This window comes from Aromatoleum sp. (genome assembly GCF_032027225.1).
In the GTDB taxonomy this organism is placed as follows: domain Bacteria; phylum Pseudomonadota; class Gammaproteobacteria; order Burkholderiales; family Rhodocyclaceae; genus Aromatoleum.
The window spans coordinates 114,149-171,819 of record NZ_JAVSMM010000001.1; the positions used below are offsets into that span (position 1 = coordinate 114,149).

Annotated in this window: 45 protein-coding genes and 1 tRNA gene (1 of these 46 cut by a window edge); 24 read left to right on the top strand and 22 right to left on the bottom strand. The window is 68.0% G+C overall.

Annotated features, from left to right (window positions below):
- The 4 genes from rsmA to ROZ37_RS00555 form a co-directional block, all read right to left on the bottom strand.
- Positions 1-665: the 5' portion of a 16S rRNA (adenine(1518)-N(6)/adenine(1519)-N(6))-dimethyltransferase RsmA gene (gene rsmA, locus ROZ37_RS00540; protein WP_312656632.1), read on the bottom strand. Its footprint begins 130 nt before the window's first position; only the first 665 of its 795 coding nucleotides appear in the window; it begins with the start codon at positions 663-665; its stop codon lies beyond the left edge, outside the window.
- A gap of 92 nt (positions 666-757) precedes the next feature.
- On the bottom strand, positions 758-1,729 hold the full coding sequence (gene pdxA, locus ROZ37_RS00545; protein WP_312656633.1) for a 4-hydroxythreonine-4-phosphate dehydrogenase PdxA: 972 nt from the start codon (positions 1,727-1,729) through the stop codon (positions 758-760).
- A gap of 4 nt (positions 1,730-1,733) precedes the next feature.
- Complete coding sequence (locus ROZ37_RS00550) at positions 1,734-3,128, bottom strand: peptidylprolyl isomerase (protein ID WP_312656635.1); 1,395 nt, start codon at positions 3,126-3,128, stop codon at positions 1,734-1,736.
- Positions 3,129-3,163: 35 nt separating this feature from the next.
- Positions 3,164-5,647, bottom strand: a complete 2,484-nt coding sequence (locus ROZ37_RS00555) for an LPS-assembly protein LptD (protein WP_312656636.1) — start codon at positions 5,645-5,647, stop codon at positions 3,164-3,166.
- Positions 5,648-5,764: 117 nt separating this feature from the next.
- On the opposite strand from ROZ37_RS00555, the gene ROZ37_RS00560 reads away from it, so the two are divergent.
- The 10 genes from ROZ37_RS00560 (at position 5,765) to hemF (ending at position 17,246) form a co-directional block, all read left to right on the top strand.
- The gene (locus ROZ37_RS00560) at positions 5,765-6,769 is read left to right on the top strand and encodes a phosphotransferase (protein WP_312656637.1); all 1,005 of its coding nucleotides are present in this window, start codon (positions 5,765-5,767) and stop codon (positions 6,767-6,769) included.
- A gap of 8 nt (positions 6,770-6,777) precedes the next feature.
- Positions 6,778-7,500, top strand: coding sequence for an N-acetylmuramate alpha-1-phosphate uridylyltransferase MurU (murU, locus tag ROZ37_RS00565; protein WP_312657478.1), 723 nt, complete (start codon positions 6,778-6,780; stop codon positions 7,498-7,500).
- A gap of 8 nt (positions 7,501-7,508) precedes the next feature.
- The gene (locus ROZ37_RS00570; protein WP_312656638.1) at positions 7,509-8,906 is read left to right on the top strand and encodes an aminopeptidase P N-terminal domain-containing protein; all 1,398 of its coding nucleotides are present in this window, start codon (positions 7,509-7,511) and stop codon (positions 8,904-8,906) included.
- Complete coding sequence (locus tag ROZ37_RS00575; protein WP_312656640.1) at positions 8,893-10,050, top strand: FAD-dependent monooxygenase; 1,158 nt, start codon at positions 8,893-8,895, stop codon at positions 10,048-10,050. The genes ROZ37_RS00570 and ROZ37_RS00575 overlap by 14 nt, the downstream gene beginning before the upstream one ends.
- 231 nt (positions 10,051-10,281) lie before the next feature.
- The gene (locus tag ROZ37_RS00580; RefSeq protein ID WP_312656641.1) at positions 10,282-11,976 is read left to right on the top strand and encodes a diguanylate cyclase; all 1,695 of its coding nucleotides are present in this window, start codon (positions 10,282-10,284) and stop codon (positions 11,974-11,976) included.
- A gap of 128 nt (positions 11,977-12,104) precedes the next feature.
- Complete coding sequence (gene dusB / locus ROZ37_RS00585; protein ID WP_312657479.1) at positions 12,105-13,127, top strand: tRNA dihydrouridine synthase DusB; 1,023 nt, start codon at positions 12,105-12,107, stop codon at positions 13,125-13,127.
- Positions 13,124-13,360 (top strand): helix-turn-helix domain-containing protein, encoded by a 237-nt coding sequence (locus ROZ37_RS00590; RefSeq protein WP_312656642.1) that lies wholly within the window; start codon positions 13,124-13,126, stop codon positions 13,358-13,360. The genes dusB and ROZ37_RS00590 overlap by 4 nt, the downstream gene beginning before the upstream one ends.
- Positions 13,361-13,420: 60 nt before the next feature.
- A complete protein-coding gene (gene purH, locus ROZ37_RS00595) occupies positions 13,421-15,013 on the top strand; it encodes a bifunctional phosphoribosylaminoimidazolecarboxamide formyltransferase/IMP cyclohydrolase (protein WP_312656644.1) in 1,593 nt (530 codons plus the stop codon).
- Positions 15,014-15,029: 16 nt separating this feature from the next.
- Positions 15,030-16,307 carry a phosphoribosylamine--glycine ligase gene (gene purD, locus ROZ37_RS00600; protein WP_312656646.1) on the top strand — a complete coding sequence of 426 codons (1,278 nt, stop codon included), beginning with the start codon at positions 15,030-15,032 and terminating at the stop codon, positions 16,305-16,307.
- Between the two features lie 3 nt (positions 16,308-16,310).
- Positions 16,311-17,246, top strand: a complete 936-nt coding sequence (hemF, locus tag ROZ37_RS00605; RefSeq protein ID WP_312656647.1) for an oxygen-dependent coproporphyrinogen oxidase — start codon at positions 16,311-16,313, stop codon at positions 17,244-17,246.
- Positions 17,247-17,448: 202 nt separating this feature from the next.
- On the opposite strand, the gene ROZ37_RS00610 is transcribed toward hemF, so the two are convergent.
- The 4 genes from ROZ37_RS00610 to hemC are packed head-to-tail and all read right to left on the bottom strand — an operon-like array spanning position 17,449 to position 21,831.
- On the bottom strand, positions 17,449-18,624 hold the full coding sequence (locus ROZ37_RS00610; protein ID WP_312656648.1) for a heme biosynthesis HemY N-terminal domain-containing protein: 1,176 nt from the start codon (positions 18,622-18,624) through the stop codon (positions 17,449-17,451).
- Between the two features lie 11 nt (positions 18,625-18,635).
- Complete coding sequence (locus ROZ37_RS00615; RefSeq protein ID WP_312656649.1) at positions 18,636-20,060, bottom strand: uroporphyrinogen-III C-methyltransferase; 1,425 nt, start codon at positions 20,058-20,060, stop codon at positions 18,636-18,638.
- Positions 20,061-20,082: 22 nt separating this feature from the next.
- A complete protein-coding gene (locus ROZ37_RS00620; RefSeq protein WP_312656651.1) occupies positions 20,083-20,850 on the bottom strand; it encodes a uroporphyrinogen-III synthase in 768 nt (255 codons plus the stop codon).
- A 36-nt stretch (positions 20,851-20,886) separates the two neighbouring features.
- The gene (gene hemC, locus ROZ37_RS00625; protein ID WP_312656653.1) at positions 20,887-21,831 is read right to left on the bottom strand and encodes a hydroxymethylbilane synthase; all 945 of its coding nucleotides are present in this window, start codon (positions 21,829-21,831) and stop codon (positions 20,887-20,889) included.
- Positions 21,832-22,034: 203 nt separating this feature from the next.
- Between hemC and ppc the strand changes: the two genes are divergently transcribed.
- Positions 22,035-24,782 (top strand): phosphoenolpyruvate carboxylase, encoded by a 2,748-nt coding sequence (gene ppc, locus ROZ37_RS00630; RefSeq protein ID WP_312656654.1) that lies wholly within the window; start codon positions 22,035-22,037, stop codon positions 24,780-24,782.
- A gap of 12 nt (positions 24,783-24,794) precedes the next feature.
- Here the strand turns inward: ppc and ROZ37_RS00635 are convergent, their stop codons facing one another.
- Positions 24,795-25,556 (bottom strand): LytTR family DNA-binding domain-containing protein, encoded by a 762-nt coding sequence (locus tag ROZ37_RS00635; RefSeq protein WP_312656655.1) that lies wholly within the window; start codon positions 25,554-25,556, stop codon positions 24,795-24,797.
- On the bottom strand, positions 25,553-26,569 hold the full coding sequence (locus ROZ37_RS00640) for a histidine kinase (protein ID WP_312656656.1): 1,017 nt from the start codon (positions 26,567-26,569) through the stop codon (positions 25,553-25,555). The genes ROZ37_RS00635 and ROZ37_RS00640 overlap by 4 nt, the downstream gene beginning before the upstream one ends.
- A gap of 81 nt (positions 26,570-26,650) precedes the next feature.
- On the opposite strand from ROZ37_RS00640, the gene argH reads away from it, so the two are divergent.
- The 5 genes from argH (at position 26,651) to ROZ37_RS00665 (ending at position 31,115) form a co-directional block, all read left to right on the top strand.
- A complete protein-coding gene (gene argH, locus ROZ37_RS00645; RefSeq protein ID WP_312656657.1) occupies positions 26,651-28,048 on the top strand; it encodes an argininosuccinate lyase in 1,398 nt (465 codons plus the stop codon).
- Positions 28,049-28,327: 279 nt separating this feature from the next.
- The gene (locus ROZ37_RS00650) at positions 28,328-28,855 is read left to right on the top strand and encodes a hypothetical protein (protein ID WP_312656659.1); all 528 of its coding nucleotides are present in this window, start codon (positions 28,328-28,330) and stop codon (positions 28,853-28,855) included.
- Positions 28,856-28,867: 12 nt separating this feature from the next.
- Entirely contained in the window at positions 28,868-29,143 is a 276-nt protein-coding gene (locus tag ROZ37_RS00655) for a hypothetical protein (protein ID WP_312656660.1), read from the top strand.
- On the top strand, positions 29,140-30,009 hold the full coding sequence (locus ROZ37_RS00660; protein WP_312656661.1) for an HprK-related kinase A: 870 nt from the start codon (positions 29,140-29,142) through the stop codon (positions 30,007-30,009). Before ROZ37_RS00655 ends, ROZ37_RS00660 begins: the two co-directional genes overlap by 4 nt.
- Entirely contained in the window at positions 30,006-31,115 is a 1,110-nt protein-coding gene (locus ROZ37_RS00665) for a nucleotidyltransferase family protein (protein ID WP_312656663.1), read from the top strand. Before ROZ37_RS00660 ends, ROZ37_RS00665 begins: the two co-directional genes overlap by 4 nt.
- Before the next feature lie 158 nt (positions 31,116-31,273).
- Here the strand turns inward: ROZ37_RS00665 and grxD are convergent, their stop codons facing one another.
- The 4 genes from grxD to hemA all read right to left on the bottom strand — a co-directional run bounded on the left by grxD (position 31,274) and on the right by hemA (position 34,952).
- A complete protein-coding gene (grxD, locus tag ROZ37_RS00670) occupies positions 31,274-31,603 on the bottom strand; it encodes a Grx4 family monothiol glutaredoxin (RefSeq protein WP_312656665.1) in 330 nt (109 codons plus the stop codon).
- A 62-nt stretch (positions 31,604-31,665) separates the two neighbouring features.
- On the bottom strand, positions 31,666-32,553 hold the full coding sequence (gene prmC, locus ROZ37_RS00675; protein WP_312656667.1) for a peptide chain release factor N(5)-glutamine methyltransferase: 888 nt from the start codon (positions 32,551-32,553) through the stop codon (positions 31,666-31,668).
- Between the two features lies 1 nt (position 32,554).
- Positions 32,555-33,634 (bottom strand): peptide chain release factor 1, encoded by a 1,080-nt coding sequence (gene prfA / locus ROZ37_RS00680; RefSeq protein WP_312656669.1) that lies wholly within the window; start codon positions 33,632-33,634, stop codon positions 32,555-32,557.
- Positions 33,635-33,701: 67 nt separating this feature from the next.
- A complete protein-coding gene (gene hemA / locus ROZ37_RS00685) occupies positions 33,702-34,952 on the bottom strand; it encodes a glutamyl-tRNA reductase (RefSeq protein ID WP_312656670.1) in 1,251 nt (416 codons plus the stop codon).
- A 217-nt stretch (positions 34,953-35,169) separates the two neighbouring features.
- On the opposite strand from hemA, the gene ROZ37_RS00690 reads away from it, so the two are divergent.
- Positions 35,170-36,201, top strand: coding sequence for an alpha/beta hydrolase (locus ROZ37_RS00690; RefSeq protein ID WP_312656671.1), 1,032 nt, complete (start codon positions 35,170-35,172; stop codon positions 36,199-36,201).
- Positions 36,202-36,321: 120 nt separating this feature from the next.
- On the opposite strand, the gene ROZ37_RS00695 is transcribed toward ROZ37_RS00690, so the two are convergent.
- From ROZ37_RS00695 to ROZ37_RS00720, 6 genes are all read right to left on the bottom strand, one after another.
- Positions 36,322-36,397, bottom strand: a tRNA-Phe gene (locus ROZ37_RS00695).
- 104 nt (positions 36,398-36,501) lie between these two features.
- Positions 36,502-37,989: a sensor histidine kinase N-terminal domain-containing protein gene (locus ROZ37_RS00700; protein WP_312656673.1), complete on the bottom strand. Its 1,488-nt coding sequence runs from the start codon at positions 37,987-37,989 to the stop codon at positions 36,502-36,504.
- On the bottom strand, positions 37,964-38,650 hold the full coding sequence (locus tag ROZ37_RS00705; RefSeq protein ID WP_312656674.1) for a response regulator transcription factor: 687 nt from the start codon (positions 38,648-38,650) through the stop codon (positions 37,964-37,966). Before ROZ37_RS00705 ends, ROZ37_RS00700 begins: the two co-directional genes overlap by 26 nt.
- A 299-nt stretch (positions 38,651-38,949) precedes the next feature.
- Positions 38,950-40,611 (bottom strand): chaperonin GroEL, encoded by a 1,662-nt coding sequence (gene groL, locus ROZ37_RS00710; RefSeq protein WP_312656675.1) that lies wholly within the window; start codon positions 40,609-40,611, stop codon positions 38,950-38,952.
- A gap of 44 nt (positions 40,612-40,655) precedes the next feature.
- On the bottom strand, positions 40,656-40,946 hold the full coding sequence (groES, locus tag ROZ37_RS00715; RefSeq protein WP_004311482.1) for a co-chaperone GroES: 291 nt from the start codon (positions 40,944-40,946) through the stop codon (positions 40,656-40,658).
- 318 nt (positions 40,947-41,264) lie between these two features.
- Positions 41,265-42,095, bottom strand: coding sequence for a lectin-like domain-containing protein (locus ROZ37_RS00720; RefSeq protein WP_312656685.1), 831 nt, complete (start codon positions 42,093-42,095; stop codon positions 41,265-41,267).
- Positions 42,096-42,217: 122 nt separating this feature from the next.
- Between ROZ37_RS00720 and ROZ37_RS00725 the strand changes: the two genes are divergently transcribed.
- The 7 genes from ROZ37_RS00725 to ROZ37_RS00755 all read left to right on the top strand — a co-directional run bounded on the left by ROZ37_RS00725 (position 42,218) and on the right by ROZ37_RS00755 (position 51,877).
- Complete coding sequence (locus ROZ37_RS00725) at positions 42,218-42,568, top strand: hypothetical protein (RefSeq protein WP_312656687.1); 351 nt, start codon at positions 42,218-42,220, stop codon at positions 42,566-42,568.
- 137 nt (positions 42,569-42,705) lie between these two features.
- The gene (locus ROZ37_RS00730) at positions 42,706-43,080 is read left to right on the top strand and encodes a sensory rhodopsin transducer (RefSeq protein ID WP_312656689.1); all 375 of its coding nucleotides are present in this window, start codon (positions 42,706-42,708) and stop codon (positions 43,078-43,080) included.
- A gap of 123 nt (positions 43,081-43,203) precedes the next feature.
- Positions 43,204-44,658: an extracellular solute-binding protein gene (locus ROZ37_RS00735; RefSeq protein ID WP_312656690.1), complete on the top strand. Its 1,455-nt coding sequence runs from the start codon at positions 43,204-43,206 to the stop codon at positions 44,656-44,658.
- Entirely contained in the window at positions 44,655-47,234 is a 2,580-nt protein-coding gene (locus ROZ37_RS00740) for an EAL domain-containing protein (protein ID WP_312656691.1), read from the top strand. The genes ROZ37_RS00735 and ROZ37_RS00740 overlap by 4 nt, the downstream gene beginning before the upstream one ends.
- A 315-nt stretch (positions 47,235-47,549) precedes the next feature.
- Positions 47,550-48,893, top strand: a complete 1,344-nt coding sequence (locus tag ROZ37_RS00745) for an HD domain-containing phosphohydrolase (protein ID WP_312656692.1) — start codon at positions 47,550-47,552, stop codon at positions 48,891-48,893.
- A gap of 10 nt (positions 48,894-48,903) precedes the next feature.
- Positions 48,904-50,640, top strand: coding sequence for a GGDEF domain-containing phosphodiesterase (locus ROZ37_RS00750; RefSeq protein ID WP_312656694.1), 1,737 nt, complete (start codon positions 48,904-48,906; stop codon positions 50,638-50,640).
- Positions 50,641-50,740: 100 nt separating this feature from the next.
- Positions 50,741-51,877 carry a methyl-accepting chemotaxis protein gene (locus tag ROZ37_RS00755; protein WP_312656695.1) on the top strand — a complete coding sequence of 379 codons (1,137 nt, stop codon included), beginning with the start codon at positions 50,741-50,743 and terminating at the stop codon, positions 51,875-51,877.
- A 95-nt stretch (positions 51,878-51,972) separates the two neighbouring features.
- On the opposite strand, the gene ROZ37_RS00760 is transcribed toward ROZ37_RS00755, so the two are convergent.
- Positions 51,973-53,724 carry an autotransporter assembly complex family protein gene (locus tag ROZ37_RS00760; protein WP_312656697.1) on the bottom strand — a complete coding sequence of 584 codons (1,752 nt, stop codon included), beginning with the start codon at positions 53,722-53,724 and terminating at the stop codon, positions 51,973-51,975.
- A 97-nt stretch (positions 53,725-53,821) separates the two neighbouring features.
- Positions 53,822-57,493, bottom strand: coding sequence for a trifunctional transcriptional regulator/proline dehydrogenase/L-glutamate gamma-semialdehyde dehydrogenase (gene putA, locus ROZ37_RS00765; RefSeq protein ID WP_312656699.1), 3,672 nt, complete (start codon positions 57,491-57,493; stop codon positions 53,822-53,824).
- Positions 57,494-57,671 lie beyond the last annotated feature (178 nt).

Consider the following 57,671-nt stretch of genomic DNA (forward strand, 5'->3'; position numbering starts at 1 on the left):
TGCTCGCGCAGCGTGTTGCGCAGCGTTTTGCGCCGTTGGCCGAACGCCGCGGCGACGATGCGCTCGAGCAGTGCCTCGTCCGTCGCGGTCAGCGCCTCGGGCGGCAGCGGCACCATACGCACGATGCTCGACGTGACCTTCGGCGCGGGACGGAACGCGCCGGGCGGCACGTCGAACAGCCGACCCATCCGGAAGCGGTATTGCAGCATCACCGAGAGCCGGCCGTAATCCTCGGTGCCCGGCTCGGCGACCATGCGCATCACGACTTCCTTCTGCAGCATGAAGGTCATGTCCCGAACCTGCGCCGCGAAGCCGGCGAGGTGGAACAGCAGCGGCGTCGAGATGTTGTACGGCAGGTTGCCGACGACCCGCAGCGGCGCGCCGAGCGTGCCGAAATCGAACTTCAGCGCGTCGCCCTCGTGGATCGTCAGCCGTTCCGGGGAGTAGCGCTCGTGCAGGCGGGCGATCAGATCGCGATCGATCTCGACGACATGCAGATGCCCGAGGCGCTCGACGAGCGGGTCGGTCATCGCGCCGAGGCCCGGACCGATCTCGACGACGGTTTCGCCCGCGACCGGCCGGATCGCGTCGATGATCTTGCGGATGATGTTGGGATCGGACAGGAAGTTCTGGCCGAAGCGCTTGCGCGCGCGATGTTCACTCATGAACGGGCTCTGGTTGTTCGTTACGGGCGGAGGGGCCGCCAGCCCGGGGTCGCGGTTCGGACCGCTACGGCGCGGCGTGTGCGCGCAAGGCCTCAGGAAGCGGCCTCGGCCATGCCGGTCGCGAGCTCCACGGCCGCGAACAGGCTGCCCGGGTCGGCACGGCCGGTGCCGGCGAGATCGAGCGCGGTGCCGTGGTCGACGGACGTACGGATGATCGGCAGCCCCAGCGTGACATTGACGCCGCCGCCGAAGCTCGCGTGTTTGAGCACCGGCAGGCCCTGGTCGTGATACATCGCCAGCACCGCGTCCCCTTGCGCGAGCGTGTGCGGCACGAACAGCGTGTCGGCGGGCAACGGGCCGACGAGGCACATCCCCGCCGACCGCAGCTTGTCGAGCACCGGCGCGATGACGTCGATTTCCTCCCGCCCCATGTGCCCGCCTTCACCGGCGTGCGGGTTCAGTCCGGCGACCAGGATGCGCGGGGCAGCGAGCCCGAAGCGTCCGACGAGGTCCGCGTGCAGGATACGCAGCGTGTCCTCGAGCACCTCCCGCGTGATCGCGGCGGGCACCGCGGCGAGCGGCAGATGCGTCGTCGCGAGCGCTACCCGCAGCCCGCCGCCGACCAGCATCATGACGACCCGGGGTGTGCCGGTGCGCTCGGCGAAATATTCGGTGTGCCCGCTGAACGGCACCCCGCCGTCATTGATCACGCCCTTGTGCACCGGCGCGGTGACGACACCGGCGAACTCGCCGCCGCGGCAGCCGTCGAGCGCGCGGTCGAGCAGCGCGAGCACATAAGGCGCGTTGGCGACATCGAGCCGGCCGGGCACCGCGGGCGCGCCGAGCGGCACGTGCAGGACTTCGACAACACCCTCCGGAGCGGGGACACCGCGCTTGAATGGGCGCACCTCCGCGACACCGGCCGCACGCTCGCGCACCAGCCCGATATCGCCGAGCACGACGAGCCGGGCTCGCCATGCGCGCGACGCGAGCTGCGCGCAGAGCTCCGGCCCGACGCCAGCCGGTTCGCCGCTCGTGATCGCGAGGACCGGACGGGGGCGCACGCGCCTACTCCTTCTCCGTGCGGTATTCGACGTAGGTGCGATCGCGCAGCTGACGCAGCCAGTCCTCGTAGGCCTCGTCGGACTTGCGCTCGCGCAGCGCGTTGCGGGCGCCGTTGCGCTTGCGCTCGTCGGTGACGTCCTGCACGCGCCGCGCGTCGACCTTGATCAGGTGCCAGCCGAACGGCGAGCGCACCGGCGCGCTGACTTCACCCGGCTGCAATGCGTTCATCACGCGCTCGAATTCCGGCACGGTGTCGCCCGGATTCAGCCAGCCGAGGTCGCCGCCTTTCGCCGCGGACATGTCGGCCGAGTTCGCTTTCGCGAGCTCGCCGAAGTCGGCGCCGTTGACGATCCGTTCGCGCAGCGCGACGAGCCGGCTCTCGGCGTCGCTGTCGCTGATGATCTCGGACGTGCGGATCAGGATGTGGCGCGCGCGCGTCTGTTCGAGCTGCTGCTGATCCCCAGCGCCACCGCCGCGCTTGTCGACGAGCTTGACGATATGCAGGCCTGCGGCGCTGCGCATCAGCGGCGACACTTCGCCGGGCTGCAGCTTGCGGACCACGTCGGCAAACATCGCCGGCAGGCGGTCGCGGCCGCGCCAGCCGAGTTGGCCGCCGTTCATCGCGTCGGGCGCATCGGAGTTCGCCGCCGCGAGGCGGCCGAAGTCTTCGCCGCTGCGCAACCGCGCGACGACGTTTTCGGCGCGTGCGGACAGGCGCGCGAGCTGCTGTGGCGTCGCGCCTTCCGGGACGCGCATCAGGATGTGCGCGACGAGGAATTCCTCGCCGGACATCGCGTCGGGATTGTTCGCGAGAAAGTTGTCGACTTCCGCGTCGGTGACCACGATGCGGCCATCGACCTCGCGCTCGCGCAGGCGCGACAGCAGAATTTCGGTGCGGATCTCGTTGCGGAAGCGGTCCCAGCCGATGCCGTCCTTCTCGAGCGCCGCACGCAGGTCCGCCTGGTTGAGCTTGTTGTTCTCGGCGATGCGGGAGATCGCGCGTTCGAGGGTCGCATCATCGACTTGCAGCGAGGTCTCGCGCGCGAACTGGATCTGCGCGCGCTCGAGGACCAGGCGCTCGAGGAGCTGCTTTTCGAGCACTTCGGCCGGGGGCAGCGGCGTGCCCTGGCGGTTGAGCTGGTGCATCGCCTGCTGCACCCGCTCACGCAACTCGAGCGTCGTGATGACCTCGTCGTTGACGATCGCGACGATGCGATCGACTTCGACGTTCTTCGCCGGGGCGGCCGATGTTGCGGGCACGCTAGGCGTCGGCTCCGCCTGCACGGACTGCGCGAGTTTGAGGCGTGCCGGCTCGGCTGCGGACGCGACGAAAGGCAGGGTCGCGCACCAAAGACCGGCGGTAAGGGCGAGGCTGACACGCGGGGAAATTCGTTTCATGGTTTCCAGGAAGAAATGTTGCGGCGTTGCGCTGTTCAGTAGGCGCCGAAGACGCGGTTACCGACGGGCTCGTTGATCTTGCCATAGCCCGGCACGCTGCGCCGGAGCAGGTTGATCGGACTCGATCCGACGCTCGCGAGGCCGTTGAGTTCAAGCTGCACGAAGATCGCCTGGGTCACGTCGTCCGGGTTCGTCGCGAAGCGATGGACCGCGGTGCGCAACGCCCAGCAACCGCCGTCGTATTCGAGACCGGCGATCGTTTCGGTGATGCGGCTCTCCTTCAGCGAGCGGGTCACGCGCGCAACGCCGTACCAGTTGCGCCCGAGCGGCCACTGACCGGATACGTCGACGTCCTCGAAGCCCGCGGCGGTGACGCCGGTGAGGACGTCGCGACGTGAATAGCGGTAGCGGACGTTCAGCGCCTTCGCGTAAGCCGGCTGATAGCGAACGCCGAAGTTGAAGCGCTCGGTCCAGCTGTCGTTCGGGTTGTACTGCCACGCCGATTCGATCGACGAAGTCTGCGTGACGCGGCCGCTGAACGCGGCGAGGACATCGGCCCGCCGGCCGGTGCGAGGAATCTCGCCCGGCATCGTGACCTCCTGATCCCGGAGGTAATACCGCTGCCCCACCGTCGCGCGCATGCGCTCGGCGCCGGTCTCCGGGTCGATCAGCCGCGACGTCACGGCGGCGGTGATCTGGTTCGCATCGGCGATGCGGTCGCCGCCCGAATACAGGTTCTCGGAGAAGATCTGCGCGAAGCCGAAGTCGTAGCGTGCGGTATCGAAAATCGGAATATCGCTCTGATCTTCGTGCGGCACGTTCACGTAATAGATCCGCGGCTCGAGCGTCTGCAGGTAGCCTTGGCCGAAGTAGGTCGTGTCGCGCTCGAAGTTCAGCCCGGCGTCGAGCGTGAAGATCGGCAGCGAGCGGGTGATCGAATCCTTCAATCCGGCCTCATGCTGCGGACGGTCGAGTTCGTATTGCGTGTGATGCACGCCGATCTTCGGCGTCACGTAGTAACCGGCCCGCTCGAACGGCAGCGCGACCTGCGGATAGAGCGTGAACCGGCTGCCGGTGTTGAGCTCTTTTTCCGGATGGTCGAACTGCACATACTCGCCGCGGAACGCGAAAGTGGTGCCGAGCGGCAGGTCGTTGCGGTTCGCGTTGAGCAGCAATTGCGGCAGGCGGCGATAGGGTTCGACCGGCTTAACGAGCTCGTCGGTCACCAGCGTCTGGTAGCTCTGCACGAGCGCGGACGCGCTCCACCAGTCGCTCGGTGCGTAGGTCAGCCGGCCTTCGCGCAACAGGTTCACCTTCGACGACATCGATACGTTCGAGCTCAGGTCCTCGAAGTACTCGTCGTCGGATACGGCATTGAGATCGATCGAGCCGAAGAGGCCCGGCGCGATGACCTGCTGGTGCTGCAACGCGCCGAGCGTACGCTCCTCCCCGGTGACGCGGTCCCTCGGCATCCATTCGACCTGGAGCTCGCCCGAATACCCCGGCGTGAGATAGCGGAACTCGTTCGAGAGCTGCACGCCGCGCCGTCCCATGAAGCGCGGCGCGATCGTCATGTCGTAGTTCGGCGCGATGTTCCAGTAGTACGGCACCGACACGTCGACGCCGACCTTGTTGGACACGCCGTAACTCGGCATCAGGAAACCGGACTGCCGCTGCCCGACGAGCGGGAATTCCGCCCACGGCCACCAGAAGATCGGCGTGTCCTTGAAGATCATCGACGCGCCGCGTGCAGTTCCGACTTCGCGGTCGTAATCGAGTTGCAGGTCGCGCGTCCTGAGGTACCAGTCGGGGTCGTCGGGCTTGCACGTGGACCAGGTCGCATTTTTCAGCCGGTACTGGTTTTCGCCTTCGAAGTACATCGTGTCGGCATGCCCGCTGCCCTCGATCACGCGCGGCGCTTCGCCGGGCGTCGTCGACTCGGACTGGCGCGACAGGCTGTACTGCGGCGACGCGAATTCGCCGACCTGATCGGTGATTTTCAGTCGGGCGTCGGGCCCCGAGATCACCGTCGTGCCCTGCTCGAGGCGGACGTTGCCGTGCGCCTCGGCCTCGTCGGTGACCTCGCGATATACGAGACGGTCGCCGGTCAGCACGACGTCTTCGCGCCGCAGTTCGGCACTGCCCTCGGCGACGAGCTCGACGCTGCGCGTGCCGTAGATCCGGTCGGCGGTGATGTCGGTCGCGCCGGGGGCGAGCGCAGCACGATCGGTCGCGGGCGGCGCCGTTCCGTCGGTCGGAGCGGGAGCGGCGCCGGGGGCTCGCGCGGACGCTGGTGCCGCGCCGGCGGGCGCTCCAGGTGCGGGCGACGACGGGCGGGCGGCGGCAGGCGAACCGCTGCCAGCCGGCGCTTCCTGCTCCGGAGGTTTCGTCTCGACGCCCGGCCGCGGACGACTCTTGATCAGGTCGGGCGAAATCACGAGCGGCGGCAGTCCGGCGGCGATGGACGGAGCCGAAAGACAGCAGATCAGCAGCGGAATCAGTCGCAGCCGGGTTCTCAATTCCGTTTCGCGCAAACGTCTTCCCCTGTCATGAACATTGTTCGCCCGACGGTGCCCGGCACGGTCGCGGCCTTTGTTAAACTCGCGGATTTTACACGAAGCCTCGCGGAGAACCCGGTGCAAAGACTCGCCCGACTGAATGACTGGCTGACTGCGCAGTTGCCCGGAAAGCATTTCGAGCTCGCACCCGCCTCGGCCGACGCGAGCTTCCGGCGCTATTTCCGCGTGCGGCTCGCGGAAGACGGCAGCACGCGGATCGTGATGGACGCGCCGCCCGAGCACGAGGACACGCGGCCATGGCTGAAAGTCGCCGAGCTCTTCGGCGCCGCCGGCGCGCATGTGCCCGAAGTGCTCGCGCAAGACCCGGAACAAGGCTTCCTGCTGCTGTCGGACCTCGGCAGCACGACATACCTCGCCGCGCTGAACCCCAACAACGCGGCACATCTCTACGCCGACGCGCTCGGCGCGCTGATCGCGATCCAGAAGACGAGCCGCCCCGGTGTGCTGCCGGAGTATTCGCGCGAGTTGCTGCGGCGCGAGCTGATGCTGTTCCCGGAGTGGTACGTCGCGCGCCACAAGGGCGTCACGCTCGACGAGCGCGAACGGCAAACGCTCGACACCGTTTTCGACCGCATCCTCGCGGTGAACCTCGCCGAGCCGCAGGTCTTCGTGCACCGCGACTACCATTCGCGCAACCTGATGTACCTCGCCGACGGCGCGAATCCGGGCATCATCGACTTCCAGGACGCGGTCTTCGGCCCGCTGACCTACGACCTCGCGTCGCTATTCAAGGACGCCTACATCCGCTGGGAAGAGGATTTCACGCTCGACCTCCTCGCACGCTACTGGGAGGCGGCGCGCAAGCTCGGCCTGCCGGTGCGCGCGGACTTCTCGGATTTCCACCGCGATTACGAGTGGATGGGCGTGCAGCGCCACATCAAGGTGCTCGGCATCTTCGCGCGCCTCGCCCACCGCGACGGCAAGGACGGCTATCTCGCCGACATGCCGCTGGTGATGGACTACCTGCGGCGCGCGTGCAAGCGCTACCGCGACCTCACGCCGCTGCTGCGGCTGCTCGACCGGCTCGACCCGGAGCCCGTCGAAGTCGGCTACACGTTCTGATGCGCGCGATGATCCTCGCCGCCGGGCGCGGCGAACGGATGCGCCCGCTGACCGACACCTGCCCGAAGCCGCTGCTCGAAGCCGGGGGCAAGCCGCTGATCGTGTGGCATATCGAGCGGCTGCGCGACGCCGGCTTCGACGCGATCGTCATCAACCACGCCCACCTCGGCGCGATGATCGAGGCCGCGCTCGGCGATGGCCGGCAGTTCGGCGTGCAGATCCGCTATTCGGCCGAGCGCGAGGCGCTCGAAACCGCCGGCGGCATCCGCCAGGCACTGCCGCTGCTCGGCGACGCACCCTTCCTCGTCGCGAACGGCGACATCTTCTGCGACATCGATCTCGCGGCGCTGCGCAGCGCCGGCGAGTCGGTCGCACCGGCCGGCGACCTCGCGCTGCTGGCGATGGTTCCGAATCCGCCGCATCATCCGGCCGGCGACTTTCGCCTCGACGCCGGCCGACTCACACGCGTCGGCGAACTGCGGCTCACGTTCTCCGGCCTCGGCGTCTATCACCCGTCGCTCTTCGCCGGGATCGCGCCGGGGGCGAAGGCGCCGCTCGCGCCGCTGCTGCGCGACGCAATGGACGCCGGCAAGGTCGGCGGCTTGCTCCACGCGGGTTACTGGCTCGACGTCGGCACGCCGGCCCGGCTCGCGGAACTCGACCAGCACTTGCGCTCGGCGGCCGAACGTGCGGACCATGCGCGGGTCGAACCCGGAAAACAACAGCCATGACCTCCCCGATGAAGACACCCGCAGAGAACCCCGGCTTCGACCTCGCGCCGTTCCGCGTCCGCCGCGAAAGGCTGCTCGCACGCATGGCGGCGCTCGGCGGCGGCATCGCCGTGCTGCCGACCGCGCCGGAATGCACGCGCAACCGCGACACCCATTACCCGTTCCGCTTCGACAGCTATTTTCACTACCTCACCGGCTTCGGCGAGCCCGAAGCCGTCGTCGTGCTGGTCGCCGACGACAAGCCCAAGAGCATCCTGTTCTGCCGCACGAAGGACGAGGAGCGCGAGATCTGGGACGGTTACCGCTTCGGGCCGGATGCAGCACGCGAGCGCTTCGGCTTCGACGAAGCCTGGACGATCGGCGACTTCGACGCGCGCTTCGCCGACCTCCTCGCGAACCGTCCGACGCTGTGGTGCGGGCTCGGCTACGACACCGATTGGGACGCGCGGCTGATGCGAGGCCTCAACACGGTGCGCGCGAACGCGCGCGCTGGCGCGGTGCCGCCGCATTCGATCCGCGACGTGCGCGCCGAACTCGACGAGATGCGGCTCGTCAAGGACGAGACCGAGCTCGCGGTGATGCGCCGCGCCGGCGCGATTTCGGGCGATGCCCATCGGCGCGCCATGGCGGCAACGCGGCCGGGCCGCTTCGAGTACGAGATCGAGGCCGAGCTGCTGCATGCGTTCCGCTGCGCCGGCAGCCAGTCGCCCGCCTACCCGTCGATCGTCGCGAGCGGCGCGAACGCCTGCGTGCTGCATTACATCGACAACGGCTGTCGCATGAGCGACGGCGACCTGCTGCTGATCGACGCCGGCTGCGAGCTCGACGGCTACGCGTCCGACATCACGCGCACTTTCCCGGTCAACGGCCGCTTCAGCGCCGCCCAGCGCGACATCTACGAGCTCGTGCTCGCGGCGCAAGCGGCCGCGAAGGAAGCGATCTTCCCCGGCGCGACCTGGAACGAACCCCACGACGCAGCGGTCCGCGTCCTCGCCCGCGGACTGATCGACCTGAAACTCCTCGCCGGCAGCGGCGACGCCGTCGTCGAACAGGGTCTCTACCGACGCTTCTACATGCATCGCACCGGCCACTGGCTCGGCCGCGACGTTCACGACGCCGGCGAATACAAGCGCGACGGCGACTGGCGCCCTCTCGAACCGGGCATGGTGCTGACCGTCGAGCCGGGGTGTTACATCCCCGCGGCCGAGGACGTGCCCGAAGCATTTTGGAATATCGGCGTGCGCATCGAGGACGACGCCGTCGTCACTGCCGGCGGCTGCGAGTTCATCACCGACACCGCGCCGCGCTCGGTCGCGGAGATCGAAGCGGTGATGCGCGAAGCGCGCGAGCGCGACACCCCTGTCGGCAACTCTGCCGCGCAAGAGGACCGCAATGCCGCAGCATGACCTGCTGATCGTCGGCGCCGGCCCCGTCGGCCTCGCGCTTGCGCTCGCGCTGAAAGACAGCGGGCTCGGCATCGTGCTCGTCGATGCCCGGGCACGCGCTGCCGTGCTCGCCGACCCGCGCATCCTCGCGCTCGCGCATGGCACGCGCCTGACGCTCGAGCGCCTCGGCGTCTGGGACGAACTCCCCGCGACGGCTATCCGCACGATCCACGTCTCGCAGCAGGGCGGCTTCGGCCGCACGCTGTTGCAGGCGGAGGACTACGGCGTCGACGCGCTCGGCTATGTCGCGCCGGCAGGTGCGCTCGCAGGCGCGCTGCGGGTCGCGGTCGAGCGCGCCGGCATCCCCGTGGTCGACGAAACGGAAGTCGTGGCGCTGAATCCGGCCGCCGGACAAGTCGTCGCGAGCCTGGCGGGCAGCGGCGCGTCGGCGCACGACGGCAGCCTGGGCGCGAAGCTCGTCGCTTGCGCCGAGGGCGGGCTGAAAGGCGCGGAACCGGACATCGTCGAGCACGACTACTGGCAGCACGCGCTGATCGCGCGCCTCGGTGTCGCGAACGGGCACGGCGGCGTCGCGTTCGAGCGCTTCACGCCGGAAGGACCGATCGCGCTGCTGCCGCACGAGGGACATTTCGCGCTGGTCCACGTCGTTGCACCGGAGCGTGCGACCGAGCTGCTCGCGCTCCCCGACGCCGCGTATGTCGAGCTCGTGCAGCAGCGCTTCGGCAACCGGGTGCGGCTGACCACCGTCGCCGACCGTCTGCGCTACCCGCTGCTGCTGCGCTACCGCCGCGATCCGATTGGCGCGCGCACGGTCTGGCTCGGCAATGCCGCGCAGACGCTGCACCCGGTCGCCGGCCAGGGGTTCAATCTCGCGCTGCGCGACGTCTTTGCACTCGCACAGACGCTGCAGGACCATCCCGGCGACCCCGGCACAGCGGCGACACTCTCCGCGTATCGCGACAACCGCCGCCTCGATCGCTTCGGCGCGATCCGTTTCACCGACGCTCTGGTGCGGATCTTCAGCAACGACCTCGAATTCGTGCGCGCCGCCCGCGGCGCCGCACTGTTCGCGCTCGACGCGGTTCCGCCGCTGCGCCACTTCGTCGCCCGCCGCATGATGTTCGGCGCCCGCGCGTGGCCGTGATCGGCAGCGTCCGCCAGTAGGCGCGCTGCGATCTGAAACACGCCGCGGGCGCTGCCGCACACGCCCCCACCTGGCCGGCCGGGCGCCCGTCGCCCCCCGCTCTTGACGCACCCGCCCCGCCGTCGCGCGCCGGCGGAAGTACGTCACGCCGTCAATTCCGCCGAACGGTCGTAACGTTTTGTTTCCGGATATGATTCGCCCCGCCGATCTCCCGGCATCCCGGTTTTCCTCATGAACAAGCACATGCGAATCCGCTACAAGATCACGCTCGCAGTCGGTGTCGCCATCACCACCGTGCTCGTCGCGATGGCGATGTTCTACACGCGCTTCCAGGAGCAGTCCGTGCTGCGGCAGAACGAGCGGACGATGCAGAAACTCACCGAGAGCGTCGCGCAGGGGCTGCAGGCGGTGATGCTCGCAGGCTCCGCGGACATCGCCGAATCGTATGCCGATCGCCTCAAGACCGTCAGCGACGTCATCGACTTCCGCATCCTGCGCAAGAACGGCAACGAGGCATTCCGCGACAACGAGACGATCGCGAAGGTCAATCGCCGGCGCGGCGAGGAGAGCTTCGCGCCGCGGGACACCGAAATGGAGGTGCCGGTCCTCGCGGCCGACGACCCGAATCTGCACACGACGATCGAGAGCGGCAAAGCCGTGCCGGTGTACGACCGGGACGCGGACGGCAACCGCATACTGACCTTTCTCGCGCCGATCAAGGCGATCGAGTCATGCAGCCGTTGCCACGGCAGCGGCGAAGCGGTGCGGGGCGTCATCAAGCTCACGACTTCGCTCGCGTCGGTCGAGCGCGACATTCTCGAACTGCGGCAATATTCGCTCGGCGGGCTCGCCCTCGGCCTGATGGCGACGATGCTCCTCACCGGCTACATGCTCGGCCGCATCGTCGTCAACCCGCTCGAAAAAGTCATGGCGGCGATGGGCCGCGTCTCGGGCGGCGACCTCGATCACCAGGTGCCGATCGACAGCCGCGACGAGCTCGGCCGCATGGCGAGCAGCTTCAACCGGATGACCTACGAGCTGAAGACCTCGTACGACGGGCTGCGCCGCGAGCAGGACAAGTTGACGACGATCATCCACGGCGCCGGCGAAGGCATCGTCGTCACCGACGGCAGCGGCAAGGTCGTGCTGGTGAATCCGGCCGCCGAGCGTCTGCTCGAAAAATCCGCGTGCCAGATCATCGGCGAAGGTTTCGAGCATCTCATCGACGACCCCGAAGCGATGCGCACCTGGCTCGCGCAGGAAGCGCACGAAGGGCCGGCGACCGCGGCCTACAAGGGCCGCACCTTCCATGTCTACGCCTCGACGATCCTCGGCACCGATGCGCATGTCGTCGGGTCGGCGGCGCTGCTGCGCGACATCACCGAGGAAAAGCGACTCGAAGAGGAACTGCGCCGGCTGTCGACGACCGACGGCCTGACATCCCTCTACAACCGCCGGCATCTCGACGAAACGCTGAACACCGAATATCACCGCGCGATCCGCACGCACACCCCGCTCGCGGTGGTGATGTTCGATATCGATCACTTCAAGAAATTCAACGATACCTACGGGCACGATCAGGGCGACCGCGTGTTGCAGGCGGTCGCGCACAACTTCCGCGATGCGTTGCGCAAATACGATCTCGCATGCCGTTACGGCGGCGAAGAGTTCGTCGGCATCCTGCCGAACACGACGCTGGAAGGCGCCTACTGCGTCGCCGAACGGCTGCGCGCCGACATCGAGGACAGCGAAGTGGACGGGCTGAAAGTCACGATCAGCCTCGGCGTCGCCGCCTTTCCCGAAATCGCCATCGGATCGGCGGACGAACTCGTCGAGGCGGCCGACCGCGCGCTGTACGAATCGAAGGCAAACGGTCGGAACCGGACGACGCGCGCCGCGCCGCTGCCGTCCGCGGTAACGGCGTGAACCTCCACGGCACGTGCATACGTGGGATGCCTCCCCGTGATGCATTCGGCGACGACCGGGCATTGGGCTGCTCGGTCGTCGCGGCATGGGGTAAAATGCCGCCTCTTCCCCGAACACCCTACCCCTCGATGCAGTACGCCGGCTTCTCCCTGCGCAACAATCTCTTCGTCGCCCCGATGGCCGGAGTCACCGACCGGCCGTTCCGGCAGCTGTGCAAGAAGCTCGGCGCCGGCGTCGCCGTGTCCGAGATGGTGACCTCGAACTCGCTCCTCTACGGCAGCGCCAAGACGCGCCGTCGCGCGAACCACGAGGGGGAAGTCGATCCGATCTCGGTGCAGATCGCCGGCGCCGATCCGAAGATGATGGCCGACGCGGCGCGCTACAACGCCGACAACGGCGCGCAGATCATCGACATCAACATGGGTTGCCCGGCGAAAAAGGTCTGCAACGTCATGGCAGGCTCGGCGCTGATGCAGGACGAGCCGCTCGTCGCGCGCATCCTCGAGGCGGTCGTCGCCGCGGTGCCCGACACCCCCGTGACGCTCAAATTCCGCACGGGCTGGAACCGCGAGCACCGCAACGCGCCGACGATCGCCCGCATCGCCGAAGCCTCCGGAATCCGCGCGATCGCGATCCATGGCCGCACCCGCGCCGACCAGTACATGGGCGACGCCGAATACGACACGATCGCGCACGTGAAGTCGCTGGTAAACATCCCGGTGATCGCCAACGGCGACATCACGTCGCCCGAAAAGGCGAAGTACGTGCTCGACTACACCGGCGCCGACGGCGTGATGATCGGCCGCGCCGCGCAGGGCCGGCCGTGGATCTTCCGCGAGATCGAACATTTCCTCGCGACCGGCGAGCTGCTTCCGCCGCCGCTCGTGGCCGAGATCCTGGACGTCTGCCGGGCGCATCTGGCGGACCTGTACGCGTTCTATGGCGAGGAAACCGGCGTCAAGATCGCGCGCAAGCACATCTCCTGGTACACCAAGGGCCTCGTCGGCTCGGCCGCTTTCCGCCGCGCGATGAACCAGCTCTCCGACGTGCGCGAACAACTCGACGCGGTCGAGGAATTCTTCGGCCGCCTCGCGGAGCAGGACGCGCGCCTGCTGTATGAAGAAGACATTGCGCAGGAACTCGCAGCATGACCCGCCCGAACGAGATCGCCGAGTCGATCCGCCGCACTCTCGACCAGTATTTCCGTGATCTGGACGGCGAAAAGCCGGCCGCGATCTACGAGATGGTGATCCGCAACGTCGAGCGCCCGATGCTCGAATTCGTCCTCAACCAGGCCAACGGTAACCAGACCGTCGCCGCGGAGATGCTGGGCATCAACCGCAACACGCTGCGGCGGAAACTCACCGAATACGAACTGCTATGACGCCGACGGCCGTGGTTCTGCGGCCGTCATGTTTTCCGATCTTCCTTTGCGACCCTCACGATGAAAGTCTCCCAAGCCCTGATCAGCGTCTCCGACAAGCACGGTGTCCTCGAATTCGCGCAGGCGCTCGATGCCCTCGGCGTCAAGCTGCTGTCCACCGGCGGCACTGCGGCGATCCTGCGCGAAGCCGGCCTCGCCGTCACCGACGTATCGGAGCACACCGGCTTTCCCGAGATGCTCGACGGGCGCGTGAAGACGCTGCACCCGAAGGTCCACGGCGGCATCCTCGCGCGTCGTGACCTGCCGGAGCACATGGACACGATCGCCGCGCACGACATCTCGCGCATCGATCTCGTCGTCGTGAACCTCTATCCCTTCGCCGCAACCGTCGCGAAGCCCGACTGCACGCTCGACGACGCGATCGAGAACATCGACATCGGCGGCCCGACGATGGTGCGTGCGGCGGCGAAGAACCACGGCAACGAAGCGGGCGGCGTCGGCATCGTGACCGACCCCGACGACTACGCGTCGATCATCGCCGAGCTGAAGGCGAACGACGGCGCGCTGAGCTACCGCACCCGCTTCGCGCTCGCGGTGAAAGCCTTCACCCACACCGCGCGTTACGACAGCGCGATCTCGAACCACCTGACGTCGCTGACGTTCGCCGACAGCGGCGAAGTCGCCAAACAAACGTACCCCGAGCGCTTCCAGCTCGCATTCGACAAGGTTCAGGACCTGCGTTACGGCGAAAACCCGCACCAGTCCGCCGCGTTCTACCGTGAGCCGACCGCGCCCGAAGGCGCGATCGCCGGCTATCGTCAGCTGCAGGGCAAGGAACTGTCGTACAACAACATCGCCGACGCCGACGCGGCGTGGGAATGCGTGAAGGCCTTCGACCGCGACGCCGGCAACGCCTGCGTGATCGTCAAGCACGCGAACCCGTGCGGCGTCGCGCTCGGCGCGTCGCCCGAAGCGGCGTACCGCAAGGCCTTCTCGACCGACCCGACCTCGGCGTTCGGCGGCATCATTGCGTTCAACTGTGAAGTCGACCGCGTCGCCGCCGAAGCGGTCGCCGCGCAGTTCCTCGAAGTGCTGATCGCGCCGTCCTACAGCCCCGACGCATTGGCGGTGCTCGCCGCGAAACAGAACGTCCGCGTGCTCACCTGCGCGCTCGGCAAGCCGGCGGGTGCGCTCGACTACAAGCGCGTCGGCGGCGGCCTGCTCGTGCAAAGCGCGGACGAAGCGCGCATCCAGCTCGCCGACCTGAAAGTCGTGACGAAGCGCGCGCCGACCGACCGTGAACTCGCCGACCTGCTGTTCGCGTGGCGCGTCGCGAAATACGTCAAGTCGAACGCGATCGTCTATTGCCGCGACGACATGACCATCGGCGTCGGCGCCGGCCAGATGAGCCGCGTCGATTCCGCCCGCATCGCGGCGATCAAGGCCGAAAATGCCGGCCTGACGGTGCAGGGTTCGGTCGTCGCGTCGGACGCGTTCTTCCCGTTCCGCGACGGCCTCGACGTACTCGCCCAAGCGGGCGCGACGGCGGTGATCCAGCCGGGAGGATCGATGCGCGACGCGGAAGTCATCGCCGCGGCCGACGAACAAGGTATCGCAATGGTCTTCACCGGCTTCCGCCACTTCCGTCATTAATCGAGGCATCGGCATCATGAAAGTTCTCGTCATCGGCTCCGGCGGTCGCGAACATGCGCTGGCATGGAAACTCGCGCAATCGCCGAAAGTCACCCGCGTGCTCGTAGCGCCCGGCAATGCCGGCACCGCACGCGAGCCGCTGCTCGAGAACGTAGCGGTCACGGCGGTTCCCGATCTCGTCGCCCTCGCGCGCAGCGAGCAGGTGCAGTTCACCGTCGTCGGCCCCGAAGCGCCGCTCGCCGCGGGTGTCGTCGACGCGTTCCGCGCCGCCGGCCTGCCGATTTTCGGCCCGACGAAGGGCGCGGCACAGCTCGAAAGCTCGAAGGATTTCGCGAAGCGCTTCCTCGTCCGCCACGGCATTCCGACCGCGAAATACCAGACCTTCTCCGACGCCGCGGCAGCGCATACGTATGTTGCGGCCGAAGGCGCTCCGATCGTCATCAAGGCCGACGGCCTTGCGGCCGGCAAGGGCGTCGTCGTCGCAACGACGCTCGACGAGGCACACGCGGCGATCGACATGATGCTCACCGACAACCGCATGGGCGATGCCGGTGCGCGGGTCGTCATCGAAGAGTTCATGACCGGCGAGGAAGCGAGCTTCATCGTCATGGCCGACGGCCGGAACGCGCTCGCGCTCGCGACGAGTCAGGATCACAAGCGCCTGAAGGACAAGGACGAAGGTCCCAACACCGGCGGCATGGGCGCGTACTCCCCCGCCCCGGTCGTGACGCCCGAAGTCCACGCCCGGGTGATGCGCGAGATCATCCAGCCAGCGCTCGCAGGCATGAGCGCCGACGGCCTGCCCTACACCGGCTTCCTGTATGCCGGCCTGATGATCGACGGCGCCGGCCAGCCGCGCGTCGTCGAATTCAACTGCCGGATGGGCGACCCGGAAACGCAGCCGATCATGATGCGGCTGAAGACCGACCTGTCGGACCTGATCGAAGCGGCGATTGCCGGACGGCTCGACCAGGTCGAGGCGGAATGGGACCGGCGGGTCGCGCTCGGCGTCGTCCTCGCGGCCGAAGGCTATCCCGACGCGCCGCACAAAGGTGCGCCAATCACCGGACTGCCGACAACGGAGGCCGAAGACGTCCACGTGTTCCACGCGGGCACCGCCGAACAGCACGGCGTGGTCGTTACCGCGGGCGGGCGCGTACTGTGCGTGACTGCGCTCGGCGACAACGTGCGCAATGCGCAGAAACGGGCCTACGAAGTCGTCGACGCGATCGTGTTCGAAGGCCGCCAGTACCGCCGCGACATCGGGCATCGCGCGCTCGCGCGCAAGGGCTGAAATATGTCCGCCCCGGACGGCCGCGTCGTCAGGCAGTATCTGCTCGATCTGCAGACGCGGATCGTCTCGACACTCGAGCGTTTCGACGGCGAGTGCTTCCGGGAGGACGCATGGAACCGTTCCGCCGGTGGCGGAGGCATCACGCGCGTGATCGAGGACGGCCGCTTCTTCGAACGCGGGGGCGTCAACTTCTCCCACGTCACCGGAGCGGGCATGCCGGCTTCGGCAACCGCGCACCGGCCCGAGCTCGCGGGACGTCGCTTCGAAGCAATGGGCGTCTCGCTCGTGCTTCATCCGCGCAATCCCTACTGCCCGACCGTGCACATGAACGTGCGCTTCTTCATCGCGATGCCGGCCGATGACGCGGGCGCCGACGTCGCCCCGATCTGGTGGTTCGGCGGCGGTATGGATCTGACACCGTACTATCCATTCGACGAAGACGTCCGTTTTTTCCATCGCGCGTGCCGCACGGCCGTCCTTCCCTACGGCGGACAGGCCGAATACCGCCGCCTGAAGGAATGGTGCGACCGCTATTTCTTTCTCAAGCACCGCAACGAGCCTCGTGGGGTCGGCGGACTGTTCTTCGACGACCTCGGCGCGGACGGCAAGACGCCATTCGACGACGGTTTCGGGCTGATGCGCAACGTCGGCGATGGCTTTCTCGATGCCTACCTGCCGATCGCCGAGCGCCGACGGGATCTGCCGTACGGCGAGCGCGAGCGAGATTTCCAGGCCTATCGCCGCGGCCGCTACGTGGAATTCAACCTCGTGTTCGACCGCGGCACGCTCTTCGGACTGCAATCGGGCGGTCGCACGGAGTCGATCCTGATGTCGCTGCCGCCGGTCGTCAAATGGCGCTATGACTGGCGGCCCGAAGCCGGCAGCCCCGAGGCTCGACTCTATGACGAGTTCCTGACGCCGCGCGACTGGGCGGACTGACCGCCGGGGTTCGAGGTCACCGGGACGTTGCATCCGCAGCCGGGGCGCTCCCTGTCGCCGGACTTTCCTCTCACAATCGCCGTCACCGATATTCCCGCCAACGGCAGCGCGGCCGCAGTCGGCGCCAAGCGTGGACCGGGCGCCTTCAACTCGCGATGGGAATCGTCCGCGACCGAAAACCGCGGCAGTTTTCCTGGCCCGCTCAGCGCGCCGAGAGCTCGGCCGCCGTGCGGTAATGCCGATGCGCGTCTTGGGGCCGATCGAGCCGTTCGAACAGCCCGGCAAGCGCCAGGTGAGCCTCGATCGTCGGCGCGATGTTGACCGACGCTTCCAGATAGCTCTGCGCCTTGCCCCACAGCTGCGCGGCGATGCACAGCCGACCGAGCGCGTAGAGCAGGCCGGCGTCTTTCGGCTGCTTGCGCAGCCAGCCTTCGGCGCGGGCAAGACAGGCGACCGCATCGCCGTCGCCGCAGTGCGCATACAGTCGCGCGAGCGTACCGTCCCACTCCGCGTCGAGCAGGCGCTCAATCGTCTTGCGCGCGACAGCGCCCTGACCGCTGTCGGCGAGATAGGGAACGGCCTTCTCGACCATCTGGCGGTCGTTCAACTCCGCCGCCGGAATGCTCTTCCAGTACGCGGCGAGCGCTTCGCCGTCGCCTGCCAGTTCGCGTATGCGTTCGACGTGCGCGCGCCGGACCAGCGGCTGCATCTGTTCGTCGGTCAGCGCCTTGTGCTTGCGCAGCTGGCGCGCGAGGCGCAGCACTTCGTCCCAGCGCCCGAGCGCCGACGCGGCCTGCAGCGACAGGCGCAGCACCGCGATGTGCCGATTCCCGGACGCCTTCAGGCTGTCGAGCTTGTCGGCCGCCTCCTCGAAGCGGCGTGCCTCGATCGCGAGCTCCGCTTCCGTCATCAGCCGCGCGACCCGCGCCTCTTCCTCCTGCTCGGCAGCACGGCCGATCCAGATGCGGTAGCGCGTGTCGTCGTGCAACGCATGGGCGGCGCGGGCCGCGACGATCGCCGACATCGCCCGGTTCTCGCCGCTGTCGAACGCGTTGCCGGCGCGCTTCACCGCCTGCGCGAAGCGCCCCTCGAACAGCGCCTGCAGGCTCTCGCGGAACGCCCTCCCGGCCTTGTCCTTGCGCCGCCGTTCGCGGAAGACACCGACACGGCCCGGCAACGCTACGGTTTTGCCGATGAGCCTGAGCACGGCGTAGCTGACGACAAAGCCGATCAGCAGCGCGACGATCAGCAGATTCAATGAAAGCTGCGCACGCCAGGGTGGCAGCACAAGCAGCACGTAGCCGGTATTCAGGCTCGCGAGCATCGCGATGCCGGCGGCGAGCGCGAATATTCCGATCAGCCAGAGCAGCGAACGCATGCTCGTCATCCTCAGCGCGGCTCGCCAGCCGGCGGCTGCGCGGGTGGCGGGTTCGAAGGCTGAGACGACGGAGCCGTCGGCTGCTCGCGAGTCCCGCCCGAGCTCGTGCCGGCGGGCTTCGTCGATTCCGAAGCGCTACCCTGGCCAGTGGCGGGAGCCTCTCCGGAGCTTGCACCGCGCTCGGGGCGCGGCGTCCCGCTACGCTCTCCAGGGTTTGCGGCCGCGCTTCCTTTCGGTGCCGCTGGCGCGGAAGTCGCCGGGCCGGGGGACTCGGCGCGCCCATCTCGCACCGACGCTCCCGCGTCGGATCCACGCCCGCCGCTGTTGCGTGCCTGCAGCAAGCGCAGCGCCGCGAAACTTTCGGTCGGCGAAGGTTGCTCCACCTTGATCGGCATTGCCTGAAGGGCGGCGAGTTCGGCCAGCACTTCCTGCACCGCGTTTTCGCGAGTGTCGAAAAACCGTTCGATCCAACCACGCGCCTGCGCGAGATCCGCGGCATACGTCCGCCCGTCGCGCGCGAGCAGCGCGAGGCGCGCGGTCAGCAGCCGGATCTTCAGGTTTTCCCGCAGAAAGGTGCTCTGCGCGGGAGCGAGCAGGATCGGGTCCGATTGATCCAGTCGCTCGACGCGCACCAGCGTCCGGATCTCGTTCCACAGCTCGCGGCCGAGTGCGCTCAGGTACTCGAGGACCGGCCGGTCGCCGGCGGGAGCGGCCGCGGAATCGTTCTCCGCGGGCGGCTTGCGCTCGTCCAACTGGCTGGCGAAGGCCAGCGGCAGACTGTCGACGCGTTCGAGCAGCGACTCGAGCCGCAGCGCGATGCCCGGCACATCGACCTGCGGCGTCGCGCTCAGGCGCTCGATGTCGCGCGCGAGTGCGCGCCGCAAGGACTGCAACTGCCCGCGGTCATGCGTCGCGAGCCGAGCTTCCGCGCCTTGCAGCGCGATCAGCGCCGCTTCGTAGTTGCCGGCAAGCTGCAGTTGCTGAGCGGCGATATTGATCGCCTGTTCCGCTTCAGCGAGGACGCGGTCTTCGCTCGTGCGGGAAAATTCCTGGTAAAGCTGTTCGAGTGCCGCCGCCTGCCCTTCGGTTGCCGCCACGTGCGCTTCGAGCGCGCCGATCTTGCCCTGCAGTCCGGCGATCGTTTCCTGCTGCTGACGCGACAGTCCGCGAGCTTCGGCCAGAGCCGTATCACCGGCGGCGAGCCGCTCGGCAACCTCCTCGCGCGTATCGGCGACGTTGGCACGCAGTTCGAACACCTGCCAGGCGACGAATCCGGCGGCGGCGATCGCGATCAACGCGACCGCCGCCCCCCATCCTGCCCGTCGCCGTACCGGGGCCGGCGCCAAACCGCCGGTGAACTCCGGCGCAGCGCCGCCGTTGCCGGACGGCGGAAGACGGTTGGCAGCGGGGTTAACAGCGGGATCTTCTTCTTTCATGCCGTGAGTTTAACCGAGGTCGCTAAAAATGAGACTCGAGCGCTTGCAACAGACCTTCGTCGCCGGGCGGCGTTTCGACGACCGACAGGAATCCGGCCGCTCGCGCATGCGCGGCGATGCGCGGATGCGGGGCGAAGATCGGAACCGAGCGCAGCGCTTCCATGCCGTCGGCGCCGACCATCGCGACGAGGCTACCAACGCCTTCGCTGCTCGTCAGTGTGATCGCGTCGAGAGCGCCGCGGTGCGCGAGATCGAGCAGCGGAGCGGGATCTTCCGCCGGCTGGAAACGACGGTAGCAAGTGACGTACTCGACCCGCGCCCCGCGCTCGCGCAAGGTGATGCCGAGCAGGTCGCGGCCGCCGTCGCCGCGAAAAATGACGACAAGCTTGCCGTCCACCGCCTCCGGCCGGAACTCCGGAAGGTCGAGGACGGCTTCGCTGTCGAAACCGCTGGCGGGCGCGACGACGGACGAAAAACCGAATTCGGCGAGCGCACGCTCGCTGCCCTTGCCGACGGTTGCAACGACCGTGCGCGCGGGCCAACTGCGGCGCGCGAGGATCGCTGTCAATGCATGCTGGACGGCATTGGGACTGACGAAAAACGCGAGGTCGACGTCGTCGAGACGATCGGAGATCGCCTCCAGCGCCGTCGTGTCATCGATGGCCGCGATGCCGAGCACCGGAAAGCGGACCGGGACGCCGCCGCGCGAGACGATCGCATCGCACAGGCTCCCCGCCTGGGCGGCCGGACGGGTCACCGCGACATGACGGCCGGTAAGTCCGCTCCGCATTTCGGTCAGGATCGGTCGCTGTCGGCGGCGGCGCGTTCAGCCGAACTGCGCGAGGATCTGCTCGGCCCCCTGCCCGCGCAGATCGTCCGCGAGCGCAAGTCCGAGCGCTTCGGCATCGGCCGGATCGCCCTCGCGCTCCGCTCGCACCATGCGGCTGCCGTCGGGCAGCGCGACGAAGCCGCGCAACCACAGCTTCCCGCCGCGGATCTCGGCATACGCGCCCAGCGGCACTTCGCAGCTGCCGGCAAGCGCCCGCGAAACTGCCCGTTCGGCACGAACGCAGGCCGACGTGTCGGCGTCGTTCAAGGGCGCGAGCCACGCGGCGACGTCGTCGCGGCTGGCGAGGCACTCGATCCCGAGCGCGCCCTGCCCGGCGGCGGGCAGAGAGATCTCGGACGGCAACTCGGCGCGGATGCGGTCGGCGAGGCCGAGCCGCTTCAGGCCGGCTGCGGCGAGAATGATCGCGTCGTACTGCCCTTCGTCGAGCTTGCGCAAGCGTGTGTCGAGGTTGCCGCGCAGGCTGATCACCGCGAGGAACGGGTACTGCGCGTGCAGTTGCGACTCGCGCCGCAGCGACGAAGTGCCGACGACCGCACCCGGCGGCATGTCCGCGAGGCTCGCGTAGCGCGGCGACACGAAGGCGTCGAGCGGCACTTCGCGCGCGGAGATGCATGGCAGCGCGAACGGTTCGGACAGCTGCATCGGCACGTCCTTCATCGAATGCACCGCGATATCGGCGCGGCCGTCGAGCAGCGCGGCTTCCAGCTCCTTGACGAACAGGCCCTTGCCTCCGACCTTCGCGAGCGGACGGTCGAGAATCTGGTCGCCCCGCGTCGTCATGCCGAGCAGTTCGACGCGGCAGCCGGGATACAGCGATTCGAGGCGAGCCTTGACGTGCTCGGCCTGCCACAGCGCGAGGCGACTTTCGCGGGTGGCGATGACAATGCGTTCGGGGGCGGAAAAGGCGGAGGTAGCGCTCACGGTGGACAGACTCGTCACGAACAAGGGATGGGCGTCGCTCGCAGCAGGTTCTACCGCATCGCAACATCAGGGTTCCTGCCAGTTGCAGGCGAACCGGCCGGCATTCTAGCATGGGACGAATTCGGGCCTTCTCCGCGCAGGGCGGCGCCCGCATGCCCGATCATCTGACCGGGCCATCTCATCGCAAACACCGGACGGAAAACATGACGCAAGACAAGGACGCGCCGCTGCGCGAAGACATCCGGCTCCTCGGGCGCGTGCTCGGCGACACCGTGCGTGACCAGCAGGGCCAAGCGGCGTACGACCTCATCGAGCGCATCCGCAAGACCTCGGTGCGCTTCCGGCGCGACGACGACCGCGCCGCTCGCACGGAGCTCGAAGGCATTCTCGACGCGCTGTCGCGCGAGCAGACGATCCAGGTCGTGCGCGCGTTCAGCTATTTCTCGCATCTGTCGAACATCGCGGAAGACCAGCATCACATCCGGCGCAGTCGCGCCCACCTCATCGCCGGCTCGCCGCCGCGCGAAGGCTCGCTGGCGTCGGCGCTCGACCGCGCGCTCGCCGCGGCCCGCGCCCCGGCCGAGCTTGCCGAGTTCTTCGACACGGCGGTGATCTCGCCGGTGCTGACCGCGCATCCGACCGAAGTCCAGCGCAAGAGCATCCTCAACTGCCAGGCGGAGATCGCGCGCCTGCTCGACGAGCGCGACCGCATGGTGCTGACGCCGGACGAGCGGCGCGACAGCGTCGAAGCGCTGCGGCGCGCGGTGCTGACGCTGTGGCAGACACGCATGCTGCGGTCCGCGAAGCTCTCGGTCTTCGACGAGATCGCGAACGGCCTGTCGTATTTCGACGCGACCTTCCTGCGCGAACTGCCGCGGCTCTACGCGAATCTCGAAGACCAGCTCGCGAGCCGCGACGCCGGACTCGGAGGGACGGAGCTGCCCGCCTTCCTGAAGGTCGGCAGCTGGATCGGCGGCGATCGCGACGGCAATCCGTTCGTCACCGCCGACGTGCTCGAACGCGCGTTCGCGATGCAGGCCACGGCAGCGCTCGGTTTCTACCTCGACGAGTTGCACGCGCTTGGCGCGCAACTATCGCTCGCGACCGGTCTCGTGACGACCTCGGACGCCCTGCTCGTCCTCGCCGCGCGCTCGCCCGACCACTCGCCGCACCGCAACGACGAGCCGTATCGCCGCGCGATCGCGGGCGTCTACGCCCGCCTCGCGGCGACGCAGCGCGCCCTCCTCGGCGTCGAGCCGCTGCGCCACTCGGTCGCGCCCGCCGAGCCGTATACCGCGGCGACGGAGTTCGGCGAGGACCTCGACATCATCCATCGCTCGCTCGTCGCCAACGGCTCGGCGGCACTCGCGCGCGGCCGCTTGCGCCTGCTGCGCCGCGCGGTACGAGTGTTCGGCTTTCACCTCGCGCCGATCGACCTGCGCCAGAACTCGGACGTGCACGAGCGCGTCGTCGCCGAACTGCTCGCGACCGCGAACCCCGCGATCGCGTATTCCGCGCTCGACGAGGAAGCCCGCATCGCGCTGCTGCTCGAGGAACTCGCAACCGCCCGCCCGCTCGCATCGCCGCACGTGCGCTACTCGGACGAGACCGAAGGCGAACTGGCGATCTTCCGGGCCGCCCGTTCGGCGCACCTGCGCTTCGGCCCGGCAGCGATCACGAACTGCATCATCTCCAAGACCGACGGAGTGTCCGATCTGCTCGAGCTCGCGCTGCTGCTGAAGGAAGCCGGCCTGTTGCGGCCGTGCGAACGCGCGCTCGACGTAAATATCGTTCCGCTGTTCGAAACGATCGAAGACCTCGAGAACGCGTCCGCGGTGATGGACCGGCTCTTTTCGCTGCCGGGCTACCGCGATCTGCTCGCGTCGCGCGAGCACACCCAGGAGGTCATGCTCGGTTATTCGGACAGCAACAAGGACGGCGGCTTCCTGACCTCCGGCTGGGCGCTGTACAAGGCCGAGATCGGCCTCGTCGAGGTGTTCGCCCGCCACGAAGTGCGGCTGCGCCTGTTCCACGGCCGCGGCGGGTCGGTGGGCCGCGGCGGCGGTCCGAGCTACCAGGCGATCCTGGCGCAGCCCGGCGGCGCGGTGCAGGGCCAGATCCGGCTCACCGAGCAGGGCGAAGTCATCGCGGCGAAGTATGGCAACCCGGAAGTCGGTCGCCGGAACCTCGAAGTGATTGTCGCGGCGACGCTCGAAGCGAGCCTGCTTGCGGATCGCGCCCCGGCGCCGCGCGCCCAATTCCTCGACACGATGCAGACGCTGTCGGATGCGGCCTTCACCGCGTACCGCGGGCTCGTCTACGAGACCGAGGGCTTCGAGCGTTACTTCTGGGAATCGACGGTGATCTCGGAGATTTCCGAACTGAACATCGGCTCGCGCCCCGCGTCACGCAAGAAGGGCCGGCGCATCGAGGACCTGCGCGCGATCCCTTGGGTGTTCAGCTGGTCGCAGTGCCGGCTGATGCTGCCGGGCTGGTTCGGCTTCGGCAGCGCGGTGAAAGCCTGGCTCGACGCGCACCCCGAAGACGGCCTCGCACGCCTGCAGGCGATGCACGACGAATGGTCGTTCTTCGCGACGCTCCTGTCGAACATCGACATGGTGCTCGCGAAGAGCGACCTCGCGATCGCCTCGCGCTACGCGGCGCTGGTCGGCGACGCGGCGTTGCGCGACCGGATTTTCGGCAGAATCCGCAGCGAATGGCAGGACACGATCGACGCGCTGCTGGCGATCACGCGCCACAAAGAGCTGCTCGACGGCAATCCGCTGCTGAAGCGTTCGATCCGCAACCGCTTCCCGTACCTCGACCCACTGAACCACGTGCAGATCGAACTGCTGCGCCGCCACCGCGAAACGCACGACGACGAGCGCATCCGGCTCGGCATCCTGATCTCGATCAACGGCATCGCGGCAGGCCTGAGGAACAGCGGTTAGCCGACACCGGGATCAGAGCCCGAGCACCTGCCTGACGGCCGGCCATTGCCGGCGGCTGATCGGCAGGCGCTCCGGAACCCCCGCGAGCAGCACGTCCCAGCGCGCTTCGCCATCCTGCTCGCCGGCGCGTTCAACCCCGGTCACCGCCGCGCGGGCGACGAGGCTGTTGCGATGCACGCGGACGAAGCGGCCCGCAAACTCCTGCTCGAGCTGCACCAGCGACTCGTCGAGCAGGAACTCGCGCTCGGCGGTCCGCGCGGTCACGTATTTCAGTTCGGCGCGCAGATACAGCACGTCCGCAACCGGAACCAGCAGGATGCGGCCGCGCTCGTTGACGCTGAAATGCCGCCGCGGACCCGCTGCGAGTCCGGCGAGCATCTCGTCTGCCACCGGAAGCTGGCGCCGGACCCGGGCGAGCGACTCCGCCAGGCGCTGCGCGCGCACCGGCTTCAGCAGGTAGTCGGTCGCCGCGAGTTCGAATGCCTGGATCGCGTACTGGTCGTACGCGGTCGTGAAAATCACCGCCGGAGGCCGTTCGAGCCGCAGCACGTGGCGCGCGAGTTCGACGCCGTCCATCACCGGCATGCGGATGTCGGCGAGCACGACGTCGGCCGGCTCGCTTTCGAGCAGGCGCAGCGCCTCGACGCCATTCGCCGCGAGCCCGACGACGCGACTCGGCTGCGTCGCTGCGATGTCGCCGAGCAGATCTCGCAGCCGCGCGCGCGCAGGCGCTTCGTCATCGACGATCAGCACACGAAGAGGCGCTTCGTTCAAGGGGTTTTCCTCCGATAAGGCAGCCGGATCGAGACACGGTGCCGACCGCCGCCGGCGTCGATCTCGAGTCCGGCCTCGAGGTCGAAAAACAGCATCAGCCGCTCGCGGATGTTTTCCAGCGCCATCCGGTTGCCGGCCTTGTGGCGCTCGCCGGGTTCCATCGGGTTATCGACCTCGATCAGGATCTCGCCCGAGCGGCGCTCGGCGCGGACGACGATCTCCGCGGCCTGACTCGACGGCTCGACCCCGTGATAGATCGCGTTTTCGACGAGCGGCTGCAGCAGCAGCGGCGGCACGAGCGCATCGCGCGGGCAGTCTTCGAGCTCCCAGCGCATGTTGAGACGCGAGCCGAGCCGCAGATGTTCGAGATCGACATAACGCTCGCACAGGTCGAGCTCCTCGCCGAGCGGCACCAGCTCGCGGTTCTCTCGCATCAGCGCACGGAAGAGTTCGGCGAGCTCCTCGAGCGCCAGTTCCGCGCGGCGCGGATCCGCGCGGATCACGCCCAGGACGCCGTTGAGACAATTGAACAGGAAATGCGGTCGAATTCGGGCCGTCAGCGCCATCAACCGCGCCTCCGTCAGCGCGCGGGAATGCCGGCGGCTGCGGTTGTCGAAGTACAGCAGCACGCCCGCCGCCGCCGCGGCCGCCCACGCGAGCCATCGCCACAGGGCGCTCGCATCGCCGTCGCGCAGCAGCGGAAAGGTCGCGGCCGCGACGGCGAGCGCGACGAGCACCACCGCGATCCTGCCGTTTCGCGCCGAGAGCCGCTCGACCAGCGGCTGCAGCGCGAACAGCAGCAGCAGCGCGAGGAACAGCGGCAGCTCCACCTTCGCCGCCATCGCGATGAACGCGAGCGGATACGCTGCCGGCTCGTCGACGCGCACGAACACCGTGGCGATCGCGAACAGGTTCACCAGCAGCAACAGCCGCAGCAGCACCCCGAGATTGCGGAAGTCCGGCAGGCCGGCTCGCGGGAGAATGGGGTCGGGCTTTTGCTTTATACTTTTCACGCTTATCTCGGCGGTCGGCGCGACGGCCGCGGCTTCCTTGAACGACCGGTTCCGGTCAGGCTTTTCCCTTCCACGGACATTATGACAGACACCTCCTCCTCGCAGCCGGCCAAGGCCTGGTCGGGCCGATTCTCCGAGCCGGTCTCGGATCTCGTGAAGCGCTATACCGCATCCCTCTTCTTCGACCAGCGGATGGCGCGACAGGATATCCGCGGCTCGCTCGCGCACGCGAAAATGCTCGCGCGCCAAGGGATCATCGGCGCGAAGGACCTCGCCGACATCGAGCGCGGCATGGCGACGATTCTCGACGAGATCGAGCACGGCGCTTTCGCGTGGAATCTCGACGACGAGGACGTGCACCTGAACATCGAAAAACGACTCACCGCGCTCGTCGGCGACGCCGGCAAGCGGCTGCACACCGGCCGCAGCCGCAACGACCAGGTCGCAACGGACATCCGCCTGTGGCTTCGCGACGCGATCGACGACATCCTCGCGCTGATCCGCGATTTCCAGAAGAACCTGCTCGACATCGCCGATCAGCACGCGGGGACGCCGATGCCCGGCTTCACCCACCTGCAGGTCGCTCAGCCGGTGACTTTCGGTCACCACCTGATGGCTTACTACGAGATGAGCCGTCGCGACGCCGAGCGCTTCCAGGACTGCCGCAAGCGCCTGAACCGCCTGCCGCTCGGCGCCGCCGCGCTCGCCGGCACGAGCTACCCGATCGACCGCGAGTTCGTCGCACGCGAACTCGGTTTCGATGAAGTCTGCTTCAACTCGCTCGACGCGGTCAGCGACCGCGATTTCGCGATCGAATTCTGCGCCGCCTCGGCGCTGCTGATGACGCACCTGTCGCGCCTGTCCGAAGAGCTGATCCTGTGGATGAGCCCGCGCATCGGCTTCATCGATCTCGCTGATCGCTTCTGCACCGGCTCGTCGATCATGCCGCAGAAGAAGAACCCGGACGTCCCCGAACTCGTGCGCGGCAAGACCGGTCGCGTCAACGGCAGCCTGATCGGTCTGCTGACGCTGATGAAGGGACAGCCGCTCGCGTACAACAAGGACAACCAGGAAGACAAGGAACCGCTGTTCGACACTGCCGATACCGTCATCGACACTCTGCGCATATACGCCGACATGATCACCGGCATCCGCGTGAAGGCCGACGCGATGCGCGATGCGCTGAAGCAGGGCTACGCGACCGCGACGGATCTCGCGGACTACCTGGTGAAGAAAGGGCTGCCGTTCCGCGATGCGCACGAGGCGGTCGCGCTGGCGGTGCGCGCCGCGGACGCGAAGGGCTGCGACCTGTCCGATTTCAGCCTGGACGAGTTGCGCGAATTCTCGCCTCTGGTCGGCGAGGACGTCTTCGCGGTGCTGACCGTCGAAGGCTCGCTCGCATCCCGGGCGCACGTCGGCGGCACCGCGCCCGCGCAGGTTCGCGCCGCGATCGCTGCGGCGCGCGGCAGGAGCGCATGATTTGCCGCGGTCCCGTCATCCTGGCGGGACGAGCGCATTGCTCGCTCTGCAGCGGTACGCCGCGCACGAGCCGACCGTGTTGTCGCCGGCGCCGCTGTCGGAGTTTCTTACAGCCGGACGGGCGACAGCACGACGATTCGCAAAAACCGGTTGTATGTCAGTAGCTTGCAGAGTCTTCCAATCTCGGCGCGATATTTGCTATGGTTGCAGGGAGCGGAACTGACAGCGTCGCGGCCACTGCGGTAATTTCTTGCCGGCTGCCGAAACAAGGGGTTCGAAATGACTCAGACAGAGCAAGACAATGCGGACGAGCGGCGTCGACGCCTGCTGAAGGGCGCACTGGGAGCGTCCTCGGTGATGACTTTGGGCTACGGCGGACCGCTGGCGGCGGCGTCCCTGGGCTGCATCGCCAAAGTCGACGGCGGCTATCCGGCTGGAACGGCGCAATTCTTCATCGGCCCGACACCGCCTTCGACACCTGCCGGCGGGAACTGGGCGTGGAAGATGGTGGAGGTGAACCGATACCAGAGCAACGGCAACGGGGTGCAAGACGGCTTCGCGGTGGGCGGCGTCGTCTATCGGGCCAACGACCCGTCGGTCGTCATTCCGAACGCCGTCCTCAAGACAAACGGAGTCAACGGCTACCCGAAGACGGCGTGGGTGCTGGCCTATTTCGATTACGCCGGCAACGAGATCGGGACGTACCCGACTTACACCGCACAGGGCGACGGATTCGCACCTGCGGTTTCTTCTTGCCTGAGCTCGGTCAACCCCGGCATCGTCGTGAACTACATGTTCGGCGGCTGACCGGATCGCCCTATGCACTTACCGCACGGCCCGCGCGCCTGGATGGAGGCACACTGCCCGTCACTCGACGGGCAGTTTCTTTTCCTGGACCCGTTGTGGTGGGACACGCATTTGCTCAGCGGCGGTGCGGTCGAGGTGCTGCTCGAGGCTGCGGCAGCGATCGAGGAGTCACGCTTCGATGAGTTCCTCGGCGAGATTCGAGCCGCCGGCGGCTGGCCCCCGGGCCTCGAGCGCCTCGCGCACTCCCTGTCGAGCCTCGGCGGCGGTCAAGACGAAGGAGCGGTTTGAGGACTGTCGACTACCGCCTGCTCGATCTCGGCGCCGCGCGCATCGCGGTGACTTCGCAGATACCGGCCTTTCAGGCACAACTGGATTTCATCTACGGACATCGCGATGAAGCCCCCGTCGACGGCTTCGCCGATGTTCGGGTGGCGTTGCGACCCGGGTCGCGGTGGCACGTATGGGGGCGGCAGGTGGACCTGTGGTCGGAGGGCCTTCGCCCCTTCGAGCCCTACCCGCTGCACTCTGCGTTGCCGCTGTTCGAATGGGGAAGCAACTGGCTGCTCGCGCAGCGCCTGAACGCCTACCTGCTGCTTCACGCCGGCGTGCTGGCGCGCGGGGACCACGCGCTGATCCTGCCGGCCGCACCCGGCTCCGGCAAGAGCACGCTGACCTGCGCGCTTCATCTCGCCGGCTGGCGCTTTCTCTCCGACGAGTTCGGCGTGGTCGATCCCGAGTCCGGGCACGTGCACCCGCTGCTGAAGCCCGCCGCGCTGAAGAATCGCTCGATCGATGTCATCGGGAGCCTCCCCGGAACCGTGCTCGGTCCGATATTCCCGAAAACGCGCAAAGGCGATGTGTCGCACTTCGTACCGAGCAAAGCCAGCGTAGCCGACCGCCATCGAACCGCGACACCGAGGCTGGTGATCTTCCCGCGCTTTCGCGACGGCGCGCCACTGCGCTCCACGCCGCTGTCCACCGCCGAGACCGCGATGCGACTGGGCCTCAACAGTTTCAACTACCGCAGCCTCGGCCCGGTCGGTTTTCACGCTGTCGCACGGCTCGCTCGATCGGTAAAAGCCTGCGAACTCGAATACGGGGACCTCGGCGCCGCCATCGACCACATCGAACATTTGTTCGTGGGGTTCGCGTGAGACCGCAGTTGCGGGCCGAACTCGAGCTATTGCTTCGGGGGACGCGCGAACCCCTGTGTATCGACACGGCCCAGTGGGACCGCGTGCTCCGCCTCGCCCGCATGACCGGCCTCCATGGCCGCTTGGCCGCCGCCAACGAGGGCAACCACAGCGTGCCCGAACCGGTGCGCCGACATCTGGTGTCGGCCAGCAGGATCGCCGCATTCAACGCTCGCATGCTGCTCGGCGAGCTCGACGCGCTCGCGTCGGTGTTGCGCGACGCCGCCTTTCCGGTCATCGCGCTCAAAGGCGGCGCCTATGCGCTGCAGGGCGGGCGGATGGCAAACGGTCGTTTTGCCTCGGACGTGGATCTTCTCGTGCCGAACGCGCATCTGCGACCGGTGGAGCAGCGTCTGCGCGCCGCGGGTTGGGTCGCAGCGCCGCTCGACGCCTATGACGAGCGCTATTACCGCGACTGGAGCCACGAAACGCCGCCGATGCGTTTTCCCGGCCGGGTGCTGGAGCTGGACCTGCATCACGCGATCACTCCGGTAACCGGCACCCTCGGTTTCGACGCCCGCCCGCTGTTCGACGCGAGCGTGCCGGTTCCGGGCTCGGCGTTCCGGGTCCTGAGCCCCGAAGATCAAGTGCTGCACGCGTGCGTGCACTGCTTTCACGACGGCGATCTCGCGTTGCGGGTGCGCGAAATCGTCGACATCGACGCGTTGTTGCGTTGCTTTCTTCGCCGGGAAGGTTTCGCCGAGCGTCTCGTCGCCCGCGCAGGCCAACTGGGGCTGCGGCGACCGCTCTGGTACGGACTGCGCTTCGCCGGCGCGTGGCTCGGCACGCCGACCGCGCAGGGAATGCTCGAACGAATCGGCTCCCCCGGTGCCATTTCCCGGCGTCTGATGGAATGGTCGGCTCCGCACGCGATGCTGCCGTCGGACCCGGACTTTCCACCGCCGACCGCCGTTCGTCTCGCTCGGACGGCGATGCTGGCGCGCTATCACCGGCTTCGCATGCCGCTGCCGATGCTGGTCCCGCATCTCGCGCGAAAGACGGCATTGAGGATGCGGGCGCGCCTGCTGCGGCCGGCCGAAGAGCCGTCACGAAAAGGCCAGCCGTGAATCGGCCGGTTTCGTGACACGGGCGACCGCCCCTGCTGCCTTGATCGAATAATCGACGACGCTACATGCGCCTCGGGAGCGTGATGCCGCCCGCGGAAAACCGGCGCAACCGCGCGGCTAGCCCCAATACGCGCCGCCGGCCGCCCGACAACGCGCGATTACCCCTGCTGCGTCGCGCCCGCGCTCTTCAGTACTTCCTGCAGCTCGCCGTTCTCGTACATCTCGCGCATGATGTCGCAGCCGCCGACAAACTCACCGTTGACGTACAGCTGAGGAATCGTCGGCCAGTTCGCGAACTCCTTGATGCCGCTGCGGATTTCGTCGTGCTCGAGGACGTTCACCGAAAAGAACTTCGGCACGCCACTGTGCTTGAGAATCTGCACTGCGGTCGAGGAAAATCCGCACTGCGGAAATTGCGGGGTTCCCTTCATGTACAGCACGACGGGGTTGCTGGTGACCTGGCTGCGGATGATTTCCTGAACGTCCATGTTCTGCGCCTCAAAAGTTGAGTGATTCAGTCGGGAAATTTTAGGGACAGGCCAAACGGCCGTCAATAGTCGCGTCCGGGCGCCGCGCCGCGGTCACCCGCGTCCCGACCGCGTCCCAGCCACCGGCCGCCCGACACGCGCTCGATGCCTGAAAGATCCTTCCACGAGCCGATCGCGGAAAAGCCCGCGTCGGTCAGCAGGCCGCGCACCGGCGCGGCTTGGTCGTAGCCGTGCTCCATGAACAGCCAGCCGCCCGGTTCGAGATGGCGCGGCGCTTCGGCCGCAATCGCGGCAAGGTCGTCGAGTCCATCGGGGCCGGCAGCGAGCGCAACGCTCGGTTCGAAGCGGACGTCGCCTTCGTCGAGATGCGGATCCGCGGCCGCGACATAAGGCGGATTCGCGACGATCAGCTGATAGCGGTCTTCGCCGAGCGACGAGAACCAGTCGCCGAGCACGAAGGACACGCTCGCCTTCAGGCGCGCGGCGTTCGCCATCGCCACCCACAATGCCTCGCGCGAACGGTCGACGGCGGTGACATCGGCCTCGGGCAGTTCGAGGGCGAGGCTCACCGCGAGCGCGCCGCTGCCAGTGCCGAGATCGAGCACACGGGTGTGCGCCTTGTCGCCGAAATGCGCGAGCGCGAGCTCGACGAGCAGCTCGGTGTCGGGCCGCGGAATCAGCACCGCGGGCGTGACGAGGAAACTGCGGCCGAAGAATTCGCGCTCTCCGACGAGATACGCGACCGGCTCGCCCGCTTCGCGCCGCTCGACGAGCGCCTGGAACTCCGCCCACTCCGGCGCTTCGAGCCGTGCCTCGGGATAGGCCGCGAGCCGTACCGCGGAACATTTGAGGACATGTCGGAGCAGGATCCGCGCATCGACCGCGTCGATGCGCTTTCGCGACCAGCTCAGCGCGCCGGTGATGTCGGGGGCGAGTTCCGTCTGCGGCATCTCAGTCGCCCGCGAGCGCCGCGAGCAGGTCGGACTGGTGCTCCTGCGTCAGCGCGTCGATGAGCTCATCGAGCTCGCCGTCCATGACCATGTCGAGCTTGTACAGCGTCAGGTTGATGCGATGGTCGGTGATGCGCCCCTGCGGGAAATTGTAGGTGCGGATGCGCTCGGACCGGTCGCCGCTGCCGACGAGGCTCTTTCGCGTCGCCGCCTCGCGCGCCTGCTGCTCGCGCAATTGCGCGTCGTGGATGCGCGCGGCGAGCACCGACATCGCCTGCGCACGGTTGCGGTGCTGGGAGCGGTCGTCCTGGCATTCGACAACGATGCCGGTCAGCAGGTGCGTGATCCTCACCGCCGAGTCGGTCTTGTTGATGTGCTGGCCCCCTGCACCGCTCGCGCGAAAAGTGTCGATGCGCAGATCGGCCGGGTTGATGCTCACCTCTTCGACCTCGTCCGCCTCCGGCATCACGGCGACGGTGCACGCGGAGGTGTGGATGCGCCCTTGAGTTTCGGTGACCGGGACGCGCTGCACGCGGTGCCCGCCGGACTCGAACTTGAGTTTCGAGTACGCCTCCGAGCCGACGACGCGGGCGATGACTTCCTTGTAACCGCCGAGATCGGACGGATTAGACGACACGATCTCGACCTTCCAGCGCTGACGCTCGGCGTAGCGAGCGTACATCCGCAGCAGGTCGCCGGCGAACAGCGCCGCCTCGTCCCCGCCAGTGCCCGCGCGGATTTCAAGGTACAGGTTGCGCGCGTCGCTCGGATCCCGCGGGAGCAGCGCGCGCTGCAACTCGCTTTCGAGTTGCGCGAGGCGCGCGTCGCCGGCTTCGAGCTCGCTCTCGGCGAGCTCGCGCATCTCGGGGTCGGCCAGCATCTCGCGCGCACTCTCGCGGTCCGCCTCGGCCCGGCGAAAATCGTCGTACAGCGCGACGACCGGCTCGATCTCCGCCCGCTCGCGTCCGAGCGCCCGAAAAGCGCCCATGTCGCGCGCAGCGCCCTCCGCCGCGAACTCCCGGTCGAGTTCGGCGAGACGACGAGTCAATAGTTCGAGCTTTTCGCGGATGCTCTGCTTCATGGAAGCTCGTGGTGGAATGAAAGCCGGAAGGCGCCGCCACCGGAGGCAGCGGAATGCCGGTGGGAGGTTAGTGGGAGTTCAGGTTGAACAACTTCTGCACGAGCCGGTTCGCGTCGGCCTGTTGCTCGCCGTCGGACTGGTTCAGAAAACGCGTCGGCCCGTGCATCAGCTTGTTGATCAGGCCGTGACTCAGCGCGTCGAGCACCTTCTGCGGGTCCTCGCCCTTTGCGAGCAGCCTGGCCGCCCGTTCGACCTCCGCGGCGCGCAACGATTCGGCATGGTGTCGCAATGCGCGGATCGTCGGCACCGCGTCACGCGAGTGCATCCAGTGCAGGAAGCCGTCGACGCGCGAGTCGATGATCTCCTCGGCCTCGATCACGGCCTGCTGGCGCGACTCGATTCCGGCATCGACGACCTGCGCGAGATCATCGACCGTATAGAGGAACACGTCGTCGAGTCCGCCAACTTCCGCCTCGATGTCGCGCGGCACCGCGAGGTCCACCATCACGACCGGCTTGTGCCGCCGCGCCTTCACCGCGCGCTCGACCATGCCGAGGCCGACGATCGGCAACGGACTCGCGGTACAGGAAACGACGATATCGAACCGCGGCAGCATCTCGCCGATTACGTCCAGGCGCATCACTTCGGCGCCGAAACGGCTCGCGAGCACCTGCGCGCGCTCCTCGGTCCGGTTGGCCACCGCGATCTGCTTGGGATTGGCGCCCGCGAAATGCGCGGCACACAGTTCGATCATCTCGCCGGCGCCGATGAACAGCACCCGCTGGTCGGAAATGCGCTCGAAGATACGCTCCGACAGATGCACCGCGGCGGCGGCCATCGACACCGTATTCGCACCGATCGCGGTCGTCGAACGGACCTCTTTCGCGACGGCGAAGGTGTTCTGGAACAGCTTGTGTAAAAGCGTTCCCATCGTGCCCGCCTCTTCGGCGCGCTTCACCGCGTCCTTGACCTGACCAAGGATCTGCGGCTCGCCCAGCACCATCGAATCGAGGCCGCTGGCGACGCGGAAAACATGCCGGATCGCGTCGCGCTGCGGATAGGTGTACAGATAGGGCGACACATCGGCGAGCGGCAGCCGGTGGAAACGGGCCAGCCAGTCGGCCGCGAGTTGAGGCTGCTCGGTCGCGAAATACAGCTCGGTACGGTTACAGGTGGACAGGATCGCGGCTTCGCGGACTCGTTGCGCATCCGTCAGGTCGTGCAGCGCGTCATCCAGCCGCTCAGGCTGAAACGCCACGCGCTCGCGGATGTCGAGCGGCGCAGTGTGGTGGTTCAAACCGAGGGCGTAGAGTTGCATTCGCGTGCAGCATTGGGACCGAGGCGCAAATTATAACACTGCGTGAAACCCGTAAAGATTGCGCAAAATCAGGCGGTTCTGTTGCATTTTCGGCAATTTGCGGCGCCGCTCTCGCCACTTTGGCGATCGACCGGGGGATTTGTGCCTGCATCGCCGGGCACGAGGCTTGCGATCGGAGCCGGTCGCCGCGCCGCGGCTCGAAGGAGAAAGAGACGCGATGGACCGCCTAGACCGATGCACATCCGGCCGCTCGCGCGCGGCGTGGATCGCAGCCGCCCTCGCGGGCACCGCCTTGCTGACCTGGACGAGCGGACGGCGCGCGGAGAAACGCCATCCGCCGACCGGACGCTTCGTCAACGTAGACGGTCGGCGGCTCCACTACCTCGAAGCGGGAACGGGCTCGCCGGTCGTGTTGCTGCATGGAAATGGCGCGTCCGCTGCCGATTTCGTCGGCTGCGGCCTGTTCGAGCGGCTCACCGCACGCCACCGCGTGATTGCGTTCGACCGCCCCGGCTTCGGACACTCGGAGCGACCGTCCGGCAGCGGCATGTGGCCCGCCGAACGTCAGGCGGCACTGCTCGCGCGAGCGCTGCGGCGCCTAGACGCCGCGGACGCGGTCGTCGTCGGACACTCCCTCGGCACGCAGATCGCGCTCGCCCTCGCTTTCGAGCCGGATGTCCAAGTTCGCGGCCTCGTGCTCGTGTCCGGCTATGACTACCCGACGCTGCGCCTCGATGCCCCGCTGCTCGCCACACCGCGGCTGCCGGTCATCGGTGCCGCGATGCGCTACACGGTGTCCGCGGTTCTCGCGCGCGCGATCCTGCCCGCGATGCGGCGGTTGATGTTTCACCCGCGGCCGGTCGCCCCCGAATTCGGCGCCGCGGTGCCCGAATCGATGATCGTGCGTCCGTGGCAACTGCGCGCGAGCGCCGAGGAGAGCTGGCTGATGCGCGGCAACGCCAAGCGGCTCGCGCCCCGCTACCGGACGCTCACGCTGCCGGTCGAGATCTTCGCCGGCGCCGCCGACCGAGTTGTCCGGCAGGCGAGCCAGTCGCCGAGGCTGCACGACGAACTGCCGCATAGCACGCTGCATCTGCTACCCGGCGAAGGACACATGCTGCACTACGCCGCACCGGACGCGATCGCCCGCGCGATTGATCGCATCGCCGCCGCGGAGATCCCAAGCGCACAATCTGCGCACTCGTACGGCAAATTCCGCGCGATCGAGCCGGTCGCCGGCAAGACCTGAAGCGACCGGACGCGCCGGCGCGGTAGTGCGTCCGCGCGCCGACCCCCTGCCCCCTCGCGGCACCGATGCCGGAAAGCACGAAGCCCAGCCGTTTCGGGCTGGGCTTCGCAGGAAATTCCTTGGTGGCCAGGGGCGGAATCGAACCGTCGACACGCGGATTTTCAGTCCGCTGCTCTACCAACTGAGCTACCTGGCCGGGAAAGCGCGCATTATAGCGGGATTCACGCGGCAGTCAAACGTCTTCGCGAGATTCGGCGGTTAGTGTTGAATCTTCGGCGTTTCAGAACGCCTCGGCGGCGCTCAGGTCACCGGAAACGAGTCGACGAAGGGCGGTGCCGGCGGGGTCGGGAGCTGGCCGCGAGGGAACAGGACCTGCGCGAGCGAGCCCTGTCCGGAGGGATTCGGCGTCAGGGCGACGGTGGCACGGTGCAACTCGGCGATCTCGCGGACGATCGGGAGCCCGAGCCCCGAGCCGTCGACGCCGCTGCCGAGAACGCGGTAGAAGCGCTCGAACACCCGCTCGCGGTCCGCCTCGGGAATGCCGATGCCGGTGTCTTCGACCTCGAACACGATCGCGCCGGCGACGCGGGTGCGCGCCGTCACGCGGCCATGGTCGGGCGTGTATTTGATCGCGTTGTCGATCAGGTTCTTGATCATCTCGCGCAGCAGCACCGGGTTGCCTTCGATCAGCAGCGGATGGCCGCAAGGCTCGATGCCGAGGTCGATGCCTTTCGCCTGCGCGCGCGGGAACAGTTCGAGCGCGACGTCGCGGACGATCGTTTCGAGGTCGACCTGCTCGACCGCGTAGAGCTTTTCGAAGCTCGCCTCGGCGCGCGCGAGCGACAGCAACTGGTTGATCAGATGGCTCGCGCGATCGGTGCTGTCGGCGATGCGCTGTAGGGATTCACGCAACTGCGCCGGATCGGTCTCGAGCAGCGCGAGGTCGGTCTGCATCTTGAGCCCGGTCAGCGGCGTCCGCATCTGGTGCGCGGCGTCGGCGATGAAGCGCTGCTGCGCCTGCAGGTTCTCTTCGAGCCGCGCCATCATGTCGTTGAACGCGACGACCAGCGGACGCACTTCTTCGGGCACGCTCGCGGCGGCGATCGGTGAAAGGTCGGTCGGCCGGCGACGCCGGATGAGGCTCTGCAGCCGCTTCAGCGGCGCGATGCCGCGCGTCAGGCCGACCCACACCAGCACGACCGCGATCGGGATGATCGCGAATTGCGGCAGCAGCACGCCGGTGACGACGCGCGACGCGAGATCGCTGCGCTTGTTGCGCGTCTCGGCGACCTGCACGAGCACGAGCGGACTCTCCGGCTCCGGCCACGCGCGCAGGAACTGGTACGCGATGCGCACCTCTTCCCCGTGGATGATGTCGTCGCGATACAGCACCTCTTCGGGAATGAGCGCCGGGGGCGGCGGCACGCGGGAAATCTCGCGATCGCCGGTCACGACCTCGCCGCCCGAATCGGCGACCTGGTAATAGACGGTGTCGTCCTGATCGGCGCGGAACAGGGCGCGCGGGGGCGCCGGGAAATGCACCGCGACCTTGTCCTCCTCGACCGAAACGAGGCGGGCGAGCGCCCGCACGCTGTCGGCCATCGCGCGGTCGTACGGCTCGTTGGCGATGTTGTCGGCGACGTTGTGCGTGACGATGATCGAGATCGGCCACAGGAACAGCAGCGGCGCGAGCATCCAGTCGAGGATCTCGCCGAACAGCGAGTTCGGCTGCGACGGCGGTCGATTTCCCGCCGCCGTCTTCTCAGGCTTTCGCCGCCTGCTCGGCATCAGGATTTTCGAGGCAGTAACCGAGACCTCGCACCGTCACGATGCGCACGCCGCTCGCTTCGAGTTTCTTTCGCAGGCGGTGGATATAGACTTCGATCGCGTTGCTCGACACTTCATCGCCCCAGCCGCACAGGTGGTCGACCAACTGGTCCTTGCTGACGAGGCGGCCGACACGCAGCACGAAGACTTCGAGGAGGCCGATTTCCCTCGCGGACAGTTCGACGACCTGGCCGTTGATCTTGACGACACGATCAGCCTGGTCATACGAGAGGCAGCCGACTTCGATGCAGCGCGGCTGGCCCGTGCCCCGCCGCGTCAGCGCCCGCACGCGGGCTTCGAGCTCGGGCAGCGCGAACGGCTTCGTCAGGTAGTCGTCGGCGCCCGCGTCGAGCCCGCGCACCCGTTCCTCGACGCCGTCCTGGGCAGTGAGGATCAGTACCGGCACCGTCGATTTGCGCGCGCGCAGGCGCTTCAGGACTTCGATGCCGGGCAGTTTCGGCAAGCCGAGGTCGAGGATCAGCAGATCGTATGTCTGCGATGCGAGCGCGGTGTCCGCCTCGGCGCCCGACATCACGTGATCGACCGCAAAGCCGCCACGGCGCAGCGCCCTGCCGAGGCCATCGGCGATGACCGGGTCGTCTTCAGCCAGAAGAATCCGCATGGGAATAAGGATGTAAGTTGAATGTAAGCGGATACGGCTAGATTGGCGCCCGCTGTTCTCCTATTACTCGGTCTCAGGGAATGCCTGCCGTTTTTGCGGCGACGTTCCGGGGAGCATCGGTTCGCGCAACCGGTGCTCCCTGCCGCTTTTTTCCCAAGTCCATTCGATTATCCCACGCTCGCCTTGCGGCGCGGCGGAAAGAATTCGCGCGTACAAATGCGAACGGCCCCGCCGCAGCGGAGCCGTTCGCATCGCTGACTCCGGACCGCGAGGCCCGGAGACGACAGCCTAGACGGGCATTACATGCCCATGTCCATGCCGCCCATGCCACCCATACCGCCCATGCCACCCATACCGCCCATGCCACCCATGCCCGGCTTTTCTTCGGCCAGCTCGCCGACCATGCAGTCGGTGGTCAGCATCAGGCCGGCGACGGACGCGGCGTTCTGCAGCGCGGTGCGCTCGACCTTGGTCGGATCCAGCACGCCCATCTCGACCAGATCGCCGTACTGGCCGGTCGCGGCGTTGTAGCCGAAGTTGCCCGAACCTTCGACGACGCGATTGACGACGACCGACGGCTCGTCACCGGCGTTCGCGACGATCTCGCGCAGCGGCTGCTCGAGGGCGCGCAGCACGATCTTGATGCCGGCGTCCTGGTCGTGGTTGTCGCCCTTCAGCTCGCCGAGGCTCGCGCGGGCACGCAGCAGCGCAACGCCGCCGCCCGGGACGATGCCCTCTTCGACCGCGGCACGGGTCGCGTGCAGCGCGTCTTCGACGCGGGCCTTCTTCTCCTTCATCTCGACTTCGGTCGCAGCGCCGACCTTGATCACGGCGACACCGCCGGCCAGCTTCGCGACACGCTCCTGCAGCTTCTCGCGGTCGTAGTCGGACGTGGCTTCCTCGATCTGCGCGCGGATCTGCTTGACGCGGCCTTCGATGCGCGAGGCTTCACCGGCGCCGTCGATGATGATCGTGTTTTCCTTGCCGATTTCGATGCGCGCGGCCTGGCCGAGCTCGGCCAGCGTCGCCTTCTCGAGGGTCAGACCGACCTCCTCGGCGATGACCTGACCGCCGGTCAGCACGGCGATGTCTTCGAGCATCGCCTTGCGACGGTCGCCGAAGCCCGGCGCCTTCACGGAGCAGGTCTTCAGGATGCCGCGGATGTTGTTGACGACCAGGGTCGCGAGCGCTTCGCCTTCGACGTCTTCGGCGATGATCAGCAGCGGACGGCCGGCCTTCGCGACTTGCTCGAGCACCGGCAGCAGGTCACGGATGTTCGAGATCTTCTTGTCGAACAGCAGGACGAACGGGTTCTCGAGGACGGCAACCTGTTTGTCCGGGTTGTTGATGAAGTACGGCGACAGGTAGCCGCGGTCGAACTGCATGCCCTCGACGACGTCGAGTTCGTTGTTCAGCGACTTGCCGTCTTCGACGGTGATGACGCCTTCCTTGCCGACCTTGTCCATCGCGCGCGCGATGATGTCGCCGATGTCGGCGTCGGAGTTCGCGGAGATCGAGCCGACTTGGGCGATTTCCTTGTTGGTCGAGCAGGGCTTCGACAGCTTCTTCAACTCGTCGGTGACGGCGACGACGGCCTTGTCGATGCCGCGCTTGAGGTCCATCGGGTTCATACCGGCGGCGACGAACTTCATGCCTTCGCGGACGATCGACTGCGCCAGAACGGTCGCGGTCGTCGTGCCGTCACCGGCGATGTCGGAGGTCTTCGACGCGACTTCCTTGACCATCTGCGCGCCCATGTTCTCGAACTTGTCCTTCAGTTCGATTTCCTTCGCGACGGACACGCCGTCCTTGGTCACCGTCGGGGCGCCGAACGAGCGCTCGAGCACGACGTTGCGGCCCTTCGGGCCGAGCGTGACCTTGACCGCGTTCGCGAGGATGTTGACGCCGGCGACCATGCGGTCGCGGGCGGAATCACCGAATTTGACTTCTTTGGCTGCCATTCTTTAAAGCTCCTTGAATTCGTTGGACGGGTCGGGCCGGGCGATCAGGCCTCGACGACACCCATGATGTCTTCTTCGCGCATGACGAGCAGTTCGTCGCCTTCGACCTTCACGGTCTGGCCGGCATACTTGCCGAACAGCACCTTGTCGCCGACCTTGACTGCCATCGGACGAACCTTGCCGTCGTCGAGGATCTTGCCGTTGCCGACGGCGAGCACTTCGCCCTGGTCGGGCTTCTCGCCGGCCGAGTCGGGGATGACGATGCCACTGGCGGTCTTGCGCTCGGCTTCGAGGCGCTTGACGATCACGCGATCATGCAAGGGACGAATTTTCATCGAGGTCACTCCTTTTGTTCGAATTCAACGTATGGCGGGCCTGACCCGCCCTGAATTTCGGTATGGCGGGGGAACTTGCCCCGGGGGCCGTTAGCACTCACTGCCAACGAGTGCTAATAATAGGGACGCCCCCCCGCGAATTCAAGAGCGCGAAATAGAGATTTCGGGAATGGCTGAAGCCGCGTCGGCAACGCGGCGCAGCATCCAGGCACCGGATGGCTGTGGCCGCGTCTCACACAGCGAGGGAAATGAAGCGGCGCGGCGCAAGGGTGCGCAGCGCGCTGCGGGCGACCGGAGCCCGTTCGCCCGCGCGACCGATCAGGGACGGCGACGCGTCGTCGCCCCGAGCCCGACGAGACCGACCGCGACCAGCAGCAGCGACATCGGCTCGGGCACGGCACCGGGCTCGCCGACCGGTGCGAAGATGTCGCGGAACTCCCAGGCGATCACGTCGTGATTCGCAGCCGCCGCGCCGGTCGCCGACGTGAAGCCGACGAACGCGTCCGGACTGCCCAGGACGCCGACGAGGTCGGTCGTGAGTGACAGCAGCGAAGCTGCCGGGCGGGCGTCGACATCGTCGAGCCGCACTTCGAGCAGATCGGTCGCGCCGTTGTAGTCGATCCATGCGAACAGGTCGCCGCCGCCGTCGAGCGCGACCGGCAGGTTGTCGTTGCGCGCGACCGAGTTGACACTGCCGTTGAGGTCGATGCCGACATGGTTCGCGCTGGCGCCGTCGACGCTGGGGTTGTTCCAGTTGTCGAACTCGACCCCGACGCTGTTCCCGAGCCCGGCATAGCCGATTCCGACCCCGTCGCTGCCTGCGGTGTTCGACACCGTCTGCACGACGAACACCAGTCCGTCGGCGCCGCCGTTGACCTGGTTGTTGAAGTTGAACTGGAACTTCGTGCTGAACGACGCTTCGTTGGCGAGCGTGATCGGCGACGTGCTGAATACCGAGCCCGCCTGGTTACGCTCGGCGGGCGCGACGCGCAGAACCGACCGTCCCGCCGCATCGGTCGCGGTCGCTGCCGCACCGTTGTGCTGCAGTCCAGCGGTCGAGGAGAAATCATCAAAAGTGATAGTGATTGCCGACGCGGCTGACGACACGCCGAGGGCGAGCACAGCGGCGAGCTGATGGGTTCGACTCATGGTGTTCTCCATGACGGGAGGGGCAGCGCGACCGAGCAGGATATGTGCCTCGCACTCGCCTGGGCCAATGGGCCTGGAACGGATGATGCTGCACCAAGGATTCAATCCGATGGAGACCGAACATGGCGAAGAGCAACATCCTCGGCGGCGACGAGATACCGGTCGTGCCGCCGGGACACAGCACGGCGGACCTCGGGCCGAGCGACAGCTCGGACAGCGGGAGCGACATCGCGGGCGCCGGCGGGCTCGCCGACGACGTCGGTCTCGGCAATGAGAGCGGGACGACCTCCGACATGGATCTCGGCCACGGCGCGGGACCGGACGTCGGCGACTCGAACCTCGACAGCGACACCGACGCATCGGGAACCGGCGAGCGCCGCTGCGCGGGCCGCGACGACAGCAGCCGCGAGGCGAACGACATCCAGCCGGACAAGATCACGCGGGATCCGGGCGGAATGACGCACAAACCGTAGCGGGCGGGACCCACGGCCGGGAAGATTTACAGGCGCAGTGTCGGAACTACAAACGGCACTGCGGCGGATTGCGCCGTCGGTGCGGCGAGCGACGGGAGCACGCAATTCCGGCCCGGCATTCGGATGAGGACGCCGCCATGAAAGCGATAGGCAGGACGCGATGGGCGATCGCGGAGGGCTACATTCCCGAGTCGAGCGACCCGGTGAGCCGACAGCTCGAAAGCCACGAGACGGCCTGCATGCTGAATGCCGGCGGGCGCGACGCTCACGTCGAGATCACGATCTTCTATGCCGACCGCGACCCGGTCGGCCCCTACCGCGTCACCGTTCCCGCCCGGCGCACGCTGCACCTGCGCTTCAATGACCTCGCCGACCCGCAGCCGATTCCCCGCGACACGGATTATGCGAGCGTCTTCGTCTCCGACGAACCGATCGTCGTCCAGCACACACGGCTCGACTCCCGCCCGACAGCGCTGGCACTGCTGACCACCGTCGCCTACGCCGACGACTGACCCCGAACGCCGAAGCTCCGCGCCGCGCCGCTCGCACATGCAGTGACAGGCGTACCTTTGCCACGGCCGCCCCTGTAACTTTGTGTGACAATGCGGGCGCTACGCAAAAGGTTATATCGCTCGATGCACTTTAACGTCCTTCGTTCGCTCGGCCTGCTCGTGTCGCTGGCCTCGACCGTCGTCACCGCGCCCGCCTGCGCGGGAGCCCAGGCGGACCGCGCGGTCGCTGCGGTCCGACAGCTTATCGAGTCGGGGGTCGTGCCCGCCGGCACGACGCTGCGACTCGGATTCAAGCAGGGCAACATCGACGCCTTCCTCGGTCGTGATCTCGCGCTGCAGAAGGAATGGGAAAGTCGCACCGGCATCGTTCTCGATGCCCACATCGTGCCGCAGCAGGCAACGCGCAAGACGCTGAAGTCGTGGGAGCGGGTCGACCTCACCGTCGCGCGGAACCATGAGTACCCTGACCTGTTCGGCGAGGGGCTGATCAACGACCTCACGCCCCTGTATGCGAAGTTCGGCTTCCAGCTCGACGGCGAGTCCGCAGACGGGTTCATCCGCCCCGACATCCAGTCCTGGCTCGGCAACCGGATTGTCGCGGTTCCCGCCGACGGCGACGTGGCGGTGTTGTACTTGCGGCGTGACCTGCTCGACGATCCGCACGAGCAGGAGGCATTCCGAAAGACATACGGTCGAGCGCTCGAAGCACCGCGCACGTGGCGCGAATACGAGGCGCTGCAGGAGTTCTTCCACCGTCCCGCGCAAGGGCTGTATGGCAGTGCGGAGGAGCGCGACGAGGAAGGCGCGTGGATGTACTGGAGCCTGCGCTTCCTGAGCGCCACCCAGGGTGCCCCGAAGCTTTTCGACCGCGGAATGCGTCCGCAACTCGAATCCGCGGCGGCGATCGCGGCGACCGAAAGCTATGTCGCGGCCGTCCGCTACTCGCCGCCGGGGATCACCGACCCCGGCAAGGGTTACAACTTCGTGCTGCCGCTGTTCGCGCAAGGCAAGGCCTTCGCGAACCTGTCGACCATCGCCGCGGCGCGCCTCTTCAACGATGAGCGCTCCGCGGTGCGCGGCCGTTTCGTGGCGGTACCCGTCCCGGGCGACCTGCACAACGGCAAGCTCGTGCGCCGCAACACGATCATCTACGGCAACAACCTCGTGATCCCCGCCTCGGCGCCGCACCCGGCGCTCGCCTTCCTCTATGCAATGTGGCTCACCGATCCCGACGTCTCGCTGCGTTCAGTCGGCCTCAGCAGCGGCTTTGCCGATCCATACCGTTGGAGCCATCTGCACGACCCACGCGTCCGCGACGCGTATACACCCGAAGCGCTCGCAGTCTTCGCCGACGCGTGGTCCGCCGTCTGCCCCCCGGGCACCGGCTTGCGCGGCGACAGCGAGTATCTCGCGGCGCTCGACCGCCACCTGACCTCGGCGGCGCGTGGTGAAATCGGCGCCGCCGAAGCGATGAAGCGGACGACGAGCGACTGGAACGCAATCACGCAGCGGCTCGGTCGCGCGACGCAGGCACGCGACCGGCGGGCGTTGCGCGCATCCGCGGGAGGCGGACGATGAAGCGCGCGCTGCCCCGCATCCGCCCGCTCTTCACTGGTCCGCGGCTCCGCCCCTCGCTGCTCGTCCGCCTATCGGCGATGTTCGCGCTCGGCGGCGTGCTCGTCGTGACGCTCCTGCTGTTCGGCAACCGCGCGCTGCATGATGCCGAACGACGGCTCGAAGACGCGGTGATCCAGCAAGTCCGGCCGCTCGCGGCCACGCATCGGCTGCAGACGCGCACCAACGATCTGCGCACGCACGAACTCGAACTGCCGCAGGTGCGGGACTTCTTCGCGCTGCCACAGCACCTCGAACGCCTCGAAAGCGAAATCGTGGCGGTCGCGGAGGAGATGGAGCCCTTCCTCGCGTTGCTCGCGCAGTCGCGGCCGCATGACGCGCATCGTCTCGCCGAGCACTGGCAGCACTACCGCCACGAGTTGAGCGAAGTCATCCGCCACGCGCGCAACATGGATCTGCACGCGGCCGAGGAGATCACGAACCGGCGTTCGCGCGGCCCGCACGCGGCGATTTCGGCAATCCTGCGCGACCTCGTGAGCGGAACCGAGAGCGCCGCCGAGGACGCCTACCGGCAGGCGCAATACGAACAACGGCGCGAACAGCGTTTCTTCCTGATGCTCTCGTTCGGCGGCTTCGTCGCGCTCGGGTGCGGACTGCTGATCTTCGCGCGCTCCCTGTCGCGCCGCATCGGCCGGTTGCGCCATGCGGCGGCGCGCCTCGCCGCGGGCCAGGACAGCGATCCGATCGACACCTCGGACCGCGACGAGATCGCCGACCTCGCCGGCGCGTTCAATGCGATGCAGAACCGGGTCCTCGAACGCGAGCGCAGTCTGCGCGCGGCGCGGGAGGAACTCGAGGACCGCGTCATCGCGCGCACGAAGGCGCTCGCCGCGGCCAACGCACGGCTGTGGATGCTGTCTCAGGCGGTCGAGCAGAATCCGATCGGCGTCCTGATCGCGACGATGGAGCGCCGCGTCGAATACACGAACCCCGCCTACGTCCGCGTCACCGGCCGACCGGCCGAAACGCTGCTGCCGGGCGAGATCCCCGTGCCGCACGGCGACGACCGGAGCAACTCGGCCGAGGCCGCGCTGCAGGCGGCGCTCGTCGCCGGCCGCGACTGGGAAGGCGAATGGCTCCGTCGCAGGCCCGACGGCAGCGATTACTGGGAGCACCTTCGTCTGGTCACCGTTCGCAACGAACACGGCCTGCCGGCGCACCTGCTGCTGATGCGCGAGGACGTCTCGCAGCGGCGGCAACAAGAGGAAAAGGTCGCCTACCAGGCGTATTACGACACGCTGACCGGCCTGCCGAACCGCACGCTTGCGCTCGACCGCCTCGGGCAGGCGGTCAGCCATGCGGACCGCCGCGGCAACAAGTGCGCAGTGCTCTTCATCGACCTCGACAACTTCAAGCAGATCAACGACACGCTCGGCCACGTCGCCGGCGACGAGCTGCTGTGCCAGGCGGCGGATCGTCTGCGCGAGGTCGTCCGCCAGGAGGACACCGTCGCGCGCCTCGGCGGCGACGAGTTCCTCGTCATCCTCGGCGGCGTGAAGTCCGCATCGGACGCGCAGACCGCGGCCGGCAAGATCATCGAAGCGTTCTCGCCGGTGTTCCGCATCGACGGCCGCGAATTCGGTGCGTCGCCGAGCATCGGCGTGTCGCTGTACCCGGACGATGGCGCGGCGCCGCCGGTGCTGCTGCGCAATGCCGACATGGCGATGTACGAAGCCAAGGAAGCGGGCCGCAACACCTACCGCTTCTTCAACCAGAAGATCCATGACGATTCGGTCGCCCGGCTCGAGATGGAACGCCAGTTGCGCGGCGCGCTCGATCGCGGCGAGCTCGAACTGCATTTCCAGCCGCTCGTCGCGGCGAAGAGCGGCAAGCTCGTCGGTGCCGAAGCGCTGCTGCGCTGGCATCACCCGGAGCTCGGGCACGTGTCGCCCGACTGCTTCATCCCGCTCGCCGAGCAAAGCGGCCTCATCGTCAGCATCGGTAACTGGGTGCTCGACGAGGCGTGCCGGCAGGCCGCGCACTGGCGCGCCGCGCACGGCGGCGAGTTCGTCATCGCCGTCAACGTGTCCCCGCGCCAGTTCTCAGGCAGCGGCCTCGTGCAGGCGGTGCGCGAATGCGTCGAGAAATATTCGATCCCGCGTGGCCAGCTCGAGATCGAAGTCACCGAAGGCCTGCTGATCCGCAACCCGTCCGAAGTGCGCGACGCAATGGTCGCGCTCGAATCGCTCGGGGTGACGGTCGCGCTCGACGACTTCGGCACCGGCTACTCGTCGCTGAGCTATCTGCGCGCGTTCCCGTTCCATACGATCAAGATCGACCGCAGCTTCGTGCGCGACATTTCGGACGACGCCGAGGACTGCGCTCTCGTCGTCGCCGCGATCCGCATGGCCCACGCACTCGGCCTGCGCGTCGTCGCGGAAGGAGTCGAGACCGAAGCGCAATCCCGCTTCCTCGCGACGTTGGAGTCCGACGTGCTGCAAGGCTACCTGTTCGGCAAGCCGCAAGCCGCCAGCGCGTTCGCGCGGCACTGGTTCCCGGCGACAGCCGGGACAGCCTAGCCCACCATTTCGTCGCCGCCGGGCGCAGCCGGTCGCCCCCAGCGCGGCGAGCCGCCGGGCGGTCGACTCGCCGCCTCCGTCCTTCCCCGCCGCAACGATGCGGAGCCTGCCTGCCGCATCTTTGCATGGCAGAATGGCGGCTCTGTCGGTAGATTGGCGACAACATGAGTTGCCCGCCCTGTCAATGCAGGGCGATGCCGAGCGTGTGGCGAACTTCACGATCCCTGCGAGATTGAAACCCTTGCGCATTCCTGCGGATTTTTTCCGGCTCGCTGCGACCCCGCGACGGGCCGCGGGCGGGCGCACCGGCACGAAATGACGACAGCGCGCGCCGAACTTCTCGCCGTCGAGGATGCGCGCATCGGCATGTTCGTCGCCGATCTCGACCGCCCTTGGGAAGGCACGCCCTTTCTGCTGCAAGGCTTCGTCATCGACGACGACGCGACGCTCGCGCAGCTGAAATCGCTGTGCCGCTTCATCTACGTCGATCGCAGTCGCTCGGTCGGCGAACATTTCCGCACCGCGGGCCGCGAAGACGTCGCGTCGCAGGTCGGCAAGAGCGCGCGCGCGGCGGCCGCCGTGTCCCCTGCCCCCCGTGGCAAATCCGGACCCGGCTTCCTCGAGATCCTCGATCTCGTGCGCAAGGGCAAGATCGACCCGGCCACGTCGAAGAGGCTCGGTGGGAGCTTCCCAACCGACGACGAACCCTGCCAGGTCGAGCAGGAACTCATTCGCGCGGCGGCGGCGTTCGAAGACACGCTCGGCGCGTTCGATCTCGTGGTCGCCGACGTGCGGGGCAGCCGCAAACCCGACCTGCGCGCGGTCGTCGCCAGCGTCGAGGAGATGATGCGCAGCATCCGACGCAACCCCGACGCGCTGCTTTGGCTGCTGCGGCTCAAGCGCCACGACAGCAGCAGCTATCATCACGCGCTCGACGTCACGGTTCACCTGATGCTGTTCGCGCGCAGCCTCGGCTTCGCCGATGAAGGCGTGACCATGCTCGGCGTCGTCGGCCTGATGCAGGACATCGGCAAGGTCCGCCTCCCGGAGCGGGTGTTGAAGAAGGAAGGCCCGCTCACGCGGCTGGAGATGGAACTGGCGAAGACCCACGTCGAATTCTCGAAGCAGATCATCGCCGGCAGCGCGCACGACCTCCCCGGCGTCGTCGAAGTCGTCGCCCGGCATCACGAACGCGTCGACGGTTCGGGTTACCCGCGCGGCCTGCGGGCCGACGAAGTCGGGCTGCACGCGGAAATGGCAGGCATTGTCGACAGCTTCTGCGCGATGACGCGCCGCCGCCCTTACGGGGAAGTGCTGAGCACGCAACGGTCACTCGAAAGCCTCGTGAAGCTGCGCGGCGTGAAGTTTTCCGCGGCCGTCGTCGATGGCTTCATCCAGTGCGTCGGGCTGTATCCCGCCGGCACCCTCGTCGAGCTCAATTCCGGCGAAGTCGGCGCGGTGATCGCACAGAACCGCGTGCGCCGGCTGCTGCCGCGCGTACTCGTGCTGCTCGCGCCCGACAAGACGCCGAACCGCTACCCGCCGATGCTCGACCTGCTGTACGCCCCGGTGACTCCCGACGGACAAACGTACTCGGTCGTCAGAGCCTTGCCCGCGGGCGCCTACGGCATCGATCCGGCCGAGTTCTACCTGGCGTGAGAGACGGACTATGACGACGACGAGCAGTACCGAAGCGCTTGCGGCGGTCGGACTCGGCGACGCGGACCGGGCCGCGCTGCGCGCCTTCGCGCTCGCCGTCCCGGCCCTCACGTTCGAGAGCGCCTTCGCTGCCGCACTCGACGCGCGAATGCCGGGCGCAGCCGCGTCGAGCTTCGCGGAGGCCGCGTTCTTCAACGTCCTGCTCGAACGGCTGCAGTGGACCGAAGCGACCTGGCTCGACACGCTGGCCGACGCCTGGGCCGACTGTCTTCGCGCAGACGCCGCCGCGATGCTGCCGACGCGCGCGCTGTCGGCGCTGACCGAGGCGGCACGCGCGACGTTGCGCGACGACGAGTGGCCCGGCGGACGGGCGGAGTGGGACATCCTCTCCGCGATCGAAAAACTCGTCCAGGCCGCGGCGGCGCGTCTGTCCGGGGCGACGCTCGAAGAGCGTGCGCCGCGACCCGAATCCGGCGAAGACAGCGGCGCGGCGACGGGGCTGCCGACGCGCCAGCACTTCGTCGCCCTGCTCGAACAGGCGCTCGCCGGCACCGGGGAGGAGGGCGTCGGCCTGCTGCTGCTGCGCCTCGACTGGGGCCCGAGCGACCAGCACCTGCTGACCGCGCAGCGCGAGTGGCTCGGGCAGATGCTCGGCAGCGGCATGCGCGGGATCCTGCGCCCGGGCGATGTCTTGTCGGCGATCGGCGACCACGAGTGGGCGCTGCTGATGCCGGCACTGCGCAACGACGCGCAGATCCTGCTCGCCGCGCGCCGGCTGATCGACGCCTGCCAGCGCATGATCGACAGCGCGTTTCCACCATTGCGCGTGCGGCTTCACGCGGGCAGCGCGCGCGCGCCGGAAGACGGCAGCGACGCGCAGGACCTCGAGCACGCCGCACGCGCCGCGCTGCACAGCGCGCTGCGCAACAACCTCGAATTCGCGATGTTCCGCCCCGAGATGGCGCCGGCCCTGGAGTACGAGCGCGCGCTCGAACGCGACATCGCGCGCTCGGTCGACCGGCCGCCGTTCGAAATCTGGTTCCAGCCGCAGATTTCGCTCGCGACGGGCCGCTGCGTCAGTGCCGAAGCGCTGCTGCGCTGGCGACGCAGCAAGGACGAGTGGGTGCCGCCGCCGCAGATCGTGGACATCGCCAGCCGTCTCGGCCTGATGCCGGCGCTGTCGCGCTGGCTGATCGCGCAGGTCGTGCGCATCATCAGCGAACTGACGGCCAGCGGGATCGACATCCGCGTTGCGCTGAATCTCGTCGCTGTCGACCTGCACGACGAGGACCTGCCGCCGCTGGTCTTCCAGACCCTCGCCGCGTGGCGGGTGCCGGCCCAGAAGCTGTGCATCGAAGTCACCGAAGGCGCGCTGATCGACGACCGCGACCGCGCTGCGCGGATCATCGAGCAACTGCGGGGGCACGGCTGCAGCGTCGCACTCGACGATTTCGGCACCGGCTTCTCGTCGCTCGGCTACCTGCGCGACCTGCCGGTCAGCGAGCTGAAGATCGACCGGCTCTTCATCCGCGACATGGTCGACTCGGAGCGCGACCGCGCCATCGTCACCGCCGTGCTGGCGCTCGCGCGCGGCTTCGGCATGAGCGTCATCGCCGAAGGCGTCGAGGACTCCCGCACCGTCGACGAGCTGCGGCGGATGGGCTGCGACTACGTGCAGGGCTTCCACTTCGCGCGGGCGATGCCGCAGCACGAACTCGTGGACTGGATCCGCGCCCGCAACGCTTGAGTGCGATAAAAAAGCGCCCTGCGGCCCTTAATAACGGTCAAGTCGCTGCCGTAGTAACCGACTAGACTGCTCAGCTATCGAGCGCCTCCGAGAGAGAACAATGTTCGTCGTCCGCCAAAAGAAGACCTTGCTCGCCGCCGACACCCGGCTGGCTGCACTCGCCGAAGAGAACAATGCGCTGCACGCGCGGATCGCCGCGCTCGAGGCCGAACGCTCCGCGCTGACCGACGAGATCGCCGCCGCACACCGCGAACGCGACGCGCTTGCCGGTGTGTTCCGCAACCTCGGCAGCTTCGGCGAATCCCTCGCCGGCGTGCAGCAGTCGTTTCTCGGCCTCGCGACGACGCTGAACGACGAAAAGCGCTCCGCTGCGGACGCCGCGGCGCAGTCCGACACGAATCGCCTCGCGTTCGAGCGGATCGCCGACAACCTGAAGCGGATGTTCGGCACGATCAGCGACGCGTCGCAGCGGGTGGACGAGCTGCACAGCCGCGCCGCGGAGATCGGCGGCATCGTCCAGCTGATCAAGGAAGTCGCCGACCAGACCAACCTCCTCGCGCTCAACGCCGCGATCGAGGCGGCCCGCGCCGGCGAGGCTGGACGCGGCTTCGCGGTCGTCGCCGACGAAGTGCGGAAACTCGCCGAACGAACCAGCATCGCGACCTCCGACATCACGTCGCTGGTGACGACGATCCAGTCCGAGACCGCCGCCGCACGCACGGTGATGCAGCACGGCGCGAACGATGCAGCGAGCTTTTCCGGCGACAGCGAAGAGGCGATGCGCAGCATGGAGCACCTGCGCGGGCTGTCGCAGCAGATGGAATCCGCGGTCGCGTCGTCGGCGCTGCTCGCGGACGTCGAACTCGCGAACATCGAAGAGCTGATCCTCAAGCTCGAGGTCTACAAGGTTTTCCTCGGTCTGTCCGACCTGCGCCCGGAACGGATTCCCGACGAGACCGCATGCCGGCTCGGGCTCTGGTATTACGACGGCGAAGGCAAGTCGCTGTTCTCGCGCCTGCCGGGCTACGCGGCGCTCGAATCGCCGCACCGCGCGGTGCACGAACATGCACGCCGCGCGCTGACGCTGCATTACGCGCGCGATGTCGAGGGTGCGCTGACGGCGCTCGCGGCGATGGAGCAGGCGAATCTGTCGGTCATGAACGGGCTCGCGAAAATGCTGCAGCGGGCGGAGCCGGACGGATCCGCGCCCCCGACCCGCGCCCCCCGCGCGCAGTAACACATCGAAAGCCGGCTTCCCGAGTGGGACGCCGGCATCGAACAGGACCGGTCCCCCGGGTCCGCCGGTAGATCGCGTCGCGGGATATTCCCAGCTCAGAACGCGATCGCAATGCCGAAATGCACGCGCAGCCGGCGGTCGTCCTCGCCGTACGCGAGGTCGATCGCGAGCGGCCCGGCCGGACTCTTCCAGCGCGCACCGACGCCGTAGCCCGCTTTGAGGTCGAACACGTCGCGGTTGTCGGCGGCGTCACCCATGTCGACGAAGGTCGCGACGCCCCACTGCGGCCGAAACCAGTGCACGTACTCCGCGCTGAGCACCGCGAGGTAGCGCCCACCGACGGTCGCCTCGCCTTCGCGCACGCCGAGACTCTGGAACGCGTAGCCGCGCACGGTCTGCGTGCCGCCGGTGCGGAACAGGAAATCCTGCGGCACACCCTCGCTGCTGTTCGCGAGCGTCGCGCCGCCTTCGGCGCGCAGGATCAGCACGTCGCGCTCGGCAACCGGCTGGTAATACACGTAACGGCTGTACAGGCGCAGGAAGTCCTGGTCCGACAGCAGCGTCTTTGCGGCGCCGCCGATCTCGAACTGCAGCACGTCGCCGTCGCGCGGATCGAGCAGGTCATCGACGCGGCGCCGGGTCCACGTCCAGTTTGCCGTCAGCGCCTTGCGGCTGCTCGCCTCGGCGCCGTCCGGGTCGCGCTTTTCGTGCTGCAGCCGGATCGCGAGACGGGTGTCGATGTTGCCGCGCGTCTTCGTCCGCGCGACGCCGAACGCCTGCGTGACGAGCGTGAGCCCCTCGATGTGGCTGCGCTGGAGCGCGACGCCGAAACTGTCGTGGTAGTTGTCCCCGGTCGGCGGCAGGAACACGTCGGCAAAGCCCGCCTGCCCGCGCTGCTCGATGCGCAACGCGGTCGCAAGCTCCCAGCCGCGGTCGAAGATGTTCACGTCGCGCCAGCTCGTTTCGACGCGGAAGCCGGTGTTCGTCGAGTATCCGGCGCCGAACCCGAGCTGCCGCGATTGCGCCTCGGTCACCTGCACGCGCACCGGCACCGCCGCGGCCAAGGCCGGATCCCGTTCGATATCGACGATCACCGACGCGAACTGCGGGTTGTTCTGCAGCGCCGTCTGCAGCGCGAGCAGGCGTTCCTGGTCGAACCGGTCGCCCGGCTCGAGGAGGTTGAAGCGTTCGACGAAATCGCGCGGAAGATGCTGCAGCCCGGACACTTCGAGCGGACCGAGAAAAAAGCGCGGGCCCGAGTCGACCGTCACCGACAGCCGCACGGTTCCCGCTTCGGGGTCGACCTCGGCGCGGCTGTCGGCGATGCGCGCGGCCGCGTAGTCGCGCACCGAAACGCCGTCGAGCAGTCGCCCTTTCGCGTCGTCCCACGCGGCCTGCCGGAAGGGCTCACCTTCGCCCAGCGCCCAGGCTTCACGCAGCACCTTCCGCCGTTCGGCGCGCTCCGCGCCGTCACCGGCGAGATCTCCTTCGAACTGCAACTCGACGTCGGCGATCTTCGCCCGCAGCCCCGGCACGACTCTGACCCGCCAGCCCTCAGGCCCGCGGTCGAGGTCGATAGCGGGGGTGAAATAGCCTTCGGTCGCGAGCAGGTCGGCGGCTTCGCGGCGCGTCCGGCGCACGAGCGCGCTGCGGTCGGCGCGCTCCTCCGGCAAGACCTGATGCTCGGGCTGCAGGATCCGCAGGTGGCGTTCGAGCACGGGCCGCACGCTGTCCGGCGCGTCGAGTTCGACCTGCAGCCGCTCTTGGGCATGGACGCCGGGCGCGAGTGCGAGCCACGCGGCGGCAAGCGCGGTCCGGCAGAGCTTGTGCGCGCGGGGCACTGTCATGCTCCGGATTCTAACGACCGGGCACGGGCGCAGGCGTTCCACTTTGCAAGTTGCGCCTCACACCGTCGCCCACGAGCGGCCGCCGTCCGATGCGGCCTCACGTACCCATCGCCATCAGGCTCGCATTGCCACCCGCCGCCGCGGTGTTGATGCTGAGACTGCGCTCGACCACGAGCCGGAACGGATCGTAGATCGGCTGCGGGCGCACCAACGGCAGGATCGGCCCGTCGCGCGCCGCGAGCCGCCGTCGCCACTCGTGGGCGGACGCGCCCGGGCCGTCGAAGAGCAGCGCGGCGAAACTACCGGTCGCCCAGTCCGCGTCGATCCCGACCTTCGCCGCGACGAGCGGCGGCAGGACGGTGCGCAGCATCCGTACCGGCTCGTCGTCTCCGAACACGATGCGGTTGCCCGTCGCGAGCGCGGCGAGGATCTGGTGGAGAACGCCCGCGGTCGATTCGGCAATTCCGGCGAGCGTGCCGCGCGGAACAAAACTCAGGCTGTTGTCTTCGCCGGTCGCACCGGCGAGCGTCAGGCGCAGGCCGGTCATGCTGCACGATCGGTAAGTCTCCGCATGGGCAAACAGCGCCGCGGCCTCGTCGCGATCGAGCTCGGCGCACGCCGTCCCGTCGAGCCAATGGACGCACGCGTCGAATGCGCTGCCGTCGCCGGTCGCGCTCCCACGCCGCGCGAAGTCGGGGCCGGGGCCGCGCCGCAGCAGACGATGCAGATACAGCGGCCCGCCCGCCTTCGGCCCCGTCCCCGAGCGCCGCTCGCCGCCGAATGGTTGCACGCCGACGACAGCGCCGATGATGTTGCGATTGACGTAGATGTTCCCGACATGCGCGCGCGCGACGATTTCGTCGATCGTCTCGTCGATGCGCGAGTGGATGCCGAGCGTCAGCCCGTAGCCGGTCGCGTTGATGTCATCGACGAGCCGGCGCAAGTCCCCGGCGCGGTAGCGCAGCACATGGAGCACCGGGCCGAACACTTCGCGCTCCAGTTCGGCGATATGGGCGATCTCGATGATCGTCGGCGCGACGAAGGTCCCACGCGCCGAGCCCTCGGGCAGTTCGAGGCGATCGATCCGCTCTCCGGCGCGCCGCCGCTCTTCAACGTGGCGCTCGAGCCCGGCCTGCGCACCCGCGTCGATCACCGGGCCGACGTCGGTGCGAACGTCGACCGTGCAGCCAACCGCCAGCTCGCGCATCGCCCCCTTCAACATCGTCAGGAGGTGATCGGCGACGTCGTCCTGCAGGCACAGCACGCGCAGTGCCGAGCAGCGCTGGCCGGCCGAATCGAACGCCGACGCGAGCACGTCGGCGACGACCTGCTCGGGCAGCGCGGTCGAATCGACGATCATTGCGTTCTGTCCGCCCGTCTCGGCGATCAGCGCTACATCTTCGGTGCGCGTGGCGAGCGTCCGGTTGATCCCGCACGCGACCTCGGTCGAGCCGGTGAACATCACCCCGTGCACGCGGGGATCGGCGACGAGCGCCGCGCCGACCTCCTCGCCTCGCCCAGTCAGCAACTGCAGCGCCGCCTCCGGAACGCCGGCCTCATGAAAGAGCCGCACCGCGAGAGCGGCGATCAGCGGCGTTTGTTCGGCCGGCTTCGCGAGCACCGGATTGCCGGCGACGAGCGCCGCGGCGACCTGGCCGGCGAAGATCGCGAGCGGGAAGTTCCACGGACTGATGCAGACGACCGGCCCGAGCGGTATGTGCGACGTGTTGTCGAAGAGGCGCGCCTGCGCCGCGTAATAACGGCAGAAATCGACCGCCTCGCGCACTTCGCCGACCGCGTTCGCCCACGATTTGCCGGCTTCGCGCACCGCGAGCGCGATCAACAGCGACGCGTCACGCTCGAGGAGATCGGACGCCCGTTCGAGGAGATCGGCGCGGCGCGCGGGACGCACCGCTGCCCACTCGGCCGCGAAGGCCTCGGCCGCGCCTAGCGCCGCCGCGACCACCTCGGCGTCCGCATCGACGACTTCGCCGACGATGTCGCTCGCATCCGCGGGATTCGTTATCGCCTGCGGTTCTCCCGTCTCGCCGGTCGAGCCCGCCACCATCGGCACCGCGCGGTGACGCGTCGCGCGGCTCGCCTGCAGCGCTTCGGCAAGCGCTCTTCGCACGGGCTCGCTCACGAGGTCGTAGCCGGCGGAGTTGCGGCGGGCGAGGCCGTAAAGGTCGGCAGGCAGCGGAATGCGCGGATGGGGCGCGCCTGCGAGAGGCTCGCCCGCCGCGACGGGATCGGCGATCAGCTCATCGACCGGCACGCGCTCGTCGACAATGCGATTGACGAAGCTCGTGTTGGCGCCGTTTTCCAACAGGCGGCGCACGAGATAGGCGAGCAGCGTCTCGTGGGTGCCGACCGGCGCGTAGATGCGGACCAGCCGGCGCAATGCCGGATCGCCGACGATCTGGTCGTACAGCGGTTCCCCCATGCCGTGCAGGCACTGGAACTCGTAGTCGCCGCGCCGGTAGTTGCCGTCTGCCAGATGCATGACCGCGGCGAGCGTATGCGCGTTGTGCGTGGCGAACTGCGGGTAGAGCGCGTCCCGCGCGGCGAGCAGCTTCTTCGCGCACGCGAGGTAGCACACGTCCGTATAAATCTTGCGCGTATACACCGGGTACCCGGCGAGCCCGTCGATCTGCGCGCGCTTGATCTCGGTGTCCCAGTACGCGCCTTTCACGAGCCGCACCATCAGCCGGCGCCCACGGCGCCGCGCGAGGTCGACGAGCCAGTCGATCACGAACGGTGCGCGCTTCTGGTACGCCTGAACGACGAAGCCGAGTCCGTCCCAGCCGTCGAGACCGGCGTCGCGCACCAGTGCTTCGAGCAGATCGAGCGACAGTTCGAGCCGGTCGGCTTCCTCCGCGTCGATGTTGAGGCCGATGTCGTAACCACGCGCGAGTGCGCACAGCGCCCGCAGCCGCGGCAGCAGTTCGCCGACGACGCGGTCCCGCTGCGACCAGGTGTAGCGCGGATGCAGCGCCGAGAGCTTCACCGAAATGCCGTTGCCGTCGACGACGCCGCGCTGCGCCGACGCGTTGCCGATCGAGTGGATCGCGTGCTCGTACGCCTCGTAATAGCGCTGTGCGTCGGCCGCGGTCATCGCCGCCTCGCCGAGCATGTCGAACGAATAGCGATAGCCTCGGCTTTCGGGCTCCCGGCCGCGCTCGAGCGCCTCCTCGATCGTCCGCCCGGTAACGAACTGCTCGCCGAGAAGACGCATCGCGAGGTCCATGCCTTTGCGGATCAGCGGTTCGCCGCCGCGGGCGACGACTTTCTGCAGCGCGCTCGCGAGCCCTTCCTCACCGCGCGTCGCGACGATCCGGCCGGTGACGAGCAAGCCCCAGGTTGCGGCATTGACGAACAGCGACGGACTGTGGCCGAGGTGCCCGCGCCAGTCGCCGCGCGCGAGCTTGTCGCGGATCAGCCGGTCCGCCGTCGCCCGGTCGGGCACGCGCAGCAGCGCCTCGGCGAGGCACATCAGCGCGACGCCTTCCTGGCTCGACAGCGAGAATTCCTTCATCAGCGCATCGACGCCGCTCGAACGGCGGCGCTTCGCGCGCAGGCCTCTGACGAGCCGGCACGCAAGATCGTGGATCCGCTTCTGCAACGCCGGCGCGATCTGCGCTTCGGCGACCAGCGGCGGGACGCAAGCCGGCTCGGGAGGCCGCGTCGCGGCAGTGACCCGTTCGCGCAACGCTGATCGGGGAGCATCGGGCAGCGCCGCCGCGGCCGGTGGAAACGTGTCGAAAGTCATGACCGTCAGACTCCTACGAGGCCAAGCGGACACGGCCCCGGCCATCTCGGACCGGAGCGCTTGCGCCGTCGGACCGGGTGCAGCGGCGATGCGTCTTCGGCCGGCGCCGGGCTACCCGACCAACAGTTCGGATTCTGGTCGGGGCGCGCACTGGACTTTACGCCCATGTCCCGACCGG

Excerpts from the sequence above, each read along its gene's own strand:
- purD (WP_312656646.1), top strand. The coding sequence starts at position 15,030 with ATGAAAGTTCTCGTCATCGGCTCCGGCGGTCGCGAACATGCGCTGGCA.
- ROZ37_RS00750 (WP_312656694.1), top strand. The coding sequence starts at position 48,904 with ATGACGACGACGAGCAGTACCGAAGCGCTTGCGGCGGTCGGACTCGGC.
- ROZ37_RS00650 (WP_312656659.1), top strand. The coding sequence starts at position 28,328 with ATGACTCAGACAGAGCAAGACAATGCGGACGAGCGGCGTCGACGCCTG.
- groES (WP_004311482.1), bottom strand. The coding sequence starts at position 40,946 with ATGAAAATTCGTCCCTTGCATGATCGCGTGATCGTCAAGCGCCTCGAA.
- ROZ37_RS00720 (WP_312656685.1), bottom strand. The coding sequence starts at position 42,095 with ATGAGTCGAACCCATCAGCTCGCCGCTGTGCTCGCCCTCGGCGTGTCG.
- prmC (WP_312656667.1), bottom strand. The coding sequence starts at position 32,553 with ATGCCGCAGACGGAACTCGCCCCCGACATCACCGGCGCGCTGAGCTGG.
- prfA (WP_312656669.1), bottom strand. The coding sequence starts at position 33,634 with ATGAAGCAGAGCATCCGCGAAAAGCTCGAACTATTGACTCGTCGTCTC.
- grxD (WP_312656665.1), bottom strand. The coding sequence starts at position 31,603 with ATGGACGTTCAGGAAATCATCCGCAGCCAGGTCACCAGCAACCCCGTC.
- ROZ37_RS00760 (WP_312656697.1), bottom strand. The coding sequence starts at position 53,724 with ATGACAGTGCCCCGCGCGCACAAGCTCTGCCGGACCGCGCTTGCCGCC.
- ROZ37_RS00740 (WP_312656691.1), top strand. The coding sequence starts at position 44,655 with ATGAAGCGCGCGCTGCCCCGCATCCGCCCGCTCTTCACTGGTCCGCGG.
- purH (WP_312656644.1), top strand. The coding sequence starts at position 13,421 with ATGAAAGTCTCCCAAGCCCTGATCAGCGTCTCCGACAAGCACGGTGTC.
- ROZ37_RS00570 (WP_312656638.1), top strand. The coding sequence starts at position 7,509 with ATGAAGACACCCGCAGAGAACCCCGGCTTCGACCTCGCGCCGTTCCGC.
- ROZ37_RS00745 (WP_312656692.1), top strand. The coding sequence starts at position 47,550 with ATGACGACAGCGCGCGCCGAACTTCTCGCCGTCGAGGATGCGCGCATC.
- ROZ37_RS00725 (WP_312656687.1), top strand. The coding sequence starts at position 42,218 with ATGGCGAAGAGCAACATCCTCGGCGGCGACGAGATACCGGTCGTGCCG.
- ROZ37_RS00580 (WP_312656641.1), top strand. The coding sequence starts at position 10,282 with ATGAACAAGCACATGCGAATCCGCTACAAGATCACGCTCGCAGTCGGT.
- ROZ37_RS00620 (WP_312656651.1), bottom strand. The coding sequence starts at position 20,850 with ATGCGGAGCGGACTTACCGGCCGTCATGTCGCGGTGACCCGTCCGGCC.
- argH (WP_312656657.1), top strand. The coding sequence starts at position 26,651 with ATGACAGACACCTCCTCCTCGCAGCCGGCCAAGGCCTGGTCGGGCCGA.
- putA (WP_312656699.1), bottom strand. The coding sequence starts at position 57,493 with ATGACTTTCGACACGTTTCCACCGGCCGCGGCGGCGCTGCCCGATGCT.
- ppc (WP_312656654.1), top strand. The coding sequence starts at position 22,035 with ATGACGCAAGACAAGGACGCGCCGCTGCGCGAAGACATCCGGCTCCTC.
- ROZ37_RS00615 (WP_312656649.1), bottom strand. The coding sequence starts at position 20,060 with ATGAAAGAAGAAGATCCCGCTGTTAACCCCGCTGCCAACCGTCTTCCG.
- ROZ37_RS00575 (WP_312656640.1), top strand. The coding sequence starts at position 8,893 with ATGCCGCAGCATGACCTGCTGATCGTCGGCGCCGGCCCCGTCGGCCTC.
- ROZ37_RS00590 (WP_312656642.1), top strand. The coding sequence starts at position 13,124 with ATGACCCGCCCGAACGAGATCGCCGAGTCGATCCGCCGCACTCTCGAC.
- ROZ37_RS00730 (WP_312656689.1), top strand. The coding sequence starts at position 42,706 with ATGAAAGCGATAGGCAGGACGCGATGGGCGATCGCGGAGGGCTACATT.
- ROZ37_RS00755 (WP_312656695.1), top strand. The coding sequence starts at position 50,741 with ATGTTCGTCGTCCGCCAAAAGAAGACCTTGCTCGCCGCCGACACCCGG.
- ROZ37_RS00690 (WP_312656671.1), top strand. The coding sequence starts at position 35,170 with ATGGACCGCCTAGACCGATGCACATCCGGCCGCTCGCGCGCGGCGTGG.
- ROZ37_RS00705 (WP_312656674.1), bottom strand. The coding sequence starts at position 38,650 with ATGCGGATTCTTCTGGCTGAAGACGACCCGGTCATCGCCGATGGCCTC.
- ROZ37_RS00550 (WP_312656635.1), bottom strand. The coding sequence starts at position 3,128 with ATGAAACGAATTTCCCCGCGTGTCAGCCTCGCCCTTACCGCCGGTCTT.
- hemA (WP_312656670.1), bottom strand. The coding sequence starts at position 34,952 with ATGCAACTCTACGCCCTCGGTTTGAACCACCACACTGCGCCGCTCGAC.
- ROZ37_RS00735 (WP_312656690.1), top strand. The coding sequence starts at position 43,204 with ATGCACTTTAACGTCCTTCGTTCGCTCGGCCTGCTCGTGTCGCTGGCC.
- ROZ37_RS00700 (WP_312656673.1), bottom strand. The coding sequence starts at position 37,989 with ATGCCGAGCAGGCGGCGAAAGCCTGAGAAGACGGCGGCGGGAAATCGA.
- ROZ37_RS00610 (WP_312656648.1), bottom strand. The coding sequence starts at position 18,624 with ATGCGTTCGCTGCTCTGGCTGATCGGAATATTCGCGCTCGCCGCCGGC.
- dusB (WP_312657479.1), top strand. The coding sequence starts at position 12,105 with ATGCAGTACGCCGGCTTCTCCCTGCGCAACAATCTCTTCGTCGCCCCG.
- murU (WP_312657478.1), top strand. The coding sequence starts at position 6,778 with ATGATCCTCGCCGCCGGGCGCGGCGAACGGATGCGCCCGCTGACCGAC.
- groL (WP_312656675.1), bottom strand. The coding sequence starts at position 40,611 with ATGGCAGCCAAAGAAGTCAAATTCGGTGATTCCGCCCGCGACCGCATG.
- ROZ37_RS00655 (WP_312656660.1), top strand. The coding sequence starts at position 28,868 with ATGCACTTACCGCACGGCCCGCGCGCCTGGATGGAGGCACACTGCCCG.
- hemF (WP_312656647.1), top strand. The coding sequence starts at position 16,311 with ATGTCCGCCCCGGACGGCCGCGTCGTCAGGCAGTATCTGCTCGATCTG.